This is a genomic window from Paraburkholderia silvatlantica, assembly GCF_003096715.1.
Taxonomy (GTDB): Bacteria; Pseudomonadota; Gammaproteobacteria; order Burkholderiales; family Burkholderiaceae; genus Paraburkholderia; species Paraburkholderia silvatlantica.
This window is the reverse complement of the sequence record NZ_QEOL01000004.1, coordinates 1-57,671: the sequence shown is the minus strand read 5'-3', so window position 1 is coordinate 57,671 and position 57,671 is coordinate 1. Positions and strand designations below refer to the sequence as shown.

General features: G+C 65.9%; 48 protein-coding genes and 1 riboswitch (1 of these 49 running past the window's edge). Of the genes, 25 read left to right on the top strand and 23 right to left on the bottom strand.

The window, feature by feature from the left end:
* From C7411_RS06695 to hrpA, 3 genes are all read right to left on the bottom strand, one after another.
* A protein-coding gene (locus C7411_RS06695; protein ID WP_373682578.1) for a sterol desaturase family protein crosses the window boundary here: on the bottom strand, positions 1-887 show its 5' portion. It extends 121 nt beyond the left edge of the window; only the first 887 of its 1,008 coding nucleotides appear in the window; the start codon lies at positions 885-887; its stop codon lies off the left edge, out of view.
* A gap of 66 nt (positions 888-953) precedes the next feature.
* A complete protein-coding gene (locus C7411_RS06690; protein WP_110383934.1) occupies positions 954-1,967 on the bottom strand; it encodes a YVTN family beta-propeller repeat protein in 1,014 nt (337 codons plus the stop codon).
* Positions 1,968-2,113: 146 nt separating this feature from the next.
* The gene (hrpA, locus tag C7411_RS06685; protein WP_243413076.1) at positions 2,114-6,619 is read right to left on the bottom strand and encodes an ATP-dependent RNA helicase HrpA; all 4,506 of its coding nucleotides are present in this window, start codon (positions 6,617-6,619) and stop codon (positions 2,114-2,116) included.
* 23 nt (positions 6,620-6,642) lie between these two features.
* On the opposite strand from hrpA, the gene argA reads away from it, so the two are divergent.
* The 3 genes from argA (at position 6,643) to proP (ending at position 10,478) form a co-directional block, all read left to right on the top strand.
* A complete protein-coding gene (gene argA / locus C7411_RS06680; protein WP_110388682.1) occupies positions 6,643-8,034 on the top strand; it encodes an amino-acid N-acetyltransferase in 1,392 nt (463 codons plus the stop codon).
* A gap of 43 nt (positions 8,035-8,077) precedes the next feature.
* Positions 8,078-8,353 carry an oxidative damage protection protein gene (locus tag C7411_RS06675; protein WP_042264791.1) on the top strand — a complete coding sequence of 92 codons (276 nt, stop codon included), beginning with the start codon at positions 8,078-8,080 and terminating at the stop codon, positions 8,351-8,353.
* A 667-nt stretch (positions 8,354-9,020) separates the two neighbouring features.
* Entirely contained in the window at positions 9,021-10,478 is a 1,458-nt protein-coding gene (proP, locus tag C7411_RS06670; protein ID WP_373682763.1) for a glycine betaine/L-proline transporter ProP, read from the top strand.
* A 67-nt stretch (positions 10,479-10,545) separates the two neighbouring features.
* Here proP and C7411_RS06665 read toward each other — a convergent pair whose 3' ends face one another.
* From C7411_RS06665 to C7411_RS06645, 5 genes are all read right to left on the bottom strand, one after another.
* Positions 10,546-11,025: a metallophosphoesterase family protein gene (locus C7411_RS06665; RefSeq protein ID WP_110388680.1), complete on the bottom strand. Its 480-nt coding sequence runs from the start codon at positions 11,023-11,025 to the stop codon at positions 10,546-10,548.
* Between the two features lie 41 nt (positions 11,026-11,066).
* On the bottom strand, positions 11,067-11,441 hold the full coding sequence (locus C7411_RS06660; protein ID WP_110388679.1) for a cupin domain-containing protein: 375 nt from the start codon (positions 11,439-11,441) through the stop codon (positions 11,067-11,069).
* A gap of 9 nt (positions 11,442-11,450) precedes the next feature.
* Positions 11,451-12,854 carry an FAD-containing oxidoreductase gene (locus tag C7411_RS06655; RefSeq protein ID WP_110388678.1) on the bottom strand — a complete coding sequence of 468 codons (1,404 nt, stop codon included), beginning with the start codon at positions 12,852-12,854 and terminating at the stop codon, positions 11,451-11,453.
* Between the two features lie 343 nt (positions 12,855-13,197).
* Positions 13,198-13,407: a hypothetical protein gene (locus C7411_RS06650; protein WP_110388690.1), complete on the bottom strand. Its 210-nt coding sequence runs from the start codon at positions 13,405-13,407 to the stop codon at positions 13,198-13,200.
* 240 nt (positions 13,408-13,647) lie between these two features.
* Complete coding sequence (locus C7411_RS06645; RefSeq protein ID WP_110388677.1) at positions 13,648-14,262, bottom strand: glutathione S-transferase family protein; 615 nt, start codon at positions 14,260-14,262, stop codon at positions 13,648-13,650.
* 434 nt (positions 14,263-14,696) lie between these two features.
* On the opposite strand from C7411_RS06645, the gene C7411_RS06640 reads away from it, so the two are divergent.
* From C7411_RS06640 to C7411_RS06635, 3 genes are all read left to right on the top strand, one after another.
* The gene (locus tag C7411_RS06640) at positions 14,697-14,945 is read left to right on the top strand and encodes a hypothetical protein (RefSeq protein ID WP_042264780.1); all 249 of its coding nucleotides are present in this window, start codon (positions 14,697-14,699) and stop codon (positions 14,943-14,945) included.
* Positions 14,946-15,054: 109 nt separating this feature from the next.
* On the top strand, positions 15,055-15,222 hold the full coding sequence (locus tag C7411_RS37355; RefSeq protein ID WP_165822758.1) for a hypothetical protein: 168 nt from the start codon (positions 15,055-15,057) through the stop codon (positions 15,220-15,222).
* Positions 15,223-15,353: 131 nt separating this feature from the next.
* Positions 15,354-15,626 (top strand): hypothetical protein, encoded by a 273-nt coding sequence (locus C7411_RS06635; protein WP_042264970.1) that lies wholly within the window; start codon positions 15,354-15,356, stop codon positions 15,624-15,626.
* An 802-nt stretch (positions 15,627-16,428) separates the two neighbouring features.
* Here the strand turns inward: C7411_RS06635 and C7411_RS06630 are convergent.
* Both C7411_RS06630 and C7411_RS37350 read right to left on the bottom strand, forming a co-directional pair.
* Complete coding sequence (locus C7411_RS06630) at positions 16,429-16,818, bottom strand: type II toxin-antitoxin system death-on-curing family toxin (RefSeq protein WP_221207305.1); 390 nt, start codon at positions 16,816-16,818, stop codon at positions 16,429-16,431.
* Positions 16,815-16,991, bottom strand: a complete 177-nt coding sequence (locus C7411_RS37350; protein ID WP_165822757.1) for a hypothetical protein — start codon at positions 16,989-16,991, stop codon at positions 16,815-16,817. The genes C7411_RS06630 and C7411_RS37350 overlap by 4 nt, the downstream gene beginning before the upstream one ends.
* Positions 16,992-17,802: 811 nt before the next feature.
* Here C7411_RS37350 and C7411_RS06615 point away from each other — a divergent pair.
* The 7 genes from C7411_RS06615 to C7411_RS06580 all read left to right on the top strand — a co-directional run bounded on the left by C7411_RS06615 (position 17,803) and on the right by C7411_RS06580 (position 25,223).
* Complete coding sequence (locus tag C7411_RS06615) at positions 17,803-18,870, top strand: substrate-binding domain-containing protein (protein ID WP_110388674.1); 1,068 nt, start codon at positions 17,803-17,805, stop codon at positions 18,868-18,870.
* A 286-nt stretch (positions 18,871-19,156) separates the two neighbouring features.
* Positions 19,157-20,191 carry an ABC transporter substrate-binding protein gene (locus tag C7411_RS06605; protein WP_165822763.1) on the top strand — a complete coding sequence of 345 codons (1,035 nt, stop codon included), beginning with the start codon at positions 19,157-19,159 and terminating at the stop codon, positions 20,189-20,191.
* A 20-nt stretch (positions 20,192-20,211) separates the two neighbouring features.
* A complete protein-coding gene (locus C7411_RS06600) occupies positions 20,212-21,036 on the top strand; it encodes an ABC transporter permease (RefSeq protein WP_110388673.1) in 825 nt (274 codons plus the stop codon).
* A 28-nt stretch (positions 21,037-21,064) separates the two neighbouring features.
* Positions 21,065-22,009, top strand: coding sequence for an ABC transporter permease (locus tag C7411_RS06595; protein WP_110388672.1), 945 nt, complete (start codon positions 21,065-21,067; stop codon positions 22,007-22,009).
* Positions 22,006-23,046 carry an ABC transporter ATP-binding protein gene (locus C7411_RS06590; protein WP_110388671.1) on the top strand — a complete coding sequence of 347 codons (1,041 nt, stop codon included), beginning with the start codon at positions 22,006-22,008 and terminating at the stop codon, positions 23,044-23,046. Before C7411_RS06595 ends, C7411_RS06590 begins: the two co-directional genes overlap by 4 nt.
* Positions 23,047-23,067: 21 nt before the next feature.
* Positions 23,068-23,895, top strand: coding sequence for a phosphodiesterase (locus C7411_RS06585; protein ID WP_110388670.1), 828 nt, complete (start codon positions 23,068-23,070; stop codon positions 23,893-23,895).
* A gap of 113 nt (positions 23,896-24,008) precedes the next feature.
* Positions 24,009-25,223 carry an MFS transporter gene (locus C7411_RS06580; RefSeq protein WP_110388669.1) on the top strand — a complete coding sequence of 405 codons (1,215 nt, stop codon included), beginning with the start codon at positions 24,009-24,011 and terminating at the stop codon, positions 25,221-25,223.
* A 16-nt stretch (positions 25,224-25,239) separates the two neighbouring features.
* On the opposite strand, the gene C7411_RS06575 is transcribed toward C7411_RS06580, so the two are convergent.
* Positions 25,240-25,782, bottom strand: coding sequence for a ferritin-like domain-containing protein (locus C7411_RS06575; protein WP_110388668.1), 543 nt, complete (start codon positions 25,780-25,782; stop codon positions 25,240-25,242).
* A 181-nt stretch (positions 25,783-25,963) separates the two neighbouring features.
* Here C7411_RS06575 and C7411_RS06570 point away from each other — a divergent pair, with 181 nt between their 5' ends.
* Complete coding sequence (locus C7411_RS06570; RefSeq protein ID WP_042264962.1) at positions 25,964-26,101, top strand: entericidin A/B family lipoprotein; 138 nt, start codon at positions 25,964-25,966, stop codon at positions 26,099-26,101.
* A gap of 182 nt (positions 26,102-26,283) precedes the next feature.
* Here C7411_RS06570 and C7411_RS06565 read toward each other — a convergent pair whose 3' ends face one another.
* A complete protein-coding gene (locus C7411_RS06565) occupies positions 26,284-27,162 on the bottom strand; it encodes an EamA family transporter (protein ID WP_243413084.1) in 879 nt (292 codons plus the stop codon).
* 790 nt (positions 27,163-27,952) lie between these two features.
* Between C7411_RS06565 and C7411_RS06560 the strand changes: the two genes are divergently transcribed.
* From C7411_RS06560 to C7411_RS06540, 5 genes are all read left to right on the top strand, one after another.
* Entirely contained in the window at positions 27,953-28,360 is a 408-nt protein-coding gene (locus C7411_RS06560) for a GreA/GreB family elongation factor (protein ID WP_110388667.1), read from the top strand.
* An 87-nt stretch (positions 28,361-28,447) separates the two neighbouring features.
* Positions 28,448-28,577, top strand: a riboswitch (TPP riboswitch).
* Positions 28,578-28,681: 104 nt separating this feature from the next.
* A complete protein-coding gene (thiC, locus tag C7411_RS06555) occupies positions 28,682-30,613 on the top strand; it encodes a phosphomethylpyrimidine synthase ThiC (protein ID WP_110388666.1) in 1,932 nt (643 codons plus the stop codon).
* 211 nt (positions 30,614-30,824) lie between these two features.
* Positions 30,825-31,046: a glycine zipper 2TM domain-containing protein gene (locus C7411_RS06550; protein ID WP_110388665.1), complete on the top strand. Its 222-nt coding sequence runs from the start codon at positions 30,825-30,827 to the stop codon at positions 31,044-31,046.
* Positions 31,047-31,364: 318 nt separating this feature from the next.
* Entirely contained in the window at positions 31,365-31,751 is a 387-nt protein-coding gene (locus tag C7411_RS06545; protein ID WP_110388686.1) for a hypothetical protein, read from the top strand.
* A gap of 231 nt (positions 31,752-31,982) precedes the next feature.
* The gene (locus C7411_RS06540) at positions 31,983-33,581 is read left to right on the top strand and encodes an L-lactate permease (protein ID WP_110388664.1); all 1,599 of its coding nucleotides are present in this window, start codon (positions 31,983-31,985) and stop codon (positions 33,579-33,581) included.
* Positions 33,582-33,706: 125 nt separating this feature from the next.
* On the opposite strand, the gene bamC is transcribed toward C7411_RS06540, so the two are convergent.
* Together bamC and C7411_RS06530 are read right to left on the bottom strand one after the other, a co-directional pair.
* On the bottom strand, positions 33,707-34,945 hold the full coding sequence (gene bamC, locus C7411_RS06535) for an outer membrane protein assembly factor BamC (protein WP_110388663.1): 1,239 nt from the start codon (positions 34,943-34,945) through the stop codon (positions 33,707-33,709).
* Between the two features lie 280 nt (positions 34,946-35,225).
* Positions 35,226-35,804 (bottom strand): hypothetical protein, encoded by a 579-nt coding sequence (locus C7411_RS06530; protein WP_110388662.1) that lies wholly within the window; start codon positions 35,802-35,804, stop codon positions 35,226-35,228.
* A gap of 120 nt (positions 35,805-35,924) precedes the next feature.
* Here C7411_RS06530 and C7411_RS06525 point away from each other — a divergent pair, with 120 nt between their 5' ends.
* Positions 35,925-37,673 carry a VRR-NUC domain-containing protein gene (locus C7411_RS06525; protein ID WP_110388685.1) on the top strand — a complete coding sequence of 583 codons (1,749 nt, stop codon included), beginning with the start codon at positions 35,925-35,927 and terminating at the stop codon, positions 37,671-37,673.
* Positions 37,670-39,961 carry an ATP-dependent DNA helicase gene (locus C7411_RS06520; RefSeq protein WP_110388661.1) on the top strand — a complete coding sequence of 764 codons (2,292 nt, stop codon included), beginning with the start codon at positions 37,670-37,672 and terminating at the stop codon, positions 39,959-39,961. Before C7411_RS06525 ends, C7411_RS06520 begins: the two co-directional genes overlap by 4 nt.
* A gap of 75 nt (positions 39,962-40,036) precedes the next feature.
* Here C7411_RS06520 and C7411_RS06515 read toward each other — a convergent pair whose 3' ends face one another.
* From C7411_RS06515 to xylA, 6 genes are all read right to left on the bottom strand, one after another.
* Complete coding sequence (locus C7411_RS06515; protein ID WP_110388660.1) at positions 40,037-42,886, bottom strand: ATP-dependent Clp protease ATP-binding subunit; 2,850 nt, start codon at positions 42,884-42,886, stop codon at positions 40,037-40,039.
* 496 nt (positions 42,887-43,382) lie between these two features.
* Positions 43,383-44,582 (bottom strand): sugar ABC transporter permease, encoded by a 1,200-nt coding sequence (locus tag C7411_RS06510; protein WP_110388659.1) that lies wholly within the window; start codon positions 44,580-44,582, stop codon positions 43,383-43,385.
* Positions 44,579-46,120, bottom strand: coding sequence for a D-xylose ABC transporter ATP-binding protein (gene xylG / locus C7411_RS06505; protein ID WP_444964338.1), 1,542 nt, complete (start codon positions 46,118-46,120; stop codon positions 44,579-44,581). Before xylG ends, C7411_RS06510 begins: the two co-directional genes overlap by 4 nt.
* A gap of 117 nt (positions 46,121-46,237) precedes the next feature.
* Entirely contained in the window at positions 46,238-47,266 is a 1,029-nt protein-coding gene (gene xylF / locus C7411_RS06500) for a D-xylose ABC transporter substrate-binding protein (RefSeq protein WP_110388684.1), read from the bottom strand.
* A gap of 195 nt (positions 47,267-47,461) precedes the next feature.
* Positions 47,462-48,952 carry a xylulokinase gene (gene xylB / locus C7411_RS06495; protein ID WP_110388657.1) on the bottom strand — a complete coding sequence of 497 codons (1,491 nt, stop codon included), beginning with the start codon at positions 48,950-48,952 and terminating at the stop codon, positions 47,462-47,464.
* A gap of 102 nt (positions 48,953-49,054) precedes the next feature.
* Entirely contained in the window at positions 49,055-50,377 is a 1,323-nt protein-coding gene (gene xylA, locus C7411_RS06490; protein WP_110388683.1) for a xylose isomerase, read from the bottom strand.
* 309 nt (positions 50,378-50,686) lie between these two features.
* Between xylA and C7411_RS06485 the strand changes: the two genes are divergently transcribed.
* Positions 50,687-51,898: a XylR family transcriptional regulator gene (locus C7411_RS06485; RefSeq protein ID WP_110388656.1), complete on the top strand. Its 1,212-nt coding sequence runs from the start codon at positions 50,687-50,689 to the stop codon at positions 51,896-51,898.
* Positions 51,899-51,956: 58 nt separating this feature from the next.
* Entirely contained in the window at positions 51,957-53,057 is a 1,101-nt protein-coding gene (locus tag C7411_RS06480; protein ID WP_110388655.1) for an aldose epimerase family protein, read from the top strand.
* A gap of 16 nt (positions 53,058-53,073) precedes the next feature.
* Here C7411_RS06480 and C7411_RS06475 read toward each other — a convergent pair whose 3' ends face one another.
* Both C7411_RS06475 and C7411_RS06470 read right to left on the bottom strand, forming a co-directional pair.
* Positions 53,074-53,934: a 3-hydroxybutyryl-CoA dehydrogenase gene (locus tag C7411_RS06475; protein ID WP_110388654.1), complete on the bottom strand. Its 861-nt coding sequence runs from the start codon at positions 53,932-53,934 to the stop codon at positions 53,074-53,076.
* 164 nt (positions 53,935-54,098) lie between these two features.
* Entirely contained in the window at positions 54,099-54,668 is a 570-nt protein-coding gene (locus tag C7411_RS06470; protein ID WP_110388653.1) for an acyloxyacyl hydrolase, read from the bottom strand.
* Positions 54,669-55,126: 458 nt separating this feature from the next.
* Here C7411_RS06470 and C7411_RS38070 point away from each other — a divergent pair, with 458 nt between their 5' ends.
* Positions 55,127-55,588 (top strand): hypothetical protein, encoded by a 462-nt coding sequence (locus C7411_RS38070; protein WP_243413075.1) that lies wholly within the window; start codon positions 55,127-55,129, stop codon positions 55,586-55,588.
* Positions 55,589-55,680: 92 nt separating this feature from the next.
* Here C7411_RS38070 and C7411_RS06455 read toward each other — a convergent pair whose 3' ends face one another.
* Entirely contained in the window at positions 55,681-56,619 is a 939-nt protein-coding gene (locus tag C7411_RS06455; protein ID WP_110388652.1) for a DMT family transporter, read from the bottom strand.
* A 477-nt stretch (positions 56,620-57,096) separates the two neighbouring features.
* Between C7411_RS06455 and C7411_RS06450 the strand changes: the two genes are divergently transcribed.
* Entirely contained in the window at positions 57,097-57,579 is a 483-nt protein-coding gene (locus C7411_RS06450; protein WP_110388651.1) for an integrase arm-type DNA-binding domain-containing protein, read from the top strand.
* Positions 57,580-57,671 lie beyond the last annotated feature (92 nt).

Sequence of the window (57,671 nt, the reverse complement as noted above, 5' to 3'; positions counted from 1 at the left end):
CCATAGCTCACGCCTTCGAGCTGGTCGCGAATGCCCGTGGGCTCGATCTCGCGATTGAACGACGCGCTGCCGAACATCATGTCCCACCAGGGAAACAGCACGCCGAAGTTGCAGCCATAGTGAGTGCCTTCGTGGCCATAGCCGACGGCGTGATGGCGGCGGTGAAAGCGCGGGCTCACCACGAGCCGCTCGCCGAGCCAGCCGAAATGCACGCGAATATTGGCGTGCTGCACGCTCTGCACGAAGTTCGTGAGCGCGACGAGCACCACGAATTGCGCGGGCGGCACGCCGATCACCAGCGCCACGGCGGCAAACATGCACGATTGCCCGATCACGTCGAGCAGATGGTTGCGGTCATCGCACCAGAGCGACATCTTGCGCTGGCTGTGATGCACGGCGTGCAGCTCCCACCAGACGCCGTAGCGATGCGAAAGCCGGTGATACCAGTAGCTGAAGAAGTCGAGCAGCACGAGGTAGATCGCGAACGCCACGAGCGGCTGCGTGGTCACGCCCGGCCAGAGATTGTCGAGGTCCACGGTCTTCACGCCCATGAGCCGCAGCGCGCTCTGCGCACGGTCGAAGAACGGCTGCATCGTGAAAAAGAACAGCAGGTTCAGAATGCCGAGGCGCGTGATCCACGTGTAGAGCGCATCGACGCCCACGCCCTTGCGGTCGCGCCACCTCTCCGCGGGCACGAGCGCTTCGAGGGGGCGCAGCAGCGCGTACATCAGGCCCACTTCGAGCACGCCCACGATCACCCAGTAGAGCGCGTCGTAGGTGTCTTCGTCCACGTCCATCATGCCGACGTGAAAGAGCAGCGGCTGAACGACGTCGATGTAGAGGAGCGTTTGCAGCCAGGAGACGAGGTCGTCTGCCGACGCGACCACCGACTGCCCCGCGTGCGCGACGAAGGCCAGCAACGACGCCACCGTATCCATGCGCGTCCCGCCGCCTCAAGCCCCGTTCGGCGCCGTGACGGGCGCGCGATCGTAGAAGTAGATGCCATGCGGCGAGCGGCCCACGGCAATGGTCTTGATGAGCTTCCTGGTCTGCATGTCGATGAGGCCGATGTGCTTCGCGAAGCGGAACGTCACCCACAGGTAGCGCTTGTCGGCAGTCAGCTCCATGTCGTCGGGGCCGGGCATCAGGCCGCTGATCTCACCGGTCTTTTCGAGCGTTTCTTCGTCGATGATGCTGATGACGTTCGCCACGCGGCTCGACACCAGTACATGGCGGCCGTCCACGAGCGAGCGGAAGTTGTGCGCGGCCTTGCCCACCTCGATCGTCTTGACGATCTTCTGGTTGCGCCAGTCCACCACCGCCACGTAGTCGGCGCCCGTCATGCCGACGAGCAGATACTTGTCGCCGGGCGTGAGCCACAGGCCGGCCGGTGCGGCACCGACCTTCATCTTCCAGAGCACCTTCTGCGTCGGCAGATCGACCGCCGCGATTTCGCCCGATACCTGCAGCGACACGAACACGGTGCGGCTGTCGCTGGTGAACGCCAGGTGGCTCGGCATGGCCGAGAGCGGCAGGCGTTTGGCGAGTGTGATATTGCTGCCGCCCGCGTAGTTGTAGATGTCGAGGCGGTCGAGGCGCAGGCCCGTGGTGACGAACCACTTGCGGTCGGGCGAGAAGCCGAGCTGGTACGGGTCTTCGACGTTTTCGACCCAGCGCTGCGGCTTGCCGGTTTTCGGATCGACGAACAGCAGGTTGTTCGACACCGAGTTCGCGACGATCAGCGAGGTGTTGTCCGGCGTGGGAAAGAGGTGATGCGGTTCCTTGCCCGTGGGCACGGTGCCGACGACTTCGTGCGTCTTGTCGTCGATGAGGCTCAACGTGGCTTCGCCCGAATTGAGGACGATGATGTTGTTCGCATGAGCGGCCGTTGAAGCCAGCGCGGCGAAGGCGAGCGCGACGGCGGCGGCCTTGGCGGCGGCGCGGCTAAAGGTGTTGTTGTTCGGCATGAAGAATCGTTCCCGGGCAGATTCGTGATTGTAGAACGTCTACCTGCACGCAAGGTTGACGTAATGCCCTTGACATATTAAAGAGACGCAATTAAGCGCCCCTCTTTCGAACACTATCGAACGCCTGTTATGGCCCGTAATGCGCCTTATCGCTGCATCGATTCCCAAACCTTGTACAGACGCTTCACGGAAACCGGCATCGGCGTGCGCAACTCCTGGGCGAAGAGCGAGATGCGCAGTTCTTCGAGCAGCCAGCGGAACTCCGCAAGACGCGCGTCGAACACGCCGCCGCGCTGCGAGAGTGCGCGCTGGTACTGCTGCGCGAGCGGCTGGAATTCGGCGGCCTGGCGCGCGTCGCGTGCAGGGTCGGCGCGCAGCTTGTCGATGCGCAGCGCGACGCCCTTCAGGTAGCGCGGAAAATGCACGAGCTGCGCATAGGGCGTCTCCAGAACGAAGCGCTTGCTGATGAGTGCGTCGACCTGCGCCTGCATGTCCGCTGCCGGCGCGCCGAAGGCCCTGGCCTGCACGAGTTTTTTGGCCAACGACGCGTATTCCGCGAGAATCTGCCCCACGAGGCGCGCGATTTCCTGCGCAAGCAGAGAGAGACGTCCGCGGCCTTCGTCCTTGCGCGCGTGGAAGCTCGCGTCGTCGTCGGGCAGCGGGTCTTGCAGGCAGGCGCGGTCGAGCGCGAGTTCGACCAGTTGGTCGCGCAGTTCCTCCTGCGTGGCGCGCGCCATGAACTGCATCGCCATCTCGCGCAGGCCCGGCAGGTTCTTCTCCAGGTAGCGGATCGGCTCGCGCAGCTGCAGCGCGAAGAGCCGGCGCAGCCCCGCGCGATGAATACGCGCGGCCTCCTCCGGCGAATCGAACACTTCGACATCGCAATGCGTGCCGCGATCGACGAGCGCCGGATAGCCGAACAGCGTCTGTCCACCGCGGCGAATTTCCAGCAGTTCGGGCAGCTTGCCGAAATTCCACGTCGTGAGGTTTTCGTAGAGCGCAGTGGCAGGCGAGGCGTCGCCCGGCGAGGCGTCGCCCGGCGCGGCGTCGCCTGGTACGGGCGTATGCGGCGCGTTGCCCTTTGGCGGCGCGTTGTTGCTCGCGACGCGCCCGGCCTGAGCGTTCTGCGGTGCCTCGCCGCCCTGCGCGTGCGTTTCGAGCGCGGCGAGCGCCGTCGCGCTCGCGAGCTTCTGGAATTGCTGCTGCGCCTGCGCGCCGAGTTCGGCGCGCAGTTGCGCGAGGTTGCGGCCCATCGCGAGCTGGCGGCCGTGCTCGTCGATCACCTTGAAGTTCATGAAGAGGTGCGCGGGTAGCGTCTCCAGCTTGAAGTCGGCGGACTTCAGGGCAACCTGCTTTTGCTCGCGCACGTCGGCGATCAGCGCTTCCAGCAGGCCGCCCACGCCGAAACGCTCGCCGCCCGCGCGCCCGGCGAAGCCGGCCGCGTACTCGGGCAGCGGCACGCAGTGGCGGCGCAGCTTCTGTGGCAGCGACTTCAGGAGCAGTTGCGCCTTCTCCTTGAGCATGCCTGGCACGAGCCATTCGCAGCGGCGCGCGTCGACCTGGTTGAGCGCGTAGAGCGGCACCGCGAGCGTCACGCCGTCGCGCGGCGAGCCCGGCTCGAAGTGATACGTGAGCGCCATCGCCACGCCCGACATGGTCATGCGCTTCGGGAACAGGTCCGTCGTCACGCCTGCCGCTTCGTGGCGCATCAGGTCGTCGCGAGAGAGGTACAAGAGACGCAGCTTGTCCTCGGGCTGTCCGCCCTTGCGCACCTCGTCGCGATACCAGCGTTCGAACGACGCGCCCGAGTAGATGCCTTCGGGAATCGCCTGATCGTAGAAGCCGTAGATCAGCTCGTCGTCCACCAGCACGTCCTGACGGCGCGACTTGTGCTCCAGCTGCTCGATATCGGCGAGCAGCTTGCGGTTGTGCGCGAAGAACGCGAGCTTCGTGTCGAATTCGCCTTCCACCAGCGCGCCGCGAATGAAGAGTTCGCGCGCACGCGCCGGGTCCTGCTTGCCGAACGCCACGCGCCGGCGCTGATACACCGGCAGGCCATACAGCACCCCGCGCTCGAACGCGCTCACCTGCGCCGCGCGCTTTTCCCAATGCGGCTCGGAGAGCGACTTCTTCAGCAAATGGGCGCCCACCTTTTCGAGCCACTCGGGCTCGATCTTCGCGATACAGCGCGCGTAGAGGCGGCTCGTTTCGACGAGCTCCGCGGCCACGACCCAGCGCCCCGCCTTCTTCACGAGCGCCGAGCCCGGCCACAGGTGGAACTTGATGCCGCGCGCGCCGAGGTAATGCGGCTCGTCGTCGGCCTTCAGGCCGATATTGCCGAGCAGGCCCGTGAGCAGCGCGTGATGGATCTGCTCGTAGGTCGCGTCGGCTTCGTTGATGCGCCAGCCATGCTCGCGCACCACCGTCAGCAATTGGGAATGCACGTCGCGCCATTCGCGCAGACGCAAGTGCGACAGAAAATTCGCGCGGCATGCATCCAGCAGTTGCCGGTTGGACTTCTTGTGCGCGACGGCCTCTTCGAACCAGGCCCAGATCTTGAGCCACTGGAGAAACTCGGAGCGTTCGTCGGCAAAACGGCGATGCGCCTGGTCCGCCTGCTCCTGTGCCTCGATCGGCCGGTCGCGCGGATCCTGCACCGAAAGCGCGCTCGCGATGATGAGCACTTCGCGCAGCGCCTGCTCGTCGCGTGCGCCGAGAATCATGCGGCCCACGCGCGGATCGAGCGGCAGGCGCGCGAGTTCGCGGCCGAGCGGCGTGAGCGCGTTGTCGTCGTCCACGGCGCCGAGTTCGTTGAGCAGTTGATAGCCGTCGGCGATCGCGCGGCCCGGCGGCGGCTCGATAAACGGGAACGTCTCGATCGCCGTGAGATGCAGCGACTTCATGCGCAGAATCACGGCGGCGAGCGACGAGCGCAGGATTTCCGGATCGGAGAAGCGCGGCCGCGCGATGAAATCCGCTTCCTCGTAAAGCCGGATGCAGATGCCGTCCGCGACGCGCCCGCAACGGCCGGCGCGCTGGTTCGCCGCCGCCTGCGCAATCGGCTCGATCTGTAATTGCTCGACCTTGTTGCGATACGAATAACGCTTCACGCGCGCGAGGCCCGTATCGACCACGTAGCGGATGCCCGGCACCGTGAGCGACGTTTCGGCCACATTGGTCGCGAGCACGATGCGGCGTGCGTTGGACGGCTTGAATACGCGCTCCTGCTCCTGCGCGGAAAGCCGCGCGAACAGCGGCAGGATTTCCGTGTGCGGCGGATGGTGCTTGCGCAGCGCTTGCGCAGCGTCGCGAATCTCGCGCTCGCCGGGCAGGAATACGAGCACGTCGCCAGAGCCTTCGCGGCAGAGTTCGTCGACCGCATCGACGATGGCTTCCATCAGGTCGCGATCCGTGTCGCGTTGCGACTTCGCGCCTTTTTCGCGGCCCGTCGTGCCCTGGGCGTTCTTCACCGCCGGGCTGTCTTCCTGCACCGGGCGATAGCGCACCTCGACGGGGTAAAGCCGCCCGCTCACCTCGATCACGGGCGCGGGCTTTGCCTCGCTGCCGAAGTGGCGCGCGAAGCGATCGGCGTCGATGGTCGCCGACGTCACGATCAGCTTGAGATCGGGCCGGCGCGGCAGAATCTCCTTCAGATAGCCGAGCAGGAAGTCGATGTTCAGGCTGCGCTCGTGCGCCTCGTCGATGATGATCGTGTCGTAGGCCTTGAGCAGCGGATCGGTTTGCGTCTCCGCGAGCAAAATGCCGTCGGTCATGAGCTTGACCGAGGCGCCCGGCGAGAGATTGTCGGTAAAGCGCACCTTGTAGCCGACCACTTCGCCGAACGGCGTATTGAGTTCGTCGGCAATGCGCCGCGCCGTGGCCGAAGCCGCAATCCGGCGCGGCTGCGTATGGCCGATCAGGCCCGTGCCGCCCGCGCCGAGGCCGCGGCCCAGCGCGAGCGCGATCTTCGGCAACTGCGTGGTCTTGCCCGAGCCCGTTTCGCCGCTCACGATCACGACCTGATTCTGCGCGATCGCACGCGCGATCTCTTCGCGGCGGCCGGAGACCGGCAGCGCTTCGGGGAACGTGATGGGCGGGACCTTGTTCGGCTCGACGTTCGTGCGCGGCGCGCGCGGCGGACGTTCCCCGCGTTCGGCGCGCGGTGCATGTTCGATATTCGGCTTCGTGGGCCGCGGCTGATTCTGCGCTTTCGCCTGCTTCGCAGGCTGCTGTGCACGTGGCGGCGTCTGCGGTTGTGTCTGCGTCTGCGGTTGCGTCTGCGGTTGCGTCTGCGGTTGTGTCTGCGGTTGTGTCTGCGGTTGTGTCTGCGGTTGTGTCTGCGGTTGCGTCTGCGGTTGTGTCTGCGGTTGTGTCTGCGGTTGCGTCTGCGGTTGTGTCTGCGGTTGTGTCTGCGGTTGCGTCTGCGGTTGTGTCTGCGGTTGTGTCTGCGCCGCGCGCTTGTCCTGCGCGCGCGCGCCGCCCGGCGCCCCGGCGCCCGCGAGCGCGGCAAGCTTGTCCGACGACGCGAGTTTTTGCCCGCCGCCATACTTCTGCGACGCGCGCTTCGCTTTCGCGCCGTCCTGCGCTGTTTGCTTCCCGGCCGGGGTGTTGCTGCCCTGCGCCGAGGCAGGTCTTTTGGGTACATTCGACATGGGGGCGCATTATAATCCCGGGCATGAATTCCCAAACCGACCTCGCCCCCGCCACCGCCAGCGCGCCGGCCTCCGCCGCCGCTGCGGATTCCAACTCGCAGCTCATGGCGCAGCACGCGCAGTTCGTCGACTGGATGCGATCGGTCGCGCCCTACATCCACGCGTTCCAGGGCAAGACTTTCGTCGTCGGTTTCGGCGGCGAGGTCGTGCACCAGAACCTGCTCAACGCGCTCGTCGCCGACATCGCGCTCCTGCAGGCCATGGGCATCCAGATCGTGCTCGTGCACGGTTCGCGCCCGCAGGTCGAAGAGCAGATGAGCCTGCACGGCGTCGAGTCCGAGTTCTCGCACGGCATGCGCATCACCAATGCCCGCGCGCTCGAATCGGCGAAGGAAGCGGCCGGTGAAGTGCGCCTCGATATCGAGGCCGCGATCAGCCAGGGTCTGCCGAACACGCCGATGGCGCACGCGCATATCAGCGTGGTGTCGGGCAACTTCGTGACGGCGCGGCCGGTCGGCATTCTCGACGGCGTGGACTTCCAGCACACGGGCGTCGTGCGCAAGATCGACGCCGATTCGATCCGCCACTCGCTCGCGAGCCGCAAGCTCGTGCTACTCTCGCCGCTCGGTTTTTCGCCCACGGGCGAAGCGTTCAATCTGTCGATGGAAGACGTTGCCTCGGCGGCGGCCATTGCACTGCGCGCCGACAAGATCATTTTCCTCACGGAAACGCAGGGTCTGATCGACGAGGAAGGCGAGCTGATCCGCGAAATGTCGCTCGACGACGCCTACAAGCTGCAGGAAGGCGGCACGGTGCTCGGCGACGAGGGCTTCTATCTGAAGCACTCCATTCGCGCCTGCCGCGGCGGCGTGGGCCGCGCGCACATCATTCCCTACGCGCTCGACGGCAGCGTGCTGCTCGAACTGTTCCTGCACGACGGCGTGGGCACCATGATCTCGTACGAGAATCTGGAAAGCCTGCGCGAAGCCACGCCTGACGACGTCGGCGGCATTCTCACGCTGATCGAGCCGCTCGAAACCGACGGCACGCTCGTGCGGCGAGGGCGTCACCAGATCGAGCGCGACATCGATCACTTCTCGGTGATCGAGCACGATGGCGTGCTGTTCGGCTGCGCGGCGCTGTACGCGTATTCGCAGGAGCGCATCGGCGAAATGGCGTGCCTCACGGTCTCGCCCGAAGCGCAGGGCTCCGGCGACGGCGAACGCCTCTTGCGCCGCATCGAGCAGCGCGCACGGGCACGCGGCCTCACACGCATTTTCGTGCTCACCACCCGCACCGAACACTGGTTCCTGAAGCGCGGCTTCGTCAAGGCAACGGTGGACGACCTGCCCGAAGACCGCCGCCGCCTCTATAACTGGCAGCGCAAATCGCTCGTGCTGATGAAACAGCTCTGAGCGGCGCCGCCCACCTCACATACGACTACAGGAGAAGCACAGCATGGCCCGTATGATCCAATGCGCGAAGCTCGGCAAGGAAGCCGAGGGACTCGACTTTCCGCCGCTGCCGGGCGATCTCGGCAAGCGCATTTATGAAAACGTCTCAAAGGAAGCGTGGCAGCAGTGGCTCAAGCAGCAAACCATGCTGATCAACGAAAACCGCCTGAACATGGCCGATCCGCGCGCGCGCCAGTACCTGATGAAGCAGACGGAAAAGTTCTTCTTCGGCGAAGGCGCCGACCAGGCGTCGGGCTACGTGCCGCCGACCGAAGGCTAAAGCCGTACGTTGCGCGCCGGGATCTGCCACTGGCAGGCAAAAAGCACCGCGCAATCCCTCGCAAAACCGCGCCCCTGGCGCGGTTTTTTTATGCGCTTCATGCGTTTTCCGGGCCGCGGAAACGGTCCTATCGAAACCGCGCAATCCCCCGCCACACGGGGCTTCCGGCCCGCGCCCCGAATCCCCGCAGATACCGGGGTTTGCGCGATCTTCCGTTATCGTGCTAACATGTGGCCTCGTTCAACAGGCATTAGCCATCAATTGCCATCAATCGCATTTGGCACGGCGCCCCAAGACGCCATCATGCCGAATGCGCATATGACAAAAGGAACGCTCCGCCACGCGGGCTTCTTTTTCGTTTCAGCGGCGCTCAGACCAGGCAACCCCAAGGCACCTCGTGCCGGTCCGGCGTCCTCACGCGCCCTGCCCCCCATCCACGGCCACGCAGGCGCAACGTTAAACACAATTTGTCCGAGTGTCGTTTCGCGACACTTCAGCTTTGCTTTCGTGCGCCGCTCGCCTTGCGCGACGCAGCATCGGCCCCGCCCTCGTCTCTGACGTCACGTGGCGTGCCGTGCACGAAATGTCGCCGCTATCGCGAAACGGTACTCTCCGGCAACCGTGGCGGGCCCTCGTGGGTTCGTCGCAGTCATTGGAGATGCAGACCTTGACCGCTTCCACTTCCGGCGCGTCGGCCCAGACCGACCTCACCCTCGACGACATCACGATCGTCGACAACCGCCTCCTCAAACGCGCCGTCGGCGCCATGGCGCTCGGCAACGCCATGGAATGGTTCGACTTCGGCGTGTACAGCTACATCGCCGTCACGCTCGGCCAGGTGTTCTTCCCGTCGAGCAGCCCGTCGGCGCAGCTCATCGCCACGTTCGGCACGTTCGCGGCCGCGTTCCTCGTGCGCCCGATCGGCGGGATGGTGTTCGGGCCGCTCGGCGACCGCATCGGCCGCCAGCGCGTGCTCGCGATGACGATGATCATGATGGCCTGCGGCACCTTCGCCATCGGCCTGATTCCCTCGTACCAGTCGATCGGCATTGCCGCGCCGGCGCTGCTGCTCGTGGCGCGCCTCGTTCAGGGTTTCTCGACCGGCGGCGAATACGGCGGCGCTGCGACCTTCATCGCCGAATTCGCCACCGACAAGCGCCGCGGCTTCATGGGCAGCTTCCTCGAGTTCGGCACGCTGATCGGTTACGTGTTCGGCGCGGGCACGGTCGCCGTGCTGACCGCCGTGCTCTCGCACCAGCAACTGCTCGACTGGGGCTGGCGCGTGCCGTTCATGATCGCGGGTCCGCTCGGCCTCGTGGGCCTCTATATCCGCATGAAGCTCGAGGAAACGCCCGCGTTCAAGCGCGAAGCGGCGCTGCGCGAAGCCGAAGAGCACACGCGCCCGAAGCTCACGCTGCATTCGCTGCTGACACAGCATCTGCGCCCGTTCCTGCTGTGCGTGGGTCTCGTGCTGATCTTCAACGTGACCGACTACATGGCGCTGTCGTACCTGCCGAGCTACCTCTCGGCGACGCTGCACTTCAACGAGACGCACGGCCTCTTCCTCGTGCTGATCGTGATGGTGCTGATGATGCCGATGACGCTCGCGTTCGGCCGCCTCTCCGACGCCGTGGGCCGCAAGCCGGTGATGCTCGCGGGCTGCGTGGGCCTGATCCTGCTGTCGATCCCGTCGCTCACGCTGATCCAGACGGGCGCGCTCGTGCCGGTGTTTTTCGGTCTCCTGATTCTCGGCGCGCTGCTCTCGTGCTTCACGGGCGTGATGCCCTCGGCGCTGCCGGCGCTGTTCCCGACCGCGATCCGCTATGGCGCGCTCGCCATCGGCTTCAACGTGTCGGTGTCGCTGTTCGGCGGCACCACGCCGCTCGTGGCGGCATGGCTCGTCGAGCACACGCAGAACCTCATGATGCCCGCGTACTACCTGATGGGCGCGGCGGCGATCGGCATCGTCTCGGTACTGGCGCTGCATGAAACGGCGCGCCGGCCGCTGCCGGGCTCGGCGCCGAGCGTGAGCACCAGGGCGGAAGCGCATGCGGTGCTGCGCGGCGTGCGTCTCGCGCGCGAACTCGACGAGGAATACGCCGTCGCCAATGCCGTGCGCGCCTGATACGGCGCCACTGAAATGCCAGGAGGCCAGCTTCGTGCTGGCCTTTTTTCTTGCGCGCTCACTTACGCTATTCGACGAGATTGACGTGCTCGACGTCCAGTGCGCCATGGCTGCCGATCGTCAGCATCGCCGCCGAGATCGGCAACCTGAAGCGGCGCGGCCCCGCGCTGCCGGGGTTCACGTACAGCACGCCTTCACGCGTTTCGAGGGCGGGCTTGTGCGAATGTCCGCTCACGACCGCAGCCATGCCGTCGGCTGCGGGATCGCCCTGCAGGCCGGGCAGTTCGTGAACCACCGCAAGCCGGACCCCACCCAGCGCGACCGTGGTCTGCACCGGCAACGCGTCGGCCCACGCGCCGTGATCGTTGTTGCCGCGCACGGCAGTGAGCGGCGCGATGGCCGCGAGCGTGTCGAGCACGCGCTTTTCGCAGATGTCGCCCGCATGCACGATGGCATCCGCGCCCTCGACGAAGGCGAGCAACTCCGGACGCAACAGGTTGTGCGTGTCGGCAACCAGTGCGATACGTAGCGGATGTTTCGCGGACATGAGGTGGCGTTTCGGTTGACTCCTGCCGATTATCGCCGCGCTCATGCTTCGCTGTCGCCCTCGGCGGGCGCTGCGCCGATATGCACCGCGAGCCACACGCTCGGCACGGTCGGATCGGTCCACGACACGCGATGACGGCAGTGCGCCGGAATGTGCACATGGTCGCCGGGCAGCAGGCGTCGCGGCGGCGCCGCCGTGTCCTCGAATTCCAGCGTCGCCGCGCCGGCAAGAAGCACTACCCACTCTTCGCGCGCGTCGTCGTACCAGAAACCCGGCGGGCTCGCCTGGCCCGTGGAGACGATGCGCTCGATCAGCAGCCCGTCGCGCGAAACGAGCGTATCGAAGCGCTCTTCACTGGCGTCGCGGTTAATGCCTGCGAAGAGATTGCCGAATGCGGCGGTGTTCGGTTCGTTCATGTGGTGCACTCATTCGAGCGGTTTCAGGCCGTCGAGCAAGGTCGGCACGAGCTCGCTCACGGTCGGGTGGACGTGCATCGCGTATTGCAGCGTCGTATAGGGCGCGTCGGCCGTCATCGTGTCGATGAACGTGTGGATCGCCTCGTCCCCCTCGATGCCGAAGATCGCCGCACCGAGAATACGCTGCGTCTGCGGGTCCACCAGCGCCTTCATGAAGCCGTCCGTCTCGCCGCGTTCGCGCGCGCGGCCCACGCGCGACATCGGCATCGTGGCGATGAGCGCGGGTTTGCCCCGCTCGCGCACTTCGCGCTCGCTCATGCCGACGCGCGCAAGCGGCGGGTCGACGTACACCGCGTAGGCGGGAATGCGCGTGTCGGCGCTGCGCACTTTGCCGTCCAGCAGATTCGCCGCGACGATCTGAAAGTCGTCGTATGACGTGTGCGTGAAAGCGCCGCGGCCATTCACGTCGCCGAGCGCCCAGACGCCCTCTACGCGCGTGCGCAACTGGCCGTCCACGGCGATGAGCCCGTGGGCGTCGCGCTCGATGCCCGCCGCGTCCAGCCCCAGATCGTCCGTGTTCGGCAGGCGCCCGGTCGCGAAAAGCAGATGCGAAACGTCGAGCGGACCGCTGTCGAGCGCGACGCGCACGCCCGCCTGGCCATCCAGCGGTGCGACGCTGCGAGGCTCTGCGCCGAAGCGGAAGTCCACGCCTTCACGGGCGAGCACCTCCTGTACCGCGCGCGAATCATCCTCGTCCTCGCGCGCGAGCACGCGCCGCCCGCGCACGAGCACCGTCACGCGGCTGCCGAAGCGGCGGAACATCTGCGCGAATTCGAGCGCGACGTAGCTGCCGCCGCAGATGGCCAGATGCTCGGGCAGTTGCTCCAGTGCAAGCAGCGTCGAGTTGGTTTCGTAGCGAATCGTATCGATGCCGGGAATGGCAGGAATCTGCGCGCGCGTGCCCGTGTTGATGAAGATCTCGGGCGCTTCGAGATCGATCTGCGCGCCGTCGTGCGCAGCCACGCGCACCGTGTGTGCACCCATGAAGCGCGCGTGCCCCTTGAACACGCTGACGTTGGGCGCATGGCGCAGCCACTGCTCGACACCATCGCGCGACGCCCCGATGATGCGATCCTTGCGCGCCTTCACGACCGCGAGGTCGACGCGCACGTCGCCGGGCTGCGCGCCCCTGCCGATTTGCACGCCGAAATCCGCCGCATGGCGTGCGACGTGGGCTGCACGCGCGCAGGCGACATAGGCCTTGGTCGGCGTGCAGCCCACGTTCACGCAGGTCCCGCCGAATGACGCGCGCTCGATCACGGCGGTCTTGCGGCCGCTCTTGCCAAGCCGCACCGCCAGAGGCGGGCCGCTCTGCCCCGTGCCGATCACGATCGCATCGAAACGTTGTGCCATGTCGCTCTCCTTTGCCATTGACGCGAATTGAGCCGCGGGTCGCGAAAGGCGGCCGATCGCGCCATCTTACGCGCGACGAATGGCCATCGCCCGCAGCGTGATTCTGCGAATCGGGTACGCATCCGCGCGTATTGCGAAGGGGGACACGTGCGCAAAAAAAGAGCCGCCTCGCACGTCGAGGCGGCTCACAGGGTGACGTCACAACAGCAAACGGGCGAAGCCGCTGCGCGTCAGGGGGATCGGCGAGTGGGGGCTCGCTTGCGTCAGACGTTCGGTGAATCTGTGACTGGATATGCAGTCGTTAAAGTTGGGGAAACCCGGTGCGCGTGCAGTCAATGCATCGTCAATGCACGCAATCCGTGGCCGCACACTCTCCATGGCCCGCGTTCCAGAGTTCGCGCGAGCGCAGGAATGCGGCGCGCGCGCCGCGCGTCGCCATCATCAACCCGACTTGCCCCATGTTGAAGTCGAGCGACACCATCAGCTGCATCAGGTCCACCATCGGCAGGACCAATGCTGGCTGATATAACTGTCGTTCGATAAAGGATTTCATGACCGCTCCCGCTGCATGCCCCGCGTCCTCCTGACGCAAGGTCATTCGATGGTTGTCATTCTAGGAATGCAGCGTGCGTCGATAAATGGGCCGTCAGCGAAGTCACTTGTCGAAAATCGCAAACAATCGAAACGTGTGCGCAGGCAGAGGGTGCGGCAGCGCGCCCGCCATGCCCGCCTGGCATGGCGCACGGCCCCGCCGCAGGGTGGTTTGCGCGAATCCCGGCCGCGCGGGCGCGCTTCAGTCGAGGGGCGTGGCAACGAATTCCGGCAGCGTCTCGGCGCGCGCGGAAAGCGCGGCAATCGCCGGATATCGGGCGGGATCAGCGCAGCCAGGGAGCATGTACTGGTTGAAACGCCACGCAACGGCCGCGGTGATGTCCGCCTGCGTGATGCGGCCCGCGCACAGCCAGCCGTCGCGGCCCGCAACAAGCTGGTCGAGCACGGCCCAGGCCGCATGCATCTGCGCGTTCACGCGCTCGAACCACGGCTCGTGCTGGCGCTCGGCGGGGCGCAACTGGCGCTCGTAGACCTGCTGCACGGTCTTTTCCATGGCTGCGAGCGCGAAACCGTTCACGCGCAGCGCGAAGGTCCGCTCCTGGGTCTCCTCCGGCATGAGCCTGCGCGCGGCGGGCACTTTGCGGTCCAGGTAGTCGAGGATCAGCGTCGAGTCGATCAACTGGGTGCCGTCGTCGTCGATGAAGGTGGGCGCCTTCACGACCGGATTGATCTGGGCAAATTCGTCGTACTGCCGGAATACCGAAATGCTGCGGTGCTCGAACTCGAGCCCAAGCACATGGAGCGAAATCGCGACGCGACGCACATAGGGGGAGTCCATCATGCCGATCAACTGCATGGGTTTCACCTCGCACAGGAAAAAGGGGATCGGACATCGATCTTGCAGGAAGCCCCACCGCATTTCAAGACGCGTTGAACGCACCCGGATCGCCGTCTTGCCGGGCGGCGCGTTGTGCAAAAACACACCGTGTCGACGTGCCACGTCCGGCTCGCCGCACAACCTGGCTACATTTGTTAGCAGACGTCTAGTCTGACGCGTCGCGGCATTGCTGCGACGCAGCGCCCCGCTCCGCGTAGAGGCGCTTTTTTGCTGTGCCGCGCTGCTCAAGGCGCAGCGGCGCGCGGGTTGCAAGCGAAGGATGCCGAAGCATTACGCAGACCGCATGAAAGCAGGTTTTTGCGCGCCACATGTGCTGCAGTGCATCGCCGGGAAACTCCTGGATTCGGACGCCGAACGGCTGAGATAGTCTCAATGCACAAGGAGACGAAATCATGAGACAAGCATTCAATGTGGGTGTGGTCATCGTCCTCGCACTCCTCCTCGCGAATCGTGCCATGACACGTGTGCAGGCCCACGAGGCTGGCTCGCTTACCTGTGCCCAGGGCTCCGCACTCGTGAAGGCCGAAGCACTCGTGCGCGGATTCGGCGAACGCGGCGCGAGCGCCCAGAGCGAAAACTTCCTTTCTTCCTGTCTCGTTTCGGGCCAGGGTCAAGTCGGCGACCTGATCGCCCACGACTGAGCGCCCTGCACGCCGCGCCCGCCCAAGCGGGTTTCGCGGCGCGGGCGCCGTTCAACGGCGCGGCGCGTGGTGCTGAGCTCGCTCGCGGACCCGCCGCCGGAGCGCGCTCATGACCAAGCCGCCCAACGCCGTACACCATTCGGCCGAGCAGGGTTATACGCCCGCCGCCGCAGACCTCTATGTCCGTGGCCGCCCGGGTTACCTGGGCCGAGCACTCATCGATTCGGAGCCCGCGCCGCGCGGGCAGCCGCCCGTGACGGCCCGTGACGGCCCGTGACGGTGTCTGACGAAACGGCGGCGTGGCGGCGTTCCACTGCATCAGGCAAGCCTGACGCGCCGCGGCGCATCGCTTTAGGTTGCCAATTCCCCGGGTTGGCGGCGAGAATGCTCGCGGACCACGGAGAATCCATGAAAGGTTACATCCTGCTGTTTGGAGTCAGCATGCTGGCGGCGTGCACATCGGTGACGGCCGTCAATTCGAGACAGGATGGCCATCTCACCGTCACGAGCCGCGCGCGCTGGGATCTGGTTTCGTGGAACCACGTGCGCGCAGCCGGACTCAGCGAAGCCGAAGACTACTGCGAAAAGCAGAAGAAGCAGTTGCACACGGTCGAGATCCACAGCGAAGGCCTGCGCGGCGTGACGTCCCAGACAGTAGAAGTCATCTTCGACTGCATCTGATGGAGTCCGCACCGTCTTCTCGCCCATCCGCGCCAAACGGGCGTTGCGGCCCGGTCGCCCGCTGTTGCAAACCCAATTGCCCCCGATAGCGCAATAGTTTGTTGTCGTTCACCCCGATACCCAAACCGCATGACCGCGCTAGACTGACGATACATTTTGTTACGTTCAGGGTCGAGTCATGTTGACCGCATTCTTCATCGCCTGCCCCTTTGGCATCGCGGCATTGTTCGGATTCGCCAGGCTGATCCATCCCCTGACGGGGAAGATCGGTAGTCGTTGAGTGCGCAAGCGCCTTGTTGCGGCGCAGCACGCGACTGATCCTCGCGCCGCCATTCTGTGCGGCCGCAGCGGTTTTTTCCCGCCCTCTCCCGTTTTCCCTTCGCCGTAGTCGGATCCCTTCGTGCTGCAGCAGGCTAACCCGCGCCTGCCGGATGCCCAGACGGCCGGCATACGAGAGAACGCACTGAAGCAAGAACTTGAGCGTAGCCGCGATCACGCCGCCTACATTGCCGACAACCATGAATTCAAGGTAGGCGGAATGGGGGGCTAGTACCAGTCTAAAGCGGTTGATCCGTCGACGAACAGACGAGCATATCTGTACGCTAATTGCGCCAAGAGCGGCAAGAAGACATCCCTTCACCGCGCCGCGCTCGGGTCGCATTACGTCTGCTCCGCCGGGCACGGAGAACATCCAGTTTTGAGAAACGAAGTGCGGCTCTCGATGAGCCGCTAATGTTTGGCCCTTACCTTCCGCCACAAATGAAAAGTCCTGCGCGAGGCAGGGCTCATTTGTTCAACGGGTTCAATCCACTTCTGGATCGATCTTCCTGCCCAGCGATGAGAATACGTTTGCGAGGTCCAGGTAGTTGAGCTTGCCTTCGGCAATATCGACCATGATCTCCTCGAGGGCCTGCGTTCGCTCGACTTCATACCCTTCTATGAAGAGGTAGGTAAGAGCGGAAACGAGTGCTGTTCGCTTGTTAGCGTCGGAGAATGCGTGGCCACGTGCAATTGCCTCTGCATACAACCCGGCGATTTCAAAAACGTCCGCCAGGCCATCGTAGACAACCCGGTTCTCAATACGACCAAGGGCGCCTTCCAAGGCGCCCCTGTTCGCGCTGCCATTGAGACCCGGCTCCTGGCTGAGGATGAAGTCGTGCACGAGCACGACCATATCCACGTCAAGAATCATCTCTTCGCGAGAGCCTGGATGACGGAATGATGTTGCTCGTAGACACGTTTGGCGGCAGTAACGATCTGCCTACGGCCATCCACGGAGCTTGCATTGACCTTTGTTGTCGGGAGCTGTACGCCTGCCCGGGCCTTTACTTCGACTCCGTGGATGTTCCCGGTCTTGCCTTTCATGACCATGGAATCTCCTTCGGGGTTGGGTTTTAGAGGGTTGTCACACCACTGTTAACGGCGATTCTACACAAAAAGTTTACTCACAATATTTTGCGCGTTCGCTCCGACTGTCGCAGCGCATCGCCCGGCGGTCGGTGCGATGCCACACGCTAGCTATGTGACGGCAGGTGCTTCAAGTACAAGATGTGAAAACGGGGGCACAATACATCAGGCGGCGCCGCGATCTGCTCAGGGATTTCCCGATAATAGTGTTCCTGCAACAGCGGCAGATCATTGTGACTGGGCATCGTTGCGAGATCCTCTGGTGCCGGGGACCGGGCTCGAACCGGCAAGCCGTTAGGCGGCGGATTTTCGTCACACCACGTCTTTCGACGCCACGCGTCCTGGCATGGACGCGCGTTCGTGCGCTGGACTATGCCTTCGCCGTCGCGAAGCGCCGCGTATCTCACGCCGCGCCTGGCCTTAGGCGCCCCCCGTCTAGTCTCTACACCTTCCTGGCCGCCGCTTTGCGCGGCAGCCGGCTTGGCTCGGCGTTGCCTCGGCGCCTCGCGCGCAACGCGCTTCAAGGCCCAGGGGGTTCGCCGAATTTGAGGGGTTCTGCACCGGCCGTTTCCGGTCGGGCACTCAATCGTTTCTTAAGTCCGCTATGTTTACCAATTTCATCACCCCGGCAGGGCGGACGCGATTCTACCATTGCGCGGTGCGCGTCCCAAAGGCGCGACGGGGTAACGCACCCGTCATCTGCCGGTCATACGCGTTTTTCATAATCGGCCCCATCGAAAACGTTTACAACGACGCCGGGGCCGCTCGCATGACGCCAACCATCAAGGATGTCGCCGCACACGCCGGATTCTCGATCGCCACGGTGTCGCGCGCGATCAATGCGCCTCACACCGTCAACCCCGTCACGCTCGCGCGGGTGCGCGAAGCGATCGACGCGCTGAAGTTCCGCCCGAACCCGCTCGGCCGCCAGTTTCGCGGCGAACGCACGCGCCTCGTCGGCGTGGTGCTGCCCACGCTCGCCAATCCGGTGTTCGCGGAGTGCCTGCAGGGCATCGACGAACTTGCCGCCGCGCAGGGCTTTCGCCTCATGCTGATGACCACGCAGTACGACGCCGATCGCGAGCGTCATGCGATCGAGACGTTGCGCGCGCAACGTGTCGAGGGCCTGATCCTGACCGTCGCCGACGCCGACACGCACCCCCTGCTCGACGAACTCGACGCCGACGGCCCGCTCTACGTGCTGATGCACAACGACACGAAGCGCCGCCCTTCGGTCTCGGTGGACAACCACCAGGCCGCCTGCGACGGCGTGCGCATGCTCATCGCGCACGGCCATCGCCGCATCCTCATGCTGGCCGGCACGCTGGCAGCTTCCGACCGCGCGCGCCAGCGCCATGCCGGCTACGCCCTTGCGATGCAGCAGGCCGGTCTCACGCCGGCACCGGCTCTCGAGGTCGATTTCAACGCGCAAGAGCTCGCACCCTCGGTGCTCGGGCATCTGACGAGTGGGCCCGCGCGTCCCACGGCCCTCTTCTGCAGCAACGACCTGCTGGCCATGGTCGTGATGCGCGGACTGCGCCGCGCCCGCCTGCGCGTGCCGCAGGACATGTCGATTCTCGGCTTCGACGGCCTCGCGATGAGCGAACTGCTCGCGCCGCCGCTCGCGAGCATCGGCACGCCGAACCGCGACATCGGCCGCGAAGCGTGGCAATGCCTGATGGCGCGCCTCGGCGGCCAGTATGCGGGACCGCTCGCCAATACGCTGCCGCACACGTTGCGCACGGGCGGCACCATCGCGGCGATCGCGCACGCACCGCTCGGCGCGCGTCGCAGCGCAATCGATCGCGACCTCGAAATCGGCGGCACGCTCTCGTGAGTCAGCGGCGCGTCTGAAGAACGACCCGAACCCGCCAAACCAGCCCGACAATCCGGGCCGTGCACGCACGCGGCCCTCATCCACCAGAACGCTCTCGCAACCGACCTGGAGACCTGCCGTGACCAGCCGACCCGCCTTTGCCGGCCCGCTTTCGCTTGTGCCCGTGCGCGCCGCCCTGCGTGCGCTAGCCGCGCCCGTGCGGCGCCTGACCCGCCTGACCCGCCTGACCCGCCTGACCCGCCTGACCCGCCTGACCCGCCTGACCCGCCTGACCCGCCTGACCCGGCTGCCCCGCCTGACCCGCTTCTCCCATGCGCTGCCGCTCGCCGCGGGCGCCGCCGCCCTCGTAGCCGGTCTTGCCGCGCCGCTCGCGGCACAGGCCGATCAAACCGCGATCTGCTACAACTGCCCGCCCGAATGGGCCGACTGGGCGAGCCAGATCCAGGCGATCCAGAAAGAGACCGGCATTCGCGTGCCGTTCGACAACAAGAACTCCGGCCAATCGATCGCACAACTGATGGCCGAGCAGAAGAGCCCGGTCGCCGACGTCGTCTACCTCGGTGTGTCTTCGGCGTTCCAGGCGAAGGACAAGGGCGTGATCACGCCGTACAAACCCGCGCACTGGAACGACATTCCCGCCGACCTCAAGGACCCGCAAGGCTACTGGTTCGCCATCCATTCGGGCACGCTCGGCTTCTTCGTCAACAAGGACGCGCTCGAAGGCAAGCCGGTGCCGCATTCGTGGGCCGATCTCCTCAAGCCCGAATACAAGGGCATGGTCGGCTACCTCGATCCCTCGAGCGCCTTTGTGGGTTATGCGGGCGCGGTGGCCGTGAATCTCGCGTTGGGCGGCACGCTCGACAATTTCCAGCCCGCTTTCGAATGGTTCGGCAAGCTCAAGGCCAACCAGCCGATCGTGCCGAAGCAGACCGCCTACGCGCGCGTGCTTTCGGGTGAGATTCCGATCCTGCTCGACTACGACTTCGACGCCTATCGCGCCAAATACAAGGACCACGCGAACGTCGAGTTCGTGATCCCGAAGGAAGGCACGATTTCGGTCCCCTACGTGATGAGTCTCGTCAAGAACGGGCCGCACGAAGCGAACGGCAAGAAGGTGCTCGACTTCGTGCTCTCCGACGAAGGCCAGAAGCTCTGGGCCAACGCCTACCTGCGCCCGGTGCGCGCCAGCGCGCTCTCGCCGGAAGCGGCGTCGAAGTTCCTGCCCGCGAGCGACTATGCGCGCGCAAAGCCCGTGGACTTCGCGAAGATGGCGGCGCAGCAGCAGGCGTTCGGCGAGCGCTATCTGCAGATCATGCACTGATACCCCAGCCGATCACTGCCATGCATGACCTCACTTTTCCGCTGCGCTGGCGTCTGGCGCTCATCGCGCCCGCGCTCGCGGTGTTCCTCGCCTTCTGGCTGTTGCCGATGATCGCGCTCGTGCAGGTGAGCGCCGACGGGCATTTCATCGAGACGTATCGCGCACTGCTGACGAATGGCCGCTACATGAGGAGCCTTGGCGCGACCATCGCGCTCTCGGCCGCCGTGACCGCGGCGACGCTCGTGATCTCCACGATCTGCGGCCTTCTGCTCGCGCGGCGCACGTTCGCCGGGCGCCGGGCGCTCGTCGCGCTGCTCACGTTTCCGCTGGCGTTTCCCGGCGTGGTGGTCGGCTTCATGGTGATCATGCTCGCCGGACGACAGGGGCTCATCGGCGCGCTGTCGCTGCGGCTCACCGGCGAGCGCTGGGTGTTCGCGTACTCGATGGCGGGACTCTTCGCGGGCTATCTGTACTTTTCGATTCCGCGCGTGATCGTGACCGTGATGGCCTGCGCAAGCCAGCTCGACGGCTCGCTCGAAGAGGCCGCGCGGTCGCTTGGCGCGTCGTCGTGGCGCGTGCTGTGCGACGTGATCCTGCCCGCGCTCGCGCCCGGCCTCGTCGCCGCAGGGGCAATCTGCTTCGCGACCGCGATGGGCGCATTCGGCACGGCGTTCACGCTCGCCACCGACATCGACGTCCTGCCGATGACGATCTATACCGAGTTCACGCTCAACGCGAACATGGTCACGGCAGCGGGCCTGTCGATCGTGCTCGGCTTCGTGACCTGGGCGGTGCTCACGCTCGCGCGCAGCGTGACGGGCGCGGCCGTCGCGGCCACCGCATGAGCAGTCTGTGGCTTTCGAGGACTCCAGAATGAATCCGGTCGTCAATCCCGCCGCAACGGCTGCGCAAGACATCCACGAAGCGCCCGGCCAGCCGCCCGCCGCGCGGGGGCGCCTCGCGCTGCCCTCGGCGCGCGCGTGCGTTGCGTGCGCGCAATGGCTCGTCACGCTCGCTACCTGCGCGTTTCTCATCGTGCCCGTGGTGATGTCGATCCTCGCGGGCCTGACCGTCAACTATTTTCGCGGCGTCGCGAGCGGCCTCACGCTGCGCTGGCTCGACCAGGTCTGGACGCAGTATCACGCGAGCGTCTTCCTCTCGCTCGAAGTGGCAGCCGCCACGCTCTTCCTCACGCTCGTGACCGGCGTGCCCGCGGGCTACGCGCTCGCGCGCAGCCGCACGCGCCTCTCGCGCCTGATCGAGGAATTGCTCGTACTGCCCGTGGCCCTGCCCGGCCTCGCTTCGGCGCTCGCCCTGCTCGTGGTGTACGGCGGCTTCAGCGCCTTTCGCATGAGCGCGGCGTTCATCGTGGTCGGCCATGTGGTGTTCACGTTGCCGTTCATGGTGCGGCCCGTGGCGGCCGTATGCGCGTCGGCGGACCTGCGCACGCTCGAAGAAGGCGCGGCGAGCCTCGGCGCGAGCTTCTGGCAGCGTTTCACGACCATCGTGCTGCCCAATGCGCGGCCCGGCATCGTGGCGGGCGCGCTCGCCGTGCTCACGCTTTCGATCGGCGAGTTCAACCTCACGTGGATGCTGCACACGCCCGACACCAAAACGCTGCCGGTCGGCCTTGCGGACACCTATGCGTCGCTGCGCATCGAAGTGGGCAGCGCCTACACGATCCTCTTCTTCCTCATGACGATGCCGCTGCTCGTGGCGATGCAATGGCTCGGCGTGGACGTACCCGGCTCCTCAGGAAAGCCGTCTGGCAAGCAGCGGCTCGCAGGCCAGCAAAAGAACAACAAGGATTCCGCATGAAACTCGAACCGATCCCGATTACGCTCACGCGCTGTGCGAAGACGTTTCGCGGCACGCGCGTGCTCGAACCGCTCGACCTCGCGATCGGCGCGGGCGAGACGCTCGTGCTGCTCGGCCCATCGGGCTGCGGCAAGACCACCACGCTGCGCATGATCGCGGGTCTGGAAACGCCCGACGCCGGGGGCCGCGTGGCCTTCGGCGACGAGGATGTGACCGCGCTGCCCATCGAGCGGCGCAAGGTCGGCATGGTGTTCCAGAACTACGCGCTCTTTCCGAACCTCGACGTGCGCGGCAACATCGGCTATGGCCTGAAGATCCAGCGCGTTCCCGCCGCCGACGCGCGCGCACGCGTCGACGAACTGCTCGCGATGATGCGTCTCGAAGCGCACGCGGCCAAGCCCATCAGCCAGCTTTCGGGCGGCCAGCGCCAGCGCGTGGCGCTCGCACGCGCGCTCGCGCCGCGCCCGCGCGTACTGCTGCTGGACGAGCCGCTCACCGCGCTCGATGCGCGCCTGCGCGACACCTTGCGCAGCGAGATGAGCACGCTGTTGCGCGAGCTGGGCGTGACGACGGTCTACGTCACGCACGATCAGGCCGAGGCGATGGAGCTGGGCGACCGCATCGTCGTGATGAGCGCGGGCCGCATCGAGCAGATCGGCACGCCGCGCGAGATCTATTTCCAGCCGGCGAGCCGTGCGGTCGCGCAGTTCGTCGGCACGCTCAACCGGATCGCCGGAGAATGGCACGGGGGGATGCTGCGCACGAGCGGCGGCGCCGTGCCGGCCAGCGCGTCCCAGACCAGCGGCGCCGCCGAACTGTATTTCCGGCCCGAAGACGCCGCGCTCGCCGACCCTGTCGGCGCGCAACTGCGCGGCGTGATCGAGCAGGCGACCTTTCTCGGCGAGCGCACGCGGCTCACGATCGGCGGCGCGGCGCCCGATGCCCTGCTCGTCGACGTGGCGGGCCGCGTCGAGCTGGCGCGCGGCACGCCGGTCGGCATTTCGATCGCCCCTGAAGCGCTCATTGCGCTCGCGTAATTCTTACCAATGAGGACTACCATGCTGCTCGCACAGATCAGCGACCTGCACATCAAGCCACCGGGCGCGCTCGCCTATCGCCGCGTCGACACGGCCGCGAGCCTCGCACGCACCATCGCGCGCCTGAACGCGCTCACGCCGCGCCCCGACGCGGTCCTCATGACCGGCGATCTCGTCGACCAGGGCTCGGTCGAGGAATACCGGCACCTGAAGACGCTGCTCGACACGCTCGAGATTCCGTACTGGCTCCTGATCGGCAACCACGACGCACGCGAGCCGCTGCGCGAAGTATTTGCCGATCGGCCCGAACTGCGCGAAGGCGGCGCGTTCATCCAGTACGCGGCGGACCTCGGCCCGCTGCGCGTGATCGCGCTCGACTCCATGCAGCCGGGGCAAAGCGCGGGCACACTCTGCGCCGCGCGCCTCGCGTGGCTCGCGCAGCAGCTCGACGCGGCGCGCGGCAAGCCCGTGATCGTCGCGCTCCATCATCCGCCATTCGATTGCGGGATCGGCCATATGGATGCGATCCGGCTCGACGACAGCGCCGCGCAGGCGCTCGAAGCGCTCGTGGCGCGGCATCCCAACGTCGAGCGCGTGCTGTGCGGTCACGTGCACCGGCCCATGTTCGTGCGCTTCGGCGGCACGATCGCCTCGGCGGTGCCTGCGCCGGCCCACCAGGTCACGCTCGACCTCGCGCCCGGTGCGCCCTCCACCTTCACGCTCGAGCCGCCCGCCTTCGCGCTGCATCGCTACGATGCGCAGGGCGGGATCGTCACGCATCACGGCTACGTGGACACATTCGACGGCCCGTATCCGTTCTACGAGCCCTCGGGCGAGCTGATTGCCTGAGTGCGCGACCGGCGGCGCGCTTCAGCGCCGCCAGCGCGATTACGCGCGCTCCGGTATGATCGGCACGCTCGAAGCCTGCCTTCCGTATCGCCGGGCGCCGCCCACACTCGCACATGTCCACACCTGATTCCGCAACCGCTGGCGCAAGCCGGTCGCTGCGCGGCCTGTTGCTCCTGCTCGCGACTATCGCGGGCGTCACGGTCGCGAATATCTATTTCAACCAGCCGCTGCTCGACGATTTCCGCCAGAGTTTCCCGGCGGGCGCCGCGTGGATCGGCGCCGTGCCGGCCGGCACCCAGCTCGGCTACGCAGCGGGCATGCTGCTGCTCGCGCCGCTCGGCGACCGCTACGACCGCCGCCGCATCATCCTGCTGCAAACCGCCGGCCTGTGCGTCGCGCTGCTCGTCGCGGCCACCGCCCCATCGCTTGCCGTGCTGGTCGGCGCGAGCCTCGCGATCGGCATCCTCGCCACCATCGCGCAGCAGGCCGTGCCGTTTTCCGCGGAACTCGCGCCGCCCGAGGCGCGCGGCCACGCCGTGGGCACGGTCATGAGCGGCCTCTTGCTCGGCATCCTGCTCGCGCGCACGGCAGCCGGATTCGTCGGTCAGTACTTCGGCTGGCGCGCGGTATTCGGGGCGTCGATCGTCGCGCTGCTCGTGCTCGCGCTCGTCATCGTCAAGAAGCTGCCGAAGAGCCAGCCGACCTCGAAGCTCGGCTACGGCGAGCTGCTCGCCTCGATGTGGCATCTCGTGCTGGAGCTGCCCGGACTGCGGGAAGCGTCGGCGACGGGCGCTTGCCTCTTCGCCACGTTCAGCCTCTTCTGGCCCGCGCTCACGCTGCTACTCGCGGGCGAGCCGTTCCATTTCGGGCCGCAGGCGGCGGGCCTGTTCGGCATCGTCGGCGCGGCGGGCGCGCTGGCCGCACCGATGGCGGGGCGCTCCGCCGACAAGCGCGGGCCGCGCGCGGTCATCACGATGTCGATTGTGCTGCTGGCGCTCGCGTTCGTCATCTTCGCGTTTTCGGGCAAGAGCCTGATCGGCCTCGTGATCGGCGTGATCGTGCTCGACGTGGGCGTGCAGGCCGCGCAGATCTCGAATCAGTCGCGCATCTACGCGCTGCGCCCCGAGGCGCGCAGCCGCGTGAATACGGTGTACATGGTCTGCTACTTCATTGGCGGCGCAACCGGTTCTGCCGTGGGCGTGACCGCCTGGCACGCATTCGGCTGGATCGGCGTGTGCGCGGCGGGCATCGCGTTCACGGCGCTCGCCGGCTGGATTCACCATGCAACGCGCCCGCGCATGGGCGCGGGCGCACAGACTTCATCCTGAGCGCTGGCGGCAAGCGCTATTTGCGCGCATAGAGCAAGTCCGTCATGTCGTCGGCGTGCTCCTCCTCCGTCGCGAGGATCTGCTCGAAGATGCGCCGCGTGGTCGTGTCGTCGTGGCCGAGATAATTGATGATCGCGCGATAGCTTTCGATCGCGATGCGCTCGGCGATCAGATTCTCGCGGATCATGTCCTTCAGGTCCGCCCCCTCCTTGTATTCCGAGTGCGAGCGCTCCACCAGCGTTGCCGGCGAGAAGTCGGGCTCGCCGCCCAGCTGCACGATGCGGGCCGCCAGCATGTCGGCGTGCTGCTGTTCCTCGGTCGCGTGCTGGAGAAACTCGGCCGCCACCGACTCGGACTCGATGCCCTTCGCCATGAAATGGTGCCGCTTGTAGCGCAGCACGCACACGAGCTCCGTGGCGAGGGAATCGTTGAGCAGCTTGAGCACGGTCTGGCGATGCGCGGGGTAGTCCGGCGTGACCGGACCCTGGTCGAGATTGCGGCGCGCCTCATCGCGCACGCGCTTGAGATCGAACTCAAACAAAGCGTGTGTTTTCGACATCTGGCTCTCCTTCGAACATGCTCCTTTAGGGCGGATGTGCTGCGCGATGTCGCGCCAGCGTCCGAGCTGGCGCAAGCAGCGGACCCGGCGCAGGCGCACACGCCGGCGCATGGCGGCACAAATGACCGGGCACGCGAGATGCTGAAGAGTCGTCTCCTTTGACACCGTGGAGGACTTCCTCATGAAACGCCTGATTGCCCTCTTTCTCGTTACCGCTTCGCTGGCAGCGCTCTCGGCGTGCAATACGATGGCGGGTGCCGGCGAGGACGTTTCCGCAGGCGGCCACGCCCTCACGAACTCCGCGGAAAAGGCGAAATAGTATCCGGCAAACGGTAAAGGCACCGGGATGACGGCTAGCGCGTACGCATAGCGCGCAAGCGGCTGCCGGCATCGATCACCCGGTGAACGATGAAGTGGCGGCCGTTGCGCACGTCACATGCGCATCATCGCGCCCGCAACGCGGCGCGATGATGCGAGGTGCTTCGCGAAGTCAGGATGCGCTCAGGAAGTGCGGCGTCGGTCGTCGAACAGGAACGACAAACCCACGCTGCCGAGAATCAGCACGGTCGCGACAACGGTTGCGCTCGTGACCGGCTCGCCGAGCAGCAGCGCGCCGAGCGCGACGGCAACAACGGGATTCACGTACATGCAGCTGCTCGCAAGAAGCGGGCTCGTATGGCGGATCAGGTAGCCATACGCGACATAGGCCGCCATCGTGCCGATGAAAAGCAGGTAGAGGAAGGCGAGAAGCGGCAGGAAATGCAGTTCGCCCATGCGTTCGCCGCTGATCCATGCGAGCGCAGTCGAGATGGCGCCGCCGAGGCCGATCTGCAGTGCCGTCGCGATGAAGAGATCGGTCGGCAACGCGAGCTTGCCCGCCAGGTGCGCGCCGATGGCCCAGAAGAGCGCGCCGCACAGAATCGCGAGGCTGCCGCCCGCCGAGCCGGACGCGGCCCCGCCATGGCTCAGGATGGCGATGCCGACGAGGCCGAGCGCGACCGCGGCCCATTCGGCCCTCGCTACGCGCCGCCCGCTGAGCGCCGAGATCACGGTCGCGAACAGCGGCACTGTGGCGACCATCACGGCCGCCTTGCCGGTGCCCACGGTACGCATGCCGTAGGCGAGCATGCCGCTCGACATGCCCACGAGCAGCGTGCCCACCACGCCCGCGTTGCGCACTTCGAGGAGCGTAGGCATGACGGGCCGCCGGCGCATGGCGAAGACGAACAGGCCGATCCCGGCGAGCAGGTTGCGCAAGCCTGACAGCAGGAGCGGCGGGAACGAATCGAGCGCGACCTTCACGCCGAGATACGTCGAGCCCCAGACGAAGTAGACGACGGCGAGTGAGAGCGCGACGCGCCCGGTGCGCGATTGCGGCAGCCGAACGGCGCGCGCGAAACGCCATAGCGCGGCTGCGGCCTGCTGGGCCCCCGTGAAAAAAGATTGAGTGCTCACGCGGGAAGACAAACGAGGTGGCATCGTCATTTCGCCGCGGCGTATGAAAGGCGGGACCGCGGGCGCCCCGGCGGCAGAACGGCGGGACGGATGAAGCTCGACGGCATGGTGCAGATGCGCAAGAACGCGAAAAAGACGGAGTACGAAGGACACCCGGGACGGGCGAACCGCATTATGCAACAACGCCGGCCGTTGCGGATGCTTTCAGGATGCTTTATGCGCGGCGAGTCGTTGCGCGCGCGTCACAGTGTGAGGGACGCAAGCCAGCACGGCCGATCGCGCACCCAATCGACGGGCTGTGGCCGCGTCGCGTGGTGCTGGTGAGTTCGTGCTAGCATGACACAGCCTTTCGTTTAGCTTTCATTAACTGGATTTCATACCCGCCGCTCGCCATGCTTTCGCTCGTTTCGCGTCCCGTATTCGCCTTGCCGCCGCGCCATTTGCGCGGCGCGTCGGCGCACGCGCGGGCAGAGCGCGAGCGAACGGCGCCGTGGCCTCTCGACACCCGAGCGCGCACCCTGCCTCCCCTCTGCGCCCCGCTTTGCGCCGCCCGGCGCCCGCACTGAACCGGCATCCCCCAATCCCAGCGGAGCCGTTCGGTCGGGCTCCGGGCCGACCCGTTGCGCGCCGCTGCGGCCCGCGCCTCATTGCGCGATTTCGCCCGCCAGCCCTCGCCGTTACCTCGAATCTTTTGTGGATTGCAAGGAGAACCGCCATGTCGAAGAAAATCCGTTACTTCACCGAACTCGATGTTGCCCGCCTCGAAAAATGCGCCGCCGAACCCGGCGCCGCGCCCGAGCGACAGGCCATGCTCGACGCACTGCTCGACCACGCGGTGATCGTGGAGCCGCGCGAGATGGCCGCCAACGTCGTGACGATGAACTCGCAGGTCACACTCGTGGACGAGCGCAATGGCGAAGCCCTCACGTACACCGTCGTCTATCCGCACGACGCGAACGTCGACGCCGGGCGCCTGAACGTCTTCTCGCCCGCGGGTCTCGCGCTCCTCGGCGCGAAGCGCGGCAGCGCCGTGCGCTTCACGACGCCCGGCGGCGCGGTCGAGACCCTGAAGATCGAGCGCATCCTGTTTCAGCCGGAAGCCTCGCAGGATTTCACGCTGTAAGCTCCTCATACACGACACACCGCGCCTGGCACATTGCACGCGAGATGACACTTGCCAGATCGTCGCAGCGCGGTGTATCGTTTGGCCTTGCTTACGCGGGGGTCCTGCGTCATGCGCCGCATCGAACGAAAGTCGTGCAGCGTATTTCGCGGGTGAGAAATACCCTTTGAACCTGATCTGGATAATGCCAGCGCAGGGAAGCGTCCGGACTTCGCAACGTCGCTTACCGCCTCATATCATCACAGCGAAGTCCGTCCACGTTCCGTCTCGTCTCCTGCTAAGCCGCCGTTCCCACTTTGCATTGCATGGAGAGACAGACGCATGAACGCGAATCCGAAGTTCATTTCCGCCAACGCGCACGTCGACGAAGCCGCGATCGCGCCGCTGCCCAATTCCCGCAAGATCTACGTGACCGGTTCGCAGCCCGATATCCGCGTGCCGATGCGCGAGATCACGCAGGCGGATACGCCCACGGGCTTCGGCGGCGAGAAGAATCCGCCGATCTACGTCTACGACACCTCGGGTCCGTACACCGACCCTGAAGCGAAGATCGACATTCGCGCGGGCCTGCCTGCGCTGCGTCAGGGCTGGATCGAGAAGCGCGGCGACACCGAAGCGCTGCCGGGCCTCTCCTCCGAGTACGGCCGCGAGCGCGCCGCCGACCCCGCGACGGCCGAGCTGCGTTTCCCCGGCCTGCACCGGACGCCGCGCCGCGCGAAAGCAGGCAAGAACGTCACGCAGATGCACTACGCGCGTCAGGGCATCATCACGCCGGAGATGGAATACATCGCGATTCGCGAGAACCAGCGCCGCGCCGAGTATCTGGAAAGCCTCAAGGCCAGCGGCCCGAACGGCGCGAAGCTCGCCGCGATGATGGGCCGCCAGCATCCGGGCCAGGCGTTCGGCGCGGCCGCCTTCGGCGAGCATGCGCTCAAGGAAATCACGCCCGAGTTCGTGCGCGACGAAATCGCGCGCGGCCGCGCGATCATTCCCGCGAACATCAACCATCCGGAAAGCGAGCCGATGATCATCGGCCGCAACTTCCTTGTGAAGATCAACGCGAATATCGGCAATTCGGCGGTCACCTCGTCGATCGGCGAAGAAGTCGACAAGATGACGTGGGCGATCCGCTGGGGCGGCGACACGGTCATGGATCTTTCGACCGGCAAGCACATCCACGAAACGCGCGAGTGGATCATCCGCAACTCGCCGGTGCCGATCGGCACGGTGCCGATCTACCAGGCGCTCGAAAAGGTCAACGGCAAGGCCGAAGACCTCACGTGGGAAATGTTCCGCGACACGCTCATCGAGCAGGCCGAGCAGGGCGTGGACTACTTCACGATCCACGCGGGCGTGCGTCTGCAATATGTGCCGCTCACGGCGAACCGCATGACGGGCATCGTCTCGCGCGGCGGGTCGATCATGGCCAAGTGGTGCCTCGCGCATCACAAGGAATCCTTCATTTACGAGCATTTCGAAGAGATCTGCGAAATCATGAAGGCGTACGACGTGAGCTTCTCGCTCGGCGACGGCCTGCGTCCCGGCTCGATCTACGACGCCAATGACGAAGCGCAGCTCGGCGAACTGAAGACGCTTGGCGAGCTCACGCAAATCGCGTGGAAGCACGACGTGCAGGTGATGATCGAAGGCCCGGGCCACGTGCCGATGCAGCTCATCAAGGAGAACATGGATCTCCAGCTCGACTGGTGCAAGGAAGCGCCCTTCTACACGCTCGGGCCGCTCACCACCGACATCGCGCCGGGCTACGACCACATCACCTCGGGCATCGGCGCCGCGATGATCGGCTGGTTCGGCACGGCCATGCTCTGCTACGTCACGCCGAAGGAACACCTGGGCCTGCCGAACAAGGACGACGTGAAGGAAGGCATCATCACGTACAAGCTCGCGGCGCATGCGGCCGATCTCGCGAAGGGCCATCCGGGCGCGCAGGTGCGCGACAACGCCTTGTCGAAGGCGCGCTTCGAGTTCCGCTGGGAAGACCAGTTCAACCTCGGCCTCGATCCGGACAAGGCGCGCGAGTTCCACGACGAAACGTTGCCCAAGGACTCGGCCAAGGTCGCGCACTTCTGCTCGATGTGCGGCCCGCACTTCTGCTCGATGAAGATCACCCAGGACGTGCGCGACTTCGCCGCGAAGCAAGGCGTGAGCGACGACGAGGCGCTCAAGAAGGGCATGGAAGTGAAGGCGGTCGAGTTCATCAAGCAGGGCGCCGAAATCTATCAGCGCCAGTAAGGCCGGCTTCGGGCTGGCTTAGGGCTCACTACGCCCCGGCGGGCGCCCTGCGTCCGCCGAAACATTTACTAACGACTCCCACAACTCTCTGACAAGCGCACACACCCGGATACGGGTGGCGTGGCTAGGATGAGGGTATCGAAGGCGCAGCGTGCGTGCCAGCGCACGCCGCACCGCACACTCGAACGCATCATGCGTGGGGAGTCGGAAAATGATTACGCTCAAACGTGCACGCACGCTACTCACGGCGACGACAGTCGTCGCCGTGCTGGGCAGTCTTGGCGCTTGCGACAACATGTCGAGACGCGACCGCGATACGGTAATTGGCGCGGGCGTGGGCGGCGTGGCGGGCGCGGCGATTGGCGGCAATGCGCTCTCCACCGTGGGCGGCGCAGCGGTGGGTGGCGTGATCGGCAATCAGGTTGGCAAGTAAGCGGCAAACAGCGTTAGCGCCAGTGCGAATCGACGATGCGGCTGCACGACCGGCGGCACGATCGAAGCGACGGCACAGAACAGAAACGACACGACAGGCAACACGCCATTCATGGCGTGCATCAGGGAAGGATGCGCGGCGCAGACCCTCACGGGCTGCGCCGCGTTTGCTTGGGTCGATGCCATCGCGGCCGGCGAAATATTCGGTGATCGATGCGCAACGCAAAGCGTGTTCGTAAGGCGTAAGCTCAAACGATCAGACGGCCCGGGCCTGAAGGCGAAAATCCTGCGCGGCCGTTCGCCACTCGCGGAGCCCGCCATGCAACGTCCGTCCGTGTTTGTGATCGCCGCCGCGAGCGCGCTGCCCGCGCTTTCCGGCTGCTACTACTACGCCCCCTACGGCTACCCGCCCTACTACTACGGCACCGTGCCCGTCGCGGCCACCCAGCAGGAAACCGCGCTCGCGCAAACGGCGCCGAACCCGGCTCCAGCCGCCGTGCCCGACGCGCAGTATCCGGGACCGCTCTATCCCTCGCCGCCCGTTGCGATCGCCGTTCCTGCGTGGCCGGCCTATCCCGCCTATCCCGCCTATCCTGCGGCTTACCCCGCTTACTACCCTTACCCCGCATACGGGTGGGGCTGGGGCGCGCCCGCCGTCTCGTTCGGCTTCGGCTACCGGGGCGGCGGCGGGCACTGGCATCACTGACGTTCACGCTGCGAGCCGCACCGCAAAATGGGCCACAAAACGGTGCCGGACCGTACTTTCCCTCCTTGACGCTCCCGTGTCGTTATCTATCCTCCAAGTGGGCTAGCGGGGATTGAAGCACCGTCTTAACTCGGCCGCCTGGCCACGCACTGAACTCCATAGCCGAAAACGCGCCCCGGCGCATGCTGCCGTGCTGCTGCGTCGATAACGAACCAGCATAAAGGAGACGTGATGTTCCACCAGCTGCTGACCCCCATTGGCAATTCGCTGCTGTTTTCGTTTCTGGTCGCCGTGCTGCCCATTCTTACCGTGCTCGCCCTGCTCGGCTGGGCACGGCGGCCCGCATGGCAAGCCTCGCTTGCGGGGCTTCTGGTCGGCCTCGCCGTCGCGATCGCCGGCTGGCAGTTTCCCGTCAATCTTGCGATCAGCTCGGTACTCGCGGGCGCCGTGTTCGCACTCTGGCCGGTGATGTGGATTGTCGTCACGGCGATCCTGCTCTACAACATCGCGCTGCGCTCGGGCCGCTTCGCGGCGTTTCGCATGTGGCTGCTCGACAATCTGCCCAACGACCGGCGCATCGTGCTCGTCGTGGTCGGCTTCTCGTTCGGCGCGCTGTTCGAAGGGATTTCCGGCTTCGGCACGCCGATTGCCATCACAAGCTCGCTGCTCATCATGCTCGGCTTTCCGACGCTCGAGGCCCTGACCTTCACGCTCATCTTCAACACGGCCCCCGTGGCCTTCGGCGCGCTCGGCGTGCCGATCACCGTGCTCGGCGCAGTCACGCACCTGCCCTCCGATCTGCTCGGCCAGATGGTCGGCCGCCAGTTGCCGTTCTTCGCCCTGCTGCTGCCGTTCTATGTCATCGCGATCTACGCGGGCATGGGCGGCATGCTGCGCATCTGGCCGGTGCTGCTCGTCTCGGGCGGCAGCTTCGCGCTCACGCAGTTCGTCACCGCCAACTTCATCAACTACAGCCTCACCGACGTGCTCTCGTCGCTCGTCTCGCTGATCCTCACCATCCTGTTCCTGCGCGTATGGAAGCCCGCGCCCGATCCGCGCTTCACCATCAAGGTCGATCGCGCAAACGAAACGCGCGGCGCCGTGACGGGCACACAGGGCTGGTATCCGTGGATCATCGTCGCGGCCGTCGTGATTATCTGGACCATCGCGAAGGTCTTCACGATCGGCGAAGTGAAAGTGCCGTGGCCGGGCCTCGACAAGGCCGTCTACATCACGCTCTACAACACGGCCTATGGCGCGATCTGGGACTTCCAGCCGCTCGCCACCGGCACGGCGATTCTCGTCTCGGCGATCATCACCGCGTTCGTCGTGCGCCTGAAGCCCGCCGATTTCGGCGTCGCGATCGTCGATACCTGGGTGCAGACGCGCATCGCCATCCTCACGGTCGCGACCATCGTCGGGCTCGCGTTCCTCATGAACTACTCGGGGCTCACCTATACGCTGGGCCTCGGCGTGTCTTCGGTCGGCGCGTTCTTCCCGCTCGTTTCGGCCTTCCTCGGCTGGGTCGCCGTGTTCCTCTCGGGCAGCGACACCTCGGGCAATGCGCTGTTCGGCAACCTGCAGGTGGTGGCCGCGAAACAGCTCAACCTCAATCCCATCCTGATGGCCGCGACCAACTCGTCGGGCGGCGTGATGGGCAAGATGATCTCGCCGCAGAACATCGCGACGGGCGTCGCGACCACGGACCTCAAGGGGCAGGAAGGCCATGTGTTCGCGAAGACGTTCAAGCACTCGATCCTGCTGACTGTGCTGCTCGGCATCCTCGTGTGGCTGCAGCAGAACGTGCTCACCTGGATGATTCCGCACTGAGTACGACGTGTGCGCGCGCATGAAAAAACCCGCCTGCGCGACGAAGCGCAGGCGGGTTTCTTCTTTTGCGGCATTCAGCCAGCGAGTCCAGCCAATGCCGGCTCAGGCAAAATGCGGCGCAGTGCTTAGTGCAGTTCGTCGACCACGAGGCTCATGATTTCCTGCGCCGGGGGCGACGAGTCGATCTGGCCGCTGTCGTCCACGATCGCGACGCGCGTCTGGTTGTCGGTCACGGCGCGCACGTTGAGCTTGTACTGCTTCGCGATCTTTTCCTTGCGGCCGTGGAAGATCTGGTTCCAGAAGCCCTGTTCGTCCGAGCTGTGGTCCTTCGGATCGACGTAGCGCACGTAGTAGATGCCCTTCGTGCGGTCGCGATCGTCCACCGTGAAGTTGGCGCGATCGAGCGCGATGCCCACGCGCACCCAGGCGCGGTCGTACGGCTCGCCGAGCGTGAGTTCCGTCGAACTGTACTGGCCCGACGTGCCCTGCGCGTTCGACGAGCCGCTGCCCGATTGCTGGCCCACAGCCGCGACATTCTGCGCGGCCGTGGCGGCTGCAGCGGCGTCCGCACCCTTCGACTTCGCGTCGGTGCCCTTGCTGTTGGCCTTGGCGTCGGCTTCGGCCGCGATCTGCGCGTCGGGCACGCCCGGCTTCGCGTTCGCGAGCGTCATCATGAGACGCTTGAGGTACTCGGCTTCGAGCGCGGGATCGTTGGGCTTCGGCACCCACTTGCTGCTGTCGTTGTTGGTGCCCGAGAGCTGTTCGCTCAGACCCTTCTGGCTGATGAACACATAGGTGCCGCCGCTGGGCGACGTTTCGAGGCGCGTGCGGTACTTGTTGCGCTCGGCGGTCACGTACGAGTTGCCCGTGGCCCACGAGAGCGTGTTGCGGATGAGGCCGTCGCTGATTTTCGGATGGGTTTCGTTCCAGTCCGTTTCCATCACGCCCTTGTCGCGCTGGTCGACCACGAGCAGGAAGCCTTGTTCCTGCCAGAAGCGGCGCACTTGCGCCCAGACCTGGTCGGGCGTGCGGCTGTCGATGACGAGCCAGCTTTCCGTGCCGTCACGCTGGATATGCATGCCCGGCACCTGCGGAACCACCTGGGTCTGGTCGGACTGCGGCGCGGCGGCCTGGGTCTCTTTGAGCGAGGACAATGAGGTCTCGCCGCCCTGCGGCGCCAGCGAGCGCTGGTCGGACGCTTCGTCGAGCATGTTCGGCGGCACAGCGAGCGACGACTGCTTCGCCTTGGCGTCACTGCGGTAATCAATCTTGCCTGGCGTCGGCGAGCTGCAGCCGGCGACCAGCCCGCCCGCCATCAGAAGCGCGAGCGCGCGTGCGGCAAGACGTTGATGAAAATCACTCATGTTCGGGTAATCCCTTCGGCTACGCCACGGCCAGTTTCCGTGGATCAACCAGACATTTTACCGGTCCGGCGGCCCGCTGTGCAAAAACCGCGGGGTGGCCCTCGATCCAGTCCCGCCATCCGGCGCGCCGGACCGCGGTCGCGACTCCCCAAACCGGCCTCGCCGCAACATTCATCTCTATTCGATCCGGCCCGGCAAACTCCCTGCCTCGCCGCCATTTTCCTTCTGGATCAATGCGCCTCGCAGGTCACGCCTGCAGGCGGCAGGACCATGCTTCGCGTTAGTCGTTCCCGGCGTTCGGGTCGGGCGTGGTCTTCGCGAGCCTGGGCGGCGCGAGCCAGCGGAACGTCGCGAGACCCGACTCGTCGAAGGTGCACTCCGCGGCCGCCGGCGTGGCCACGGTCTTCTTGATGCCAAGCTTCGCGAGCAGCGCCGCGATTGGCGTGGTCGGCTTGCCCTCCGGCGCGCCGCCTTGAGCGACCGGAGCGGTGGGAACCGAAATCGTGCCGGGCAGCGCCGCCGCCTGCACCGTCGGCGCCGTGACCGTGGGCGCCTCGTTGGCGCTTTGCGCCGTAGCGGACGCCGACGACGACGCGGCCGACGCGGCCGATGCAGACGGAGCCGAGGCAGCCGCGGCGGCCGACGCCGCGCCGTTCTCGAGTCGTCCTTCGATCACCACGCGCGCGCCGCGATAGGTCGTCGCGCTATGCGTGACTTTCAGGTCGCCGAGCGTCGTCCCGGCAAGGCGGTTACGCATCGCCTCTTCGCAGGCGCCGGTATTGCGGTACTGCGCCGCGCATCCCGCGAGCAGGGTGACGGCGGCCGCGAGGCCGGCGAAGCATGCGTTACGTTTGTTCATCGCTCATCCGATTTTCAGGCTGCGGCAATTGTAGCCTACGGGGCGGGCAATCCCTTACGGCGCTCGCGCCCCCGCGCGACCCTGCTATCATCGCCGCTGTATATCCGTACAGTGCCTGGCGTGCTCCCCGACTCTCCCGATCCGTTCTACTACCTCGCGAACTTCGAGCGTGCGCTGGCGTGGCTCGACGCACGCTGCGCCGACCTGTTCGACGACGCCGAGCGCGGCTTCGCCGGCGATTTCGCCCGGATGCCGCAGGCGTCGCGCGCGCTCTTCGTGCGCATGCTGATGCGCAAGGGACCCCATTTCCGCCTGAGCCGTCTCGCGTACGGCGAGATCGGCTGCCCGCGCGCGGCGGCGGCCCCGCTTATCGCGGCGGGCTGGCTCGACGACGCGCCCGCGCTCGATCTCGACGCGCTCGCCGCGCTGGTCACGAAAGCCGAGCTGCAGGCGCTCGCCGCGCGCCTTGGCGTCGCACTCGAACCGCGCGCCACGCGCGCGGCAACGCTCGACGCGCTCGATGCGCACTACGCCGCCGCGCCCGAGCCGCGCGACTGGCATGCCTGGTTCCCGGCCTCGCCCGACACCGTGCTGCTGTTCGCGAGCGCCCCGCTCTGCGAGCGCCTGCGCCTCATGTTCTTCGGTAACCTGCATCAGGACTGGTCGGAGTTCGTGCTCGCCGACCTCGGCGTCTTTCGCTACGAAAGCGTGCCCTTCGATCGCGCCTCGCGCGCGTTCCAGCGGCGCGAAGATATCGACGCGTATCTGGCGCTGCGCGATTGCCGCGACGAACTCGAATGCGCAACCAGGGACCATGACTTCGACGCTGCCGCCGCCGTCGCCGTCGCCGCCACACTCCAAACGCTCGACGCGCTGGCCCCGCGCACGCAAGGCAACGCGTGGCTGCGCGCGCGCCACGACAAGCTGCGTCACGCCGCGGGGCTCGCCGCCGAACGCGCGGGCGAACCCGAACTCGCGTGGCGCGCTTATCTCGATTGCGGCCATCCCGAATCGCGCTACCGCCGCGTGCGCGTGCTCGAGCAGCTGAACCGCCGCGAGGAGGCGCAGGCGCTCGCGCAGAGCATTGCCGATGCGCCTGAAAACGAAGAGCAGGCGCAGCGCGCGGCACGCACGCTCGGGCGTCTCGCACGCACGCGGGCGAAATCGAAGACGAGCGCGGAGCCCGGGTTCGCACAGCTCGAACTCACGCTGCCCGCGGCACCTGGGGCACTGCGCGTCGAGGAAGCCGCGCGCATCGCACTCGCCACGCCGCAAGCGCCTGTGTTCTATGTCGAGAACACGCTGATCAACGCGCTCTTCGGCCTGCTCTGCTGGCCCGCGCTGTTTGCGCCGCTGCCTGGCGCGTTCTTCCATCCGTTCCAGCGCGGCCCCGCCGACCTGCACGCCGCCGACTTCGTCGCGCGCCGTGCTTCGCAGTTCGAAACATGCCTCGCCGAACTCGAAACGCATGCCTACCGCGACTCGATTCTGCGGCGCTATGCGCAAAAGGCCGGCACCCAGTCGCCGTTCGTCGCGTGGCCCGCATTAAGCGACGAGCTGCTCGTGCTTGCCCTCGACTGCTTCCCCGCCGCCCATCTGCGCCTGTGGTTCGAGCGCCTGCTGCGCGAACCCGTTGCGAACCGTTCGGGCCTGCCCGATCTCGTGCGCTTCTGGCCGCACGAGCGTCGCTACGAACTGATCGAGGTGAAAGGCCCCGGCGACCGCCTGCAGGACAACCAGCGCCGTTGGCTTGCCTATTGCGTGCAGCACCGCATACCGGTTTCCGTGTTGCAGGTGCGCTGGCCCAACCTGCCCGGCGAAGCCGAAGAAGCCAGCGACAGCGCCGCCCAGGCGCCGCGCGCGCCATGAGCTACACCGTCGCCGTGCGCACGCTGTGCGAGTTCACCGCGAAGCGCGGCGACCTCGACTTGCGCTTCACGCCCTCGCCCGACGCAAGCGACGGCCGCGCCGGCCACGCGGCCATCGCCGCCCGACGCCCGCCCGGCTACGAGACCGAGATCGCGCTTTCCGGCACGTTCGAATCGCTGAGCGTGCGCGGACGCGCCGACGGCTACGACCCCGCGCGCCGCAGGCTCGAGGAGTTCAAGACCTATCGCGGCGACCTCGAGGCGATGCGCGAGAATCAGCGCGCGTTGCACTGGGCGCAGTTGCGCGTCTACGGCGCGCTGCTGTGCGAGAAACTCGGCCTCGATGCGCTCGAACTCGCGCTCGTGTACTACGACATCGGTTCGGGCCGCGAGACGGCGCTCGTCGAGCACGCGAGCGCGTCGGCATTGCGCGCCGCGTTCGAAACGCAATGCCGACGCTTCGTCGCATGGGCCGGGCAGGAAAGCGCCCACCGCGCCGCGCGCGACGCCGCGCTCGCCGCGCTGTGCCTGCCGCATCCGCAGTTTCGGCACGGCCAGCGCGATCTTGCCGAAGCCGTCTGGCGCGCGGCGACACAGGGGCGCTGTCTGCTCGCGCAGGCGCCCACCGGGATCGGCAAGACCATCGGCACACTCTTTGCGCAGTTGAAGGCTTGCCCGCGCGCAGCGATCGACAAGGTCGTGTTTCTGAGCGCGAAAAGCTCAGGGCGTCAGTTGGCGCTCGACGCGCTTGCCAGTCTCACGAGCGCACAAGGCGAAGCCAGCGCCGATGGGCAACGAACGAAGGTGCCGGTGCGCGTGCTCGAACTCGTTGCGCGCGAAAAGTCCTGCGAGCATCCCGAGGCGGCCTGTCATGGCGAATCGTGCCCGCTCGCACGCGGCTTTTACGACCGTCTGCCGGCCGCGCGTGCCGCAGCGCTCGAACGCGTGCGGCTCGATCGCGCAGCACTGCGCGAGGTCGCGAGCGAGCATGCCGTATGCCCCTACTACCTTGGCCAGGAACTCGCGCGCTGGAGCGACGTGGTCGTCGGCGACTACAACTACTGGTTCGACACGAGCGCCATGCTGTTCATGCTTGCCGCGCACAACCAGTGGCGCGCGAGCCTGCTCGTGGACGAAGCACACAACCTCCCCGAGCGCGCCCGCGCGATGTATTCGGCGGAACTCGTGCAAACGCGCATCGACGCCGTGCGCCGCGCCGCAAGCGCACCGCTAAAGCGCGCGCTCGCGCGCCTGCAGAAGCACTGGAACGCACAAAACGCCGTGCAGCCGCTCGCCTGGCGCGCGAGCGACACCCTGCCCGAAGGCCTCGTCGCCGCGCTTGGCGACGTGATCGCGGCGATCGGCGACCAGCTCGCCGAACCCCCGCTCGTGCGCGACCCCGAACTCGAGCGCTTCTATTTCGACGCCCTGCACTTCACGCGCATTGCCGAACGCTTCGATGCGCATTCGCTCTTCGACGTCACGCCACTGGCGCATCAAAGCGCACGCCGCCCGCGTTCGACGATCGCGATCCGCAACATCGTGCCGGCGGATGCCTTGCGGGCGCGCATCGCCACGGCACACAGCATCACGCTTTTTTCGGCAACGCTCTCGCCCACGCATTACTACAGCGACATGCTCGGCCTGCCCGCCAACACGGTGAGCATCGACATCGACACGCCTTTTCGCGCCGAGCAGCTCGACGTACACATCGCCCGCCATATCTCGACACGTTATAAGGACCGCGAACGTTCGCTCGACGCGCTGGTTGAACGCGTGGCCGCGCAATTTGCCGAACGCCCCGGCAACTATCTGTGCTTTTTCAGCAGCTACGACTATCTGCGGAAAGCCGCCGATGCGTTCGCGGCACGTCATCCGGAGGTGGACGTCTGGCTCCAGTCGCGCACCATGGACGAGGCGGGCCAGCAGGCCTTCGTCGCGCGCTTCGTGGAAGGCGGCTGCGGCATCGGTTTCGCGGTGCTGGGCGGCGCTTTCGGCGAAGGCATCGATCTGCCGGGCACGCGCCTCATCGGCACCTTCATCGCGACGCTCGGCATGCCGCAGGTGAACGCCGTGAACGAGGCGATGCGCGCACGCATGGATACGCTCTACGGCGACGGCTTCGACTATACCTACCTGATTCCGGGCCTGCGCAAGGTCGTGCAGGCCGCCGGACGCGTGATCCGAACCGAGCATGATCGCGGCGTCGTGCACCTGCTGGACGACCGCTTCGCGCAGCCCGGCGTGCGCGCGCTGCTCCCCGCGTGGTGGCGCATCGCCACCAGTTGATCTGGACTCCGGATCATCGTTCACGATGAACGAAGCTGGCGCACGTTTCGGTGCGCCAGCCGGTGCTCCAGGCGATCAGGCAGGCTTCGCCTTGCCCCCGCCCTTGCCGCTCTTCTTCGGAGGCGGCGGGGGCGGGTCGCCCTCCATGTCGTCGGCGGCAATTTCGCCCGCGATTTCGTCGACCGGCGCCGCCGTTTTCTTCGCCTTCTTCGCCGGTTTGCTCTCCTTCACATCGGGCGGCACGGCGGCCTTGCTGATCGTGACTTCGCCGTTCGTCTTGTCGTAGCCGATCTCGACGGTATCGCCGGACTGCAGCGCGTCGCCGAGTATCTCTTTGGCAAGACGCGTTTCCACTTCCTGGCGAATCTGCCGCTTGAGTTCGCGCGCGCCGAACTCCGGCTGATAGCCGGCCTCCACGAGATGATCGACGAGCGTCTCGCCCATCAGGAGCGTGATGCCCTGCGCGGCCGCCGTGCGCGTGACGCGTTCGAGCTGGATCTGCACGATCGCGCGGATGTTCTCGCGCGAGAGCGCATGAAAGACGATGATTTCGTCGATGCGATTGAGGAACTCGGGCCGGAAATGGCCCTTGAGCACCTTCATGAGTTCGGCGCGGATCGTCTTGTCGTCGAGGCGCGACTTCTCGGGGCGCTCGAGGTTGTCCATGATGATCGACGCGCCCAGGTTGCTCGTGGCGATCAGGATCGTGTTGCTGAAGTCGACCACGCGGCCTTTGCCGTCGGTTAGCCGCCCGTCGTCGAACACTTGCAGCAGCACGTTGTAGACATCGGCGTGCGCCTTCTCGATCTCGTCGAGCAGAATCACGCTGTATGGGCGGCGCCGCACGCGCTCGGTAAGCTGGCCGCCTTCGTCGTAGCCCACGTAGCCCGGCGGCGCGCCGATGAGCCGCGCCACCGCATGACGCTCCATGTACTCGCTCATGTCGATGCGAATGATGGCCTGCTCGTCGCCGAACACGGTTTCCGCCAGCGCCTTCGCAAGTTCGGTCTTGCCCACGCCGGTCGGCCCGAGGAACAGGAAGGTCGCAATCGGCCGGTTCGACTGACCGAGCCCCGCGCGCGAAAGGCGCACGGCGTCGCTCACGGCGACCACGGCGTCCTCCTGGCCTACCACGCGCTCGCGCAGCGTCGCTTCCATGTTGAGCAGCTTCTGGCGCTCTTCCTGGGTCAGATCCGCCACCGGAATGCCGGTGAGGCGCGACACGACCTCGGCGATCGACGCCACCGTGACTTCGAGCGTTTCCGAACCCGTCTTGCGCTGCCACGCCTCGGTCAACTCTTCGAGTTTTTCCTGCTTTTCGTTGATGCGCGCCTCGAAACCCTTGGCCTCGTCGAAGCGCTTGCGCGAAGCCGCGTAGTCCTGCTCGCGCTTGAGCTGCGCGATCTCCGCTTCGAGTTCCTGCATCTCGGCCGGGCGCGAGGTCGAACCGATGCGCACGCGCGCCGCTGCCTGATCGATGAGATCGATCGCCTTGTCGGGCAAGAAGCGCGAGGTGATGTAGCGGTCCGACAGCTCGGCGGCGGCCACGAAGGCGTCGTCGGCGAAGGTCACCTGATGGTGGGCTTCGAGCTTGTCGCGCAGGCCCCGCAGGATCACGATGGTTTGCTCGACCGTAGGCTCCGGCACGAGCACGGGCTGAAAGCGCCGTTCGAGCGCCGCGTCCTTCTCGATGTACTTTTGATACTCGTTCAGCGTCGTGGCGCCAATGAGGCTCAACTCGCCGCGCGCGAGAGCGGGCTTGAGCACGTTGGCGATGTCGAGCCCGCCTTCGCCGCCACCCTGTCCCGCGCCGACGATCGTGTGCAACTCGTCGATGAAGAGAATCAGTTCGTCGTGCTTCGCGCTCACCTCGTCGATCAGCTGCTTCGCGCGTTCCTCGAATTCGCCGCGGTACTTCGCGCCCGCGACCATCGAGTTGATGTTCACCTCCACGAGCCGCTTGCCGCGCAGCACCTCCGGCACGTCGCCATTGACGATGCGCTGTGCGAGCCCTTCCACGATGGCGGTCTTGCCCACGCCGGGCTCGCCGATCAGCACCGGGTTGTTCTTCTTGCGCCGCGCGAGCACCTCGATCGTGCTCTCGATTTCCTGCGCGCGGCCCAGCACCGGATCGAGCTTGCCTTGCCGCGCCATGGCCGTCAGGTCGCGGCCGAACTTGTCGAGCGTGGGCGTGCCCGTAGGCGCATCGACGCGGCCGTCTTCGGCGCCCTTGCCCACCACCTTCACGACCTTCTGGCGCAGCGCCTCGGGCGTCACACCGTACTTCTTGAGCAGCGCGCCCGCAATGCTGTCGGGCACCGCGGCGAGACCGATCAGCAGATGCTCGGGGCCGACGTACGAGTGACCGAGATCGCGCGATGCCTGAAACGCGAACTGAAACGCTTTTTTCAGGCGCGGCGAAATCGTCATCCTGTCGATGGACGCGTCGGGCGACGCCGTACCCTTTTGCGCATGCTGATCGATATAGGCCTTGATGTCCTGCGGCGAGAGCTTCAACTCTTTGAGGAGTGCGGCACAAACATCGGTGTCCGCGAGCACGTACAACAGGTGTTCCGTGTCGAGCTCATTGCGCTGCAGTTCATGGGCCTTTTCCGCGGCGCGCTGCAGGATTTCGAGCGTCTGCTCGCTGAACGCATCGGTCGCGTCCACGGATTCGCGCGGCACCTCGGCGGCGAGGTCGTGCCCCTCGTCGTCGCGCTCGTCCTCGGTGCCTTGTCCGCCGAAAAAGCGCGACAGGCCGCTGCCGCCCAGCAGCGAATCGAACGGGTTGAGCATGCTTTGGTGACGCATCAACTGGCGGTAGTCGTAGTCGCAGATCGACATGGACCTGCGCTGCCCGTTTTGCACGACAGTCACGCGCGCGACTGCGGGCCGGGCATTACAGATTTCGCAAAGAGTAGGCATGGTCGGCTTGTCTCCAGGAGGACCGGCATCGCGGCGGCGAAGTCGGCAAGGCGCTGGCACAACCTCGCGGCATGATTCGGTGCAACGCGACAGCGCATGCAGCGGTAAAGCGACAAATCGGCGAGCACGCGCGGGAACGCATTGCAGCGGCGTGCCATGGTTGACGACGGCCTTGCGCACGGCAATGACTCGCGCACATCTCGCGCTCGCTGCGTGCAAACGCCGCCCTGCACAGGTGCGCACGATTGTGGCAGGAATCGATCGCCGGCGCGTCGAACATGCGCCGCCCGGTGCGACGTCCGCCATCGGCCACACGCACAAGAAAAAGGGCGGGACATGAGTCCCGCCCTGAGAGCGCGCTCGGGGCGCGCGAGGAGAGCAACTGCGCGTGGCAGTTATCCGCTGGCGATACGTCGCGGTGTCACGCGCGATGCAAGAACACGGTCATCTTCTTCACAGCGATATCAGGTTTGCAATCGTGTCTGTCACGCGCTGCTCAGCGGCGGTTCGAGCCCGACACCACGTCGATCCACACGGCAAGCACGAGAATGCCGCCCTTCACAATCATCTGCCAATACGCGTCCACGTCGAGCATCGACATGCCGTTGTCGAGGCTCGCCATCACGAGTGCGCCGATCAGCGCGCCATACACGGTGCCTGACCCGCCGCGCATCGACGTGCCGCCGATAAAGCACGCCGCGATCGCGTCGAGTTCGCCCATCGTGCCCGCCGAGGGCGAACCCGCCGCGAGACGCGCCGTATTGACGATGCCCGCGAACGCACACATGAGGCCCATGAGCGCAAAGATGGCGAGCTTCACGCGGTTCGTGTTGACGCCCGAAAGACGTGTGGCCTCAAGGTTCGAGCCCACCGCGTAGATACGCCGGCCGAACACGGTTTGCGTGGCGATCCATGTGAAGATGCCGAGCAGCGCGAGCAGCAGCAGGACGGGCACCGGAATGCCGCCGTAGCTGTCGAGCATCAGCACGAATGCAAGCAGAATCGCGCCCGCGCCGACGATCTTCATGCCGTCTTGCCAGAGCGGCACGACGCTCAGCTGATAGCGCCTGCGGTTCGCGCGCTGGCGCACCGTGAGCACGGCGAGCAGCACGAAGAGCGCGAGCGCCAGCACGTCGCCCGCCACGCGCGGCAGATAGCCCTGGCCGAGAAACACGAAGTGATCGGACACCGGCGCGATCGTCGAGCCGCCCGTGATGCCGAGCAGCACGCCGCGAAACGCGAGCATGCCGCCGAGCCCCACGATGAACGACGGCACACGACGGTACGTCGACCACCAGCCGTTGAAGAGTCCGACGAGCACGCCGAGCACGAGCACCGCCGGCACGGTCACGCCGATGGGCCAGCCGCGATTCACGTCGAGGATCGCCGCGACGCCGCCGAGCAGGCCCAGCAGGGAGCCGACCGAAAGATCGATCTCGCCCGCGATGATGACGAACACCATGCCGCACGCGAGCATCCCGGTGATCGACATCTGCCGCAGCAGGTTCGAAACGTTGCGCGGCGTGACGAACGCGCCATGCGTGAGCAGCGAAAAGAACAGCCAGATCACCGCCACTGCGAGCAGCAGCGCGAGGATCTTGTAGCGCGCGAAGAGTTGCTGGAAACGCATGGCGAAGCCGTTGCCGCCTGGCTGCTGGTCTTCGCGTGCGCCTTGGGTCGTGACGTCGGGGGTCATACTGCACTCGCTGTATCGGGTTGGGCGCGCACGCTCTGGATCGCCGCGCCAAGAATGTCTTCCTGCGTGAGGCCGTCGTTGACGAAGTCGCCGCGCAACTCGCCCTCGCCGATCACGAGTACGCGGTCGCTGATGCCCAGCACTTCGGGCAGTTCGGACGACACCATCACGATCGCCACGCCGCGTTTGGCCAGCTGGAAGATCAGCTTGTAGATCTCGTACTTCGCGCCGACGTCCACGCCGCGCGTGGGCTCGTCGAGGATCAGCACCTTCGGGTCGGTGAGCAGCATCTTGGTGAGCACTGCCTTCTGCTGATTGCCGCCCGAGAGGCTCGCAATCGACAGCATGGGGTTCGCCGCGCGCACCGAAAGGCGCTGCATCTCCGTGCGGATCGTGTCGAGCTCGGCGGCCGTGTCGATGCGACCGTGCCGGGAAAAGCGCTGCAGCACCGAGAGCGTGATGTTGTGGCCCACGCCCAGTTGCGGCACGATGCCGTGACGCTTGCGGTCCTCGGGCACCATGGCGATGCCCGCGTTGATCGCGTCGAGCGGCGAGCGGATTTTCAGTTGCCTGCCTTCGAGCAGGACCGTTGCCGTGCATGCGCCCGCGTACGCACCGAAGATCGCCTGCATCGTTTCCGTGCGGCCCGCGCCAACCAGTCCAGCCACGCCGAGGATCTCTCCGCGGCGCACCGAGAACGAGACGTCGTCCACGCGCTTGCGGCGCGGGTTCGTCACGTCATGGCAGGTCACGTTGTGGGCCTCGAACACGACCTCGCCGATATCGTGCGGCTCGCGCGGAAAGAGATTGCGGATCTCGCGCCCCACCATCATCGCTATGATGCGGTCGGTGGTGAGCGTCGCCATCGGCTCGGTGGCCACGTGACGGCCATCGCGAATCACACTCACCGTGTCGCACACGGCTTCGACTTCGTCGAGCTTGTGCGAGATGTAGACGCACGCCACGCCGCGGCGCTTCAGGTCGCGCACGATGTCGAGCAGGATCTTCGTTTCCGCCGCCGTAAGCGATGACGACGGCTCGTCGAGAATCAGCAGCTTCGCGCGCTTGTTCAGCGCCTTCGCGATCTCGATGAGCTGTTGATGGCCGCCGCCATAGTTCATCACCGGCTGCGCCACGTTGATGGCGTCGATGTTCAGCTCGCGCAACAATTCGTCGGCGCGCTGGTACATCGCCGCGTAATTCATGCGGCCGCCCGGGAGCGTGATTTCGTTGCCGAGAAAAATGTTCTCCGCGACAGATAACTCAGGCACGAGCATCAGTTCCTGGTGGATGATGACGATGCCCGCGCGTTCGGTGTCGCGCACGCTTTGCGCTTCGAGCGGCGCGCCTTCCCAACGGATCTCGCCGCTCCAGGTGCCATGCGGGTACACGCCCGAGAGCACTTTCATGAGCGTGGATTTGCCGGCGCCGTTCTCACCGCACAGCCCCACGCATTCGCCGGGCCGCACCGTGAGGTCGATGCCGTCGAGCGCTTTCACGCCCGCAAAAGACTTGACGATGCCGCGCATCGTCAGCAAGGGTTCGGTCATACGCTGGTTACTCGCTGCGATGGCCCGCACGCGACGCATTGACCACCTTCGTCACTACTTTCGTAGCCACGGTCATGTCGCGCGCGGGCCGTCAGGCCATAGGCGTTACTGGCTGGCCAGTTGCGCCTGCGTGTAGAAGCCGTCCTTCACGACGACGTCGACGTTGCTCTTCGTGAGCAGCGTCGGCTGCAGCAGCACCGTATCGACCTTCTTCTTGCCGTTGTCGTACTGCGAGTTGTACGCGGGCTTCTGGCCCTTCGCGAGATCGACAGCGAGCTTCGCGGCTTCGCCCGCGATGAGCTTGAGCGGCTTGTAGACCGTCATGGTCTGCGTGCCCGCCACCACGCGCTTGACCGCGGCGAGGTCCGCGTCCTGGCCCGACACCGGCACCTTGCCCGCGAGATGCTGCGCGGCGAGCGCCTGGATCGCGCCGCCGGCCGTGCCGTCGTTCGAGGCGACGACTGCGTCGATCTTGTTGTTGTTCGCGGTGAGCGCGTCTTCCATGATGCGCAGCGCCGTCGAAGCGCTCCACTCCGGCACCCACTGCTGGCCGACCACCTTGATGTCGCCACGGTCGATGGCGGGCTTGAGGACCTTCAGTTGTCCTGCACGCAGCATCTTCGCGTTGTTGTCGGTGGGCGCGCCGCCCAGCAGGAAGTAGTTGCCCTTGGGCTGCGCGTCGTAGACGCCCTTCGCCTGGAGCTCGCCCACCTTCTCGTTGTCGAAGGAGATATACGCGTCGATATCGGCGTCGAGAATCAGGCGGTCATACGAAACGACCTTGATGCCTGCCTTCTTCGCTTCGGCGACGACATTGCCGAGCGTCTTCGAGTTGAACGGCACGATCACGATGACATCGACGCCACGCGAAATGAGGTTCTCGATCTGCGAGATCTGGCGTTCTTCGCTGGCATCGGCCGACTGTACCGACACCTTCGCGCCCATCTTTTCCGCGGCAGCGACGAAATAGTCGCGGTCGCGCGACCAGCGCTCGACACGCAGGTCGTCGATACAGAAGCCGATCTCCGGATGATCCTTGCTCGCATGTGCAAGCGGTGCGGCAAGCGACAGGCTCGCGAGCACGGCCCCGCACACGAGCGAACTCAGAACCGAACGACGTTTGGCGAAATTCATGTCTCCATACTCCTCTTGATGCCGATGCGCAGGCACGCGTGAACGCGTCGCTGCCGCGGCGATGGTTTTCAGGTTGTTGCCGATGCAATTGCGGAACACACGCAAAACGGCACAGCGTGCGGTATAACCGTAGGACTACCAATCGACTGCACGACTACACTGGCCGTGCAGTTTTTTCTTCGCCGGCGCCGCTAATCAGGCGCCGGTTGTGAAAACCGGTTCGAGCGCGCGATACAGCGCGCCAAAGGTTGGACGGCGCGCCTCGCGATACCACGCGTGGCGGGCGGCGTCGGGTTCGCGAACCGCCAGCACGGGCGGCTGCGGGCACACGTCGTCGAGTGTCGCGCCCGGCTCGATTGCGAGATGCGCAAGGCGCGCGGCGCCCAGCGCCGGACCTACCTCACCGCCCGCGCGCAGCGTGAGCGCACGGCCGCTGATATCGGCGAGCATCTGCGTCCACCAGGCACTGCGCGAGCCGCCGCCGATTACGGTGATCGTGTCGGGCACGAGCCCCGCCGCGTGCAGCGCGTCCATGCCGTCGAGCAGCGCGAAGCCTACCCCCTCCAGGGTGGCGTTGGCGAGATCGGCGCGCGAGGTCTGCGGGGTCATGCCGTAGAACACGCCCTTCGCGTTGACGTTGTTGTGCGGCGTGCGCTCGCCGCTGAGATACGGCAGGAACCACGGCCGGCGCGCGTCGCGCCCGGCGTTCGCGTTCGCTTGCGCATCGGCGAGCAACGCGGCAACGCTTTCGTAGCCCGTCAATTGCGCCGTGAAGTCGAGGCAACTGGCCGCGTTGAGCATCACCGACATCAGGTGCCACGTGTGCGGCAATGCGTGACAGAAGCTGTGCACGGCGGAATCGGGATTGGCGAGAAAGCCGTCCGAAACCGCGAAATAGACGCCCGACGTGCCGAGCGAAAGCATCGCGTCGCCGGGCCGCACGATGCCCACGCCCACGGCGCCCGCCGCGTTGTCGCCACCGCCCGCCACGACCGGAATGTCGCGCAGGCCGAATTGGCGCGCGAGTTCGGGCCGCAGCGTGCCGGTCACCTGGTTGCCTTCGAATACGTCCGGCATGTGTGCATGCGTGAGATCGCACGCCGCAAGCAAGGTCTCGCTATAGTCGCGCTTCGCGATGTCGAGCCACAGCGTGCCGGCGGCATCGGACGCATCGGTGGCGAATACGCCCGTGAGCAGCCAGCGCAAATAGTCCTTCGGCAACAGCACGTGCGCGATGCGCGCGAAGATCTCCGGCTCGTGCTTGCGCACCCATAACAGCTTCGGCGCCGTGAACCCCGGCATCGCGAGATTGCCCGCTATGGCATGCAACTGCGGCACGGCGCGTTCCAGTTCGATACATTCGGTATCCGAACGACCGTCGTTCCACAGAATGGCCGGACGAAGCACCTCGCCCTGCGCGTCGAGCAGCGTCGCACCGTGCATCTGGCCGGTCAGGCCGAGCGCCTCGATGCGCGCCGGGTCGATGCCGCGCCCGCGCGCCTCGTCGACGAGTGCGCGCAATGCGCTCTGCGTGGCGAGCCACCAGTCTTGCGGCGCCTGCTCGGACCAGCGCGGCTGCGGCCGGCTCACGGTGAGCGGCGCGCTCGCGCTGCCGAGCACATCGCCCGCGCGGTCGAGCAGCACGGCCTTCACGCCCGACGTGCCGAGGTCGATACCGATGAACATGTCTCCGTCCTGATTTTTTGCGTCAGTTTGCCTTCAACGGCAAGCTGCGCAATTGCGAATTTGACGGCGCGCGCTAATGTTTTTTCGCGCGCCGTGGCACGGCTAGCGCTGACCGTAGATGGCCTGGTTCACGACATTCTCGAGCCGCTCCTGCTGACCGCTCGCGTGCTGCGGATTCATGCCGTGCGCGAGTGCATCGGCGGCGAGCGACGAGAGCGAATAGCCGCCTGCGAGAATCTTGCGGCCAAACTCGCTGTCCCAGCCCGCGTAACGCTGGCTGCGGAACTGCTCGAGCCGGTCGTTTTCCACGAGCGCAGCACCGCGCTCGAGGGCCAGCGCGAGCACGTCGATCGCGCCCACGTGACCATAGAACATGTCTTCCGGATCGATGCTCGCGCGGCGCACCTTCGCGTCGAAGTTCATGCCGCCCGTCGTAAAGCCGCCGTGGCGCAGGATCTCGTAGAGCGCGAGCGTCAGTTCTTCGACGCTGTTCGGGAACTGGTCCGTGTCCCAGCCGTTTTGCGGGTCGCCGCGATTCGCGTCGACACTGCCGAACACGCCCAGAGCGAACGCCGTGGCGATTTCGTGATGGAACGAGTGGCCCGCGAGCGTCGCGTGATTCGCCTCGATATTCACGCGGATTTCGTTTTGCAAACCATATTGCGTGAGGAAGCCGTGCACCGTCGCAACGTCATAGTCGTACTGGTGCTTGGTCGGCTCCTGCGGCTTCGGCTCGATCAGCAGCGTGCCGGTAAAGCCGATGCGATGCTTGTGCTCGACCACCATCGAAAGAAAGCGTGCGAACTGCTCGCGCTCGCGCTTGAGGTCGGTATTGAGCAGCGTGTCATAGCCTTCGCGGCCGCCCCACAGCACGTAGTTCTCGCCGCCCAGCTTGCGCGTCGCGTCGAGCGCATGACAAACCTGAGCGGCCGCGTACGCAAAGACTTCGGGGTTGGGGTTCGTGGCGGCGCCGCCGGCGTAGCGCGGATTCGAGAACAGGTTGGCGGTGCCCCAGAGCAGCTTCACACCGCTCGCCTGCTGGCGCTCGCCAAGGTAGTCGGCCATGCGCTTGAAGTTTTCCGTGTAGTCCTTCAGGTCCTTGCCTTCCGGAGCGACATCGGTGTCATGGAACGTGTAGTAAGGCGTGCCGAGCTTCGAGAAAAATTCGAACGCCGCGTCGGCCTTCTGGCGCGCGCGCTCCATGGCGTCGCCCGGCTGCTGCCACGGGCGGTGAAACGCCCCCTGGCCGAAAATGTCGTTGCCGGGCCAGACGAACGAATGCCAGTAGCACACCGCAATGCGCAGATGCTCCTCGAGCGTCTTGCCGAGCACCTTTTTGGTACGGTCGTAGTGATGGTACGCAAGCGGGTTGTCCGACTGCGGGCCTTCGTATCGAATGGCGGGAATATGTTCGAAATACGACATGATGTCTCCAATGTTGTTGCAGCGCAGCGGCGCAGCGTGCATCCCTCTGTGTGACGTCATACTGCCCGCGACGCGCAAAGTGCGGCAATTGCGAAATTGCGTGAGACCTTTAATGTTTCCTGCCGACCGGCGCGGCCGGTGCGCCCGCGAACCCGAATGTGGGCCTAAAATAGCCGGACGCTTAAAACGACGCGCCACCGGCGCGAGAGACATCGTAGCGCGGCGCTCATTTGCGTGCACCGCGCCCGAACTGGAGACAGTGCGGCTTTCCGCAGGCGCACCAAGCCGGGCGAACAGCCGCCGCACGACATGACCCGCGCCCCCGCTTCCCAGACGCCCCACCGCATCGCGCTGCTCTTCAACGCGAATAAGGTGTACGACCGCGAGATCATTGCGGGAATTGGCCACTATCTGCACTCCACGCGCGTCGCTTGGGACCTCTTTCTCGAGGAAGACTTCCGCTGCCGCCTGGCGGGCATCGAGCGCTTCGACGGGGACGGCATCATCGCCGACTTCGACGACCCCGACGTGGCCGACGCCCTGCGCGGCTGCCCGCTGCCGGTGGTCGCCGTGGGCTCGTCATTCGAAGATGCGGCCCAGTACCCGGCCGACGTGCCCTATATCGCGACCGACAACCGCAAACTGGTCTCGCTCGCGTGGACGCATCTGATCGGCGCGGGCCTGCCGAATCTCGCGATGTACAGCCTGCCCGTCGCGCAAGAAAACCGCTGGGCGCAGGAGCGCGAGCTGGCGTTTCAGGCGCTCGCCCGCGAAGAAGGCCTGCAGGCGCCGATCTACCGGGGCCAGGCCACCAGCGCCAGCGCCTGGAACCAGGCCATCGAGCAGTTGAGCGTCTGGCTGCACAGCCTGCCCAAGCCCGTGGGCGTGATCGCCGTGACGGACGCACGCGCGCGGCATTTGCTGCAGGCGTGTCTGATTCACGGCATTGCCGTGCCTGAGCAGGTGGCGATCATCGGCATCGACAACGATCCGCTCACCCGCACGCTCACGCGCATTCCGCTCTCGTCGGTCATCCAGGGCACGGAGGAAATGGGCAAGACCGCCGCCCACCTGCTGCACCAGATGCTGCGCGGCGCACGTTTTCCGGGCCAACGCATCCTGGTTCCGCCCGTGGGCATCAACGTGCTCGCATCGACCCGGCACGAACCGCTGTCGAGCCCGCATGTCATGCGTGCGCGCCACTTCATCCGCCAGTACGCTTGCCAGGGCATCAAGACCGAGCAGGTGGCCGACTATGTGGGCGTCTCGCGCTCGTCGCTGGAAGACTATTTCCGGCGTGAACTGCAGTGCACGGTCCACCAGGAGATCCTGCGCCACAAACTCGACGCCGCGAAGGCGATGCTCGCGAGCCGCGACGCCTCGAGTGCGGAGGTGGCGATCCGCTGCGGATTCACGTCGCTCCAATACATGTATGCCGTATTCCGGCGCGAACTGGGATGCACGCCGCGCGAATATCAGGACAGCGTCGCGAACGCTTCGGACCCGCGTCTGTCCACTTGATGAAGCGGCTTCGGCTTTCCCGGACAATCACGCTTTCTTCATACGTTCCCTTCAGCTCATGAACACTCTTGCTGCCCATCTGACCTCCGAACCGTGGGGCGCCCTGCCCGGCGGCGACGCCGTGCGGCTCTACACGCTGCGCAACGCGCAGGGCATGAAGGTGACGATCAGCGACCTCGGCGCGACGCTCGTCTCATGGCTCGCGCCCGATCGCGCCGGCCGCCTCGCGGACATCATGCTCGGCCACGACACGCCGGCGGACTATCTCGCCGCCACCACGTATATGGGCGGCGTAGTCGGGCGCTGGGCCAACCGCATCGCGGGTGCGCATTTCACGCTGGACGGAATCGACTATCCGCTCGATCGCAACGAGAACGGCAATCTGCTGCACGGCGGCGCGAACGGCTTTCATCGGCAGATGTGGCAGGTGGAAGAGGATCGGGGGTCGCTCGTGCTGCGGCTCGACTCGCCCGAAGGCGACGGCGGCTTTCCCGGCAACGTGAGCGTGCAGGTGCGCTATACGCTCGACGACGAAGGCGCGCTCACGCTCGAATACGAAGGCGTGACCGACGCGCCTACGCCACTGAATCTCACGAGCCACGGCTACTTCAACCTCTCCGGCGAGGTGAGCCCGGACATTCGCGGCCATGTGCTGACGATCGACGCGGACGCCTTCCTCGAGGTCGATCCGCAGCTGATTCCCGTGCGCATCGCCGACGTCTCGGGCAGCGCCTTCGACTTCCGCCATGGCGCGCCGCTCGGCGCGCGGCTCGACTGGCCGCACGCCCAGCTCGAGCGCGCACGCGGTTTCGACCACTGCTACGTGCTGCGCGCGCCCGAAAGCACGGCAGGCACGCTGCATGCCGCGCCGGGGCGTTGGCCGGTGCGGCCGGTGGCGCGCGTCTACGAGCCCGGCAGCGGGCGCGAGCTTGCCGTCTCGACCGACCAGCGCGGCCTGCAGCTCTATACGGGGAATTATCTGGAGGGGCAGCCGGGACGCCGGGGCGCGACGTGCGCGCGCTATGCGGGGCTTTGCCTCGAAGCGGGCGGCTTCCCGAACCAGATCAACATGGAAGCGCCCGCCTGCGACGAAGTGGTGCTGCAGCCCGGCAAGACCTATCGGCAAGTCACGCAATACCGCGTGAGCGTGCTCGCCTGAAGCCGGGCGCGAGGCCTCAGGACACCTTGTCGTACTGATACACGCCGCGGCCGGTCTTGCGGCCGAGCTGGCCAGCCGCGACCATCTCGCGCAGCAGCGGGCACGCACGATACTTCGAGTCGCCGAAGTCCTTCAGGAACACATCCATCACCGAAAGACACACGTCGAGGCCGATCAGGTCCGCCAGCGCGAGCGGGCCGATCGGATGATTGGCGCCGAGCTTCATGCCGGCGTCGATTTCCTCGGCGCTCGCAATGCCTTCCGCGAGCACGAAAAACGCTTCGTTGATCATCGGCACCAGAATGCGGTTCACCACGAAGCCCGGCGCGTTCTTCACGGCGATCGGCGTCTTCCCGAGGCGCAGCGCCATTTCGCGTACCGACTCGGCCACGTCCGGCCGCGTCTGCAGGCCGCGGATCACCTCGACGAGCGGCATCATCGGCACCGGGTTGAAGAAGTGCATGCCGATGAAGCGCGACGGGTCGGCGAGCGTGGTCGCGAGCGCCGTGATCGAGATCGACGAGGTGTTCGATGCGACGATCGCGTCGGGGCGGGCCGCGGCCTCGATCTGCTTGAGAATGCGCGTCTTGAGCTCGGCGTTCTCGGTCGCCGCCTCGATCACGAGATCGACGCTGCCGAGGCGCGGGTAGTCGGTGGTCGTCTCGATGCGTGCGAGCGCGGCGTCGCGTGCGCCGGCCTCGAGCTTGCCCTTCGAGACGAGCCGCTCGAGGCTATGGGTGAGCGTGGCGACGCCCCTGGCGAGCGCCGCATCGGTGACGTCGATCATCACCGCCTTGAGCCCCGCCACCGCCACCGCCTGGGCGATGCCGTTGCCCATCGTGCCTGCGCCCACGATCCCTACCGATTCGATTGCCATGCCTCGTCCTCACTCCTTGTCTGCGACCCCGGCGTGTCGCTATGGAAAATGCCGGTCGTGCGGCGCAACGCGTGGTGCACCGCACCAATACCCACAGTGTAACGGGTTGCGGGAATCGACCGGCGCTCGCGTGACGGGGGGCTCGCCGGCGACCCGTTGGCGCCCTAAAAGTTGTACTGGAAGTAGATCTGGCTGAAGTTCGTACCCGGATTCGGCTCCTTGATATCCGCGTTCGACAAATGCTGGAAACGGAACCCGGCCTGATAGTTCCCATGCTCGCCGAACTGCGCGCCAACGCCGACCATGTCGACGAACTGGAACGACGTCGATGTCGCGCGATCTGGCGTCTGCCGGACATGCGAGAGAAAGTGCAAGCCCACGCCTGCCTCGATGAACGGCTTGAACCAGCCGCTGTCCTTGATGAAGCGAAAAACCGGCGTCACGCCGTATTCCCAGATATGCGAGTAGACGGCATCCGGCGCGTTCAGCTTCCAGTAGGCGACGTGCGCCTCGCCAACCAGCGTGAAGTGATAGCCGCCGATGTGCCACCACTGCAGGCCCGGATCCCACACGAGACCGAGGTCGAGCTTTTTCACGTCGTGGTCCGCTACGCCCGCTCCGAGCTGCACGCCGAACGTGTTGTCCGCTTGCGCGCTCGCCGCGCCAAAGGCGCAAAGCGCGGTGAGCGCCCCGCGCACTGCGTGAGCGTGCCAGACGAATCTTCTTGCTTTCATCTATTTCCCCGATTCAATCGATTCAGCATGACGCCATGCATCGGGCACAACCACGGTTTGCGCGGATTCGGTATCGGTGCAAATTCCATACAAAACGCACTACGCACTTGTCCTTTGGACAGAACAAATACGTCCACGCTCCAATGTTCACAAATGACCGGCACGCATATGAGAGCGAAGTTTAGCGTCGGAAAATCGAACGCGCTCGTTGACGCGCCAATGGACCGCGCACACGCGAGCCCTTGTGGCTCGATAAAGGCTGACTGACAGCTTTCGGTTTCTGATATTGAGCTGGGCTACTGCTGTGCGTAAAACCGGCATGACGTCTGGGCCCGGGCATTCCCGAACAACGCCCAATGCGCCGCGCAGCTGTACTCAAATTGAGCACAGACAACGCGTAGGCCGCTTGCATAATCCGCGTGAATTGTGATCCGCGGCAAACGGCAACGTCATAACCCTTGCCACGCTCACGTCCCGGTGCTTGGGAGGAGACGCATGAGCCCAATCCCGCGAGGGCATGCTTCGCGCGTGCCGCAAACGTCGGCGCAAGCGCAGCCAAACTGCGCAGCCGCCACCGAGCGAGTCACGCGCAAGGTCTCGCCGCCTACATCGCGTGCGGCATTCCGGGCAATCTCATGCTCGCGCGCGTGGGTGCGCGCCGCTGGATCAGCTTCATCATGATCGCGTGGGGCCTCGCCTCCACCGCGACGATATTCGCCACCAGCGCTGCCACGCCCTACTGGCTGCGCATGCTGACGGCGCAAGGCGGCGCACCGCTCGTGCAGTTGCGTGGCGTGTGCCTGGTATCAGCGGAGTCGTACACGGCGATGTCGATCTTCTGGACGACGCCCGATCAGGCGTGCACGCCGCAGGCGCGCGCAGTGGGTATTGCCGTGATCCATGCGATCGGCAATATTTGACTGATCCGGCTCGTCGGGCGCAGCGTTGCGGCTCGCCTGCATGGCGGCTCACAACGCACCCGCTTCGCGCGCCTCGTACGCGCGCCGCCCTGTTAGCGTTCCGCGCCTGCCCCACTGCGGCGCGCAGTGAAGCCCGGCAAGCGCTTCACGAAGCCGGTCGCGAGCGCGGTGCCCACGAGGATCGCCGCACACGCCTCGACCATGCCCATCGACACGCGCTCGCCGAGAAAGAGCGCGCCCCACAGAATGCCGAAGATCGGAATCACGAACGTCACCGTGATCGCGCGCGCCGGGCCCACCGCGGCGATCAGGCGGAAGAACAACAGATACGCGATACCCGTGCACGCCACGCCGAGACCCAGCACCGCGCCCCATGCATGCAGCGAGATGGGTGCAGCAGGCCAGGTTGCCACGGCGAACGGCGCGAGCACGAGCGTTGCGCCCGTCATCGTCCCGGCAGCGACCGTGAGTGGATCGACGCCCGTGAGATGGCGCTTCGTGTAGCTCGCGGCAACGCCGTACAGCGCCGCTGCAACCAGCGCCGCGAGGGCGGCGAGCGCAGCGCCGGTGGGTGACGCGCCGTCGCCGGCGTGCGTCACGACCTGATCCCACACCAGCGCAAGCACACCCGCGAAGCCGATCGCGAGCCCGGCCACGCGCAATCCGCTCAGACGATCCTTGAGCCAGACATACGCGACGACCGCCCCCCACAGCGGCGTAGTCGCGTTGATCACCGACGTGACGCCCGCGGAGAGCGTAAGCTCGGCCCACGCGAAGAGACAGAACGGCGCGGCCGAATTGAGGATGCCGACAATGAAAAGCGGCCACGCGCGTTCGCGCAGCGTGCCGAGCGCTTCGCGTGCGGGGCGGCGCGAAAACAGCACCAGCAGCAGGAACAGCGCGCCGATGCCGACGCGCAGCGCCATCAGCGGCGCGACGCCGAAGTCGGTCACGCCGACGCGGATGAACAGAAACGACCCGCCCCATAGGGCGGCGAGGAAGACCAGTTGCGCGAGTTCGATCGGGTTCATGTGAAGTGGCGCTGAGTGAGCACGGGGTTGCGCGCGGGCGCGCGTTTGCACGAATCACCGGCGCGAAGGTACGCGTATCGTAAGGCGAGCGGCACGCGCCGTATAACGAAGGATTCTCACCGATATGTGAGAAAAATTGACAGCCGAATCTTGCGGTGTCATTCGTGTGCTTCCTGCGCGCTCCTTACGTTTCTTGTGCTTTATGTCGCGACGCACACAAGACAAAGCCCGCGTAATCTTTCGATTACGCGGGCTCTATTCTGGTCGGGGCGAGAGGATTTGAACCTCCGACCACCTGCACCCCATGCTATTAATTAGTGGATTTCCGAAGATCGCACATGATCGCAACGGAACACAAAAATATATAAAATACAGTGACTTGTGATGGATTTTCTGCCCCAGAAGATCCGCCGAGTTCCACGGACAGCCAGCCAATTCGGTGGGGTAAAAGTGGGGTAAAAATCTACGGTGGCCTGTATGGGTAAGATCACGGTTAAGGAGCTTGAAGCACTCACTGCGGGCGATGACGGTCGCGGTCTCCGAGAAGATGGCGGAATCGTCGGCCGTGTCCGTGCAGGTCGACGCGGCGTTACCGTGCTCTTCCGATACGAATTCAAGCTTGGAGCAGACAAGAAGGATCACTCATTGGGCTCATGGCCCAAAAAGAGCCTCGCCGACATCCGAGCCGAACGCGATCGGATGCGGGTCAGCGTCGCTGACGGCATCGACCCGGCTGCAGCTAGGAAAGCGGGACGGATCGAGAGGCAAAACGCTGTCGAAGCCACGCTCGCCGAAGCCGAGCGGCAGCGTAGCCAATCGTTGACCGTACAAGACCTCTTCGACGAATGGATAAAAAACGGCGTCGCAAGAAGGGATGGGAACAAGGAGTTGCGCCGCCAGTTTGAGAAAGACGTGCTTCCCGTCATCGGCCACATCGAACTGCGGAAATTGACCGACTGAGGTTGACCCGGTTCGACGGACGGATCTGCAGTTGGTTTTAGCCAGGTATGGATCCTCCTGTTGCGTCGCGGGTTGTCCACGGCCGGGCGGCG

Excerpts from the sequence above, each read along its gene's own strand:
- C7411_RS06650 (WP_110388690.1), bottom strand. The coding sequence starts at position 13,407 with ATGAAATCCTTTATCGAACGACAGTTATATCAGCCAGCATTGGTCCTG.
- C7411_RS06585 (WP_110388670.1), top strand. The coding sequence starts at position 23,068 with ATGCTGCTCGCACAGATCAGCGACCTGCACATCAAGCCACCGGGCGCG.
- C7411_RS06570 (WP_042264962.1), top strand. The coding sequence starts at position 25,964 with ATGAAACGCCTGATTGCCCTCTTTCTCGTTACCGCTTCGCTGGCAGCG.
- C7411_RS06615 (WP_110388674.1), top strand. The coding sequence starts at position 17,803 with ATGACGCCAACCATCAAGGATGTCGCCGCACACGCCGGATTCTCGATC.
- C7411_RS06600 (WP_110388673.1), top strand. The coding sequence starts at position 20,212 with ATGCATGACCTCACTTTTCCGCTGCGCTGGCGTCTGGCGCTCATCGCG.
- C7411_RS06520 (WP_110388661.1), top strand. The coding sequence starts at position 37,670 with ATGAGCTACACCGTCGCCGTGCGCACGCTGTGCGAGTTCACCGCGAAG.
- C7411_RS06560 (WP_110388667.1), top strand. The coding sequence starts at position 27,953 with ATGTCGAAGAAAATCCGTTACTTCACCGAACTCGATGTTGCCCGCCTC.
- C7411_RS06660 (WP_110388679.1), bottom strand. The coding sequence starts at position 11,441 with ATGAACGAACCGAACACCGCCGCATTCGGCAATCTCTTCGCAGGCATT.
- C7411_RS06590 (WP_110388671.1), top strand. The coding sequence starts at position 22,006 with ATGAAACTCGAACCGATCCCGATTACGCTCACGCGCTGTGCGAAGACG.
- xylF (WP_110388684.1), bottom strand. The coding sequence starts at position 47,266 with ATGAATTTCGCCAAACGTCGTTCGGTTCTGAGTTCGCTCGTGTGCGGG.
- bamC (WP_110388663.1), bottom strand. The coding sequence starts at position 34,945 with ATGAGTGATTTTCATCAACGTCTTGCCGCACGCGCGCTCGCGCTTCTG.
- C7411_RS06530 (WP_110388662.1), bottom strand. The coding sequence starts at position 35,804 with ATGAACAAACGTAACGCATGCTTCGCCGGCCTCGCGGCCGCCGTCACC.
- C7411_RS06475 (WP_110388654.1), bottom strand. The coding sequence starts at position 53,934 with ATGGCAATCGAATCGGTAGGGATCGTGGGCGCAGGCACGATGGGCAAC.
- C7411_RS06510 (WP_110388659.1), bottom strand. The coding sequence starts at position 44,582 with ATGACCCCCGACGTCACGACCCAAGGCGCACGCGAAGACCAGCAGCCA.
- C7411_RS06595 (WP_110388672.1), top strand. The coding sequence starts at position 21,065 with ATGAATCCGGTCGTCAATCCCGCCGCAACGGCTGCGCAAGACATCCAC.
- C7411_RS06580 (WP_110388669.1), top strand. The coding sequence starts at position 24,009 with ATGTCCACACCTGATTCCGCAACCGCTGGCGCAAGCCGGTCGCTGCGC.
- C7411_RS06640 (WP_042264780.1), top strand. The coding sequence starts at position 14,697 with ATGAGACAAGCATTCAATGTGGGTGTGGTCATCGTCCTCGCACTCCTC.
- argA (WP_110388682.1), top strand. The coding sequence starts at position 6,643 with ATGAATTCCCAAACCGACCTCGCCCCCGCCACCGCCAGCGCGCCGGCC.
- C7411_RS06630 (WP_221207305.1), bottom strand. The coding sequence starts at position 16,818 with ATGATTCTTGACGTGGATATGGTCGTGCTCGTGCACGACTTCATCCTC.
- C7411_RS06635 (WP_042264970.1), top strand. The coding sequence starts at position 15,354 with ATGAAAGGTTACATCCTGCTGTTTGGAGTCAGCATGCTGGCGGCGTGC.
- C7411_RS06540 (WP_110388664.1), top strand. The coding sequence starts at position 31,983 with ATGTTCCACCAGCTGCTGACCCCCATTGGCAATTCGCTGCTGTTTTCG.
- C7411_RS06545 (WP_110388686.1), top strand. The coding sequence starts at position 31,365 with ATGCAACGTCCGTCCGTGTTTGTGATCGCCGCCGCGAGCGCGCTGCCC.
- C7411_RS06690 (WP_110383934.1), bottom strand. The coding sequence starts at position 1,967 with ATGCCGAACAACAACACCTTTAGCCGCGCCGCCGCCAAGGCCGCCGCC.
- C7411_RS06515 (WP_110388660.1), bottom strand. The coding sequence starts at position 42,886 with ATGCCTACTCTTTGCGAAATCTGTAATGCCCGGCCCGCAGTCGCGCGC.
- C7411_RS06645 (WP_110388677.1), bottom strand. The coding sequence starts at position 14,262 with ATGCAGTTGATCGGCATGATGGACTCCCCCTATGTGCGTCGCGTCGCG.
- xylB (WP_110388657.1), bottom strand. The coding sequence starts at position 48,952 with ATGTTCATCGGTATCGACCTCGGCACGTCGGGCGTGAAGGCCGTGCTG.
- thiC (WP_110388666.1), top strand. The coding sequence starts at position 28,682 with ATGAACGCGAATCCGAAGTTCATTTCCGCCAACGCGCACGTCGACGAA.
- xylA (WP_110388683.1), bottom strand. The coding sequence starts at position 50,377 with ATGTCGTATTTCGAACATATTCCCGCCATTCGATACGAAGGCCCGCAG.
- C7411_RS06455 (WP_110388652.1), bottom strand. The coding sequence starts at position 56,619 with ATGAACCCGATCGAACTCGCGCAACTGGTCTTCCTCGCCGCCCTATGG.
- C7411_RS06675 (WP_042264791.1), top strand. The coding sequence starts at position 8,078 with ATGGCCCGTATGATCCAATGCGCGAAGCTCGGCAAGGAAGCCGAGGGA.
- C7411_RS06470 (WP_110388653.1), bottom strand. The coding sequence starts at position 54,668 with ATGAAAGCAAGAAGATTCGTCTGGCACGCTCACGCAGTGCGCGGGGCG.
- C7411_RS06550 (WP_110388665.1), top strand. The coding sequence starts at position 30,825 with ATGATTACGCTCAAACGTGCACGCACGCTACTCACGGCGACGACAGTC.
- C7411_RS06665 (WP_110388680.1), bottom strand. The coding sequence starts at position 11,025 with ATGTCCGCGAAACATCCGCTACGTATCGCACTGGTTGCCGACACGCAC.
- hrpA (WP_243413076.1), bottom strand. The coding sequence starts at position 6,619 with ATGTCGAATGTACCCAAAAGACCTGCCTCGGCGCAGGGCAGCAACACC.
- C7411_RS37350 (WP_165822757.1), bottom strand. The coding sequence starts at position 16,991 with ATGAAAGGCAAGACCGGGAACATCCACGGAGTCGAAGTAAAGGCCCGG.
- C7411_RS06485 (WP_110388656.1), top strand. The coding sequence starts at position 50,687 with ATGACCCGCGCCCCCGCTTCCCAGACGCCCCACCGCATCGCGCTGCTC.
- C7411_RS37355 (WP_165822758.1), top strand. The coding sequence starts at position 15,055 with ATGACCAAGCCGCCCAACGCCGTACACCATTCGGCCGAGCAGGGTTAT.
- C7411_RS06480 (WP_110388655.1), top strand. The coding sequence starts at position 51,957 with ATGAACACTCTTGCTGCCCATCTGACCTCCGAACCGTGGGGCGCCCTG.
- C7411_RS06575 (WP_110388668.1), bottom strand. The coding sequence starts at position 25,782 with ATGTCGAAAACACACGCTTTGTTTGAGTTCGATCTCAAGCGCGTGCGC.
- C7411_RS06450 (WP_110388651.1), top strand. The coding sequence starts at position 57,097 with ATGGGTAAGATCACGGTTAAGGAGCTTGAAGCACTCACTGCGGGCGAT.
- C7411_RS06655 (WP_110388678.1), bottom strand. The coding sequence starts at position 12,854 with ATGGCACAACGTTTCGATGCGATCGTGATCGGCACGGGGCAGAGCGGC.